This window comes from Arthrobacter sp. 49Tsu3.1M3 (assembly GCF_900168135.1).
GTDB lineage: Bacteria > Actinomycetota > Actinomycetes > Actinomycetales > Micrococcaceae > Arthrobacter.
In genome coordinates this window covers 1-56357 of the sequence record NZ_FUZD01000017.1, presented here as the reverse complement: position 1 = coordinate 56357, position 56357 = coordinate 1, and the positions used below count along the sequence as shown (strand labels likewise).

Genomic DNA, 56357 nt, shown 5'->3' with positions numbered 1-56357 from the left:
GCGTTTGATCTTGGCGAGCGAGCGGCCGCCGAGGGTCACGCCGTGGTAGATCATGACGTCCTCGCCGATCTCGGCCGTCTCGCCGATGACCACGCCCATGCCGTGGTCGATGAAGAAGCGCCGGCCGATCGTCGCGCCGGGGTGGATCTCGATGCCGGTCAGGAACCGGGCGAGCTGGGAGATCAGCCGGGCCGGGAACCGCAGCGCCGGGTTCTGCCACAGCCGGTGCGTCAGGCGGTGGAACCAGATCGCGTGCAGGCCGGAATAGGCGAAGAAGTTCTCAAAAGAACCTCGAGCCGCCGGGTCGTGGGACCGGGCGGCGTCGAGGTCTTCCTTCAGTCTTGCGAAGAAGCTCACAAAGACCTTTCTGGGCAATCGTGGGTCAGCGGACTTAGCCGCGGATGTCGTCGTACAGCACGGTGGAGATGTAGCGCTCACCAAAGTCGCAAACCACAGCAACGATGAGTTTACCGGCGTTCTCCGGGCGCTTGGCGAGCTCCAGGGCCGCCCAGACGATGGCGCCGGAGGAGATGCCGCCCAGGATGCCTTCCTTGATGCCGAGGTCGCGCGCGACCCGGACGGAATCTTCCAGAGTGGCGTCGATGACCTCGTCATAGACGTTGGTGTCCAGGATGTCGGGGACGAAGTTCGCGCCAAGGCCCTGGATTTTGTGCGGGCCCGGGGCGCCGCCGTTGAGGATGGCGGAGTCCTTCGGCTCGACGGCCACGATCTGGACCTCCGGCTTGCGTTCCTTCAGGACCTGTCCGACGCCGGTGACGGTGCCGCCGGTGCCGACGCCGGCGACGAAGATATCCACCTTGCCGTTGGTGTCGGTCCAGACTTCCTCGGCCGTGGTGCGGCGGTGGATCTCCGGGTTGGCCTCGTTGGCGAACTGCTGGGCCCAGATGGAGTTCTCCGTGTTGGCCACGATCTCCTGGGCCTTCTCCACGGCGCCGCGCATGCCCTCGGAACCGGGGGTCAGGACAATCTCGGCGCCGTACGCGCGCAGCATGACCCGGCGCTCGGTGGACATGGTTTCCGGCATGGTCAGGATGACCTTGTAGCCGCGGGCCGCGCCCACCATGGCCAGGGCGATTCCGGTGTTGCCGGACGTGCCTTCGACGATGGTGCCGCCGGGCTTGAGGGCACCGGACTTCTCGGCAGCGTCAACGATCGCGACGCCGATCCGGTCCTTGACGCTGTTGGCCGGGTTGTAGAACTCCAGCTTGACGGCCACGGTGGCGTCAAGGCCTTCGGTCAGCCGGTTCAGCCGGACCAGCGGGGTTCCGCCTACCAGCTGGGTTACATCGTCATAGATCGGTGCCATGTATGTATGCCTGTCTTTGAAGAGGGTTGACTGAGGTCAGCCTAACGAGCGCCTACAGGCCCTAGCTAAGCATTAAGCCATGCAGAGTAATATTTCCTCGCCTTGGCCAGCTTGGGGTTGATGATGACCTGGCAGTAGCCCTGCTCCGGGTATTTGGCGAAGTAGTCCTGGTGGATTTCCTCGGCCACATGGAACTGCGGCAGCCGGCTGACCTCGGTGACGATCGGGTGCCGCCACAGGGCCTGGTTCCGCTCGATCGCCTCCTCGAACAGGATCTTTTCCTCGGTGGTCTCGTAGAACATCGAGGAACGGTACTGGGTCCCGACGTCGTAGCCCTGCCGGTTCAGCGTGGTGGGATCGTGGAGGGCGAAGAACATGTCCAGGATGACCTCGGCGGGAATGACGTCCTCGTCGAATGTCACTGCCACCACCTCGGCGTGGCCCGTGGTCCCGGAACACACAGAGTAGTAGTCGGGGTTGCGGTCATGGCCTCCGGTGTAGCCCGACACGACCGAGCTGACGCCCTTGGTTTTCTGGTAGACGGCGTCGAGGCACCAGAAGCAGCCTCCGCCGAGGACAAAAGTTTTCATGATCTCTTCAATGGTTCGAGGGTCCCGATGATTCCCCACCCACCTTACGAGAGTGTTACGAGTGACCGGGCCGCCCGTGGATAGGGTAAAAATGGGGGTATGGAACCTGTGAACACCGATGTTTCAGCGGAATCCGACCGCCCTGCTGCCGCCGTCGACGGCGGTACCGGCACCGGGGAGGACACCAGCGCCGCGACGCTGGGCCTGATCCAGCTGGCGGTGGAGGAGCTCTGGCCCGAGTCCCTGGCCGAGGACTGGGACGAGGTGGGTCTGGTGGCCGGCCACCCGACCGCCGAGGTGCACCGGGTCATGTTCGCGGTCGATCCGACAATTGACGTGATCGAGGAAGCGATCGACTTCGGTGCCGAGCTGCTCATCACGCACCATCCGTTGCTGCTCAAGGGCGTGACGTCTGTGGCCGCGAATACGGCCAAGGGCAAGGCCGTGCACCGCCTCATCGAGTCCGGGACCGCGCTGCTGACCGTGCACACCAACGGTGACTCCGCCGTCGGGGGCGTTTCCGACGTCCTGGCCGACGCGCTCGGCCTGCAGAACGTGGCCCCGCTGACACCGGCCGCCAACGGGCTCCCCGAGGAAGGCATCGGCCGCGTCGGCGACCTCGAAGAGGTCCTGACGCTGGGTGATTTCGCGGCCCGCGTGTACGGCATCCTGCCCTCGGTGGCCGGCGGCGTGCGTGTCTCGGGGGACCGGGACGGGCTGATCCGGCGGGTGGCTGTCTGCGGCGGCGCCGGCGATTCCCTCTTCGGCGAAGTGCGGGCGAGCAACGCCGACGTCTACGTCACTGCGGACCTGCGGCACCACCCGGCATCGGAAGCCCGGGAGGCGGCGGTCAACGACCGGCCTTACCTGATCGACGTTTCCCACTTCGCCAGTGAATGGCTGTGGCTGCCTGCGGCCGCCGAAGCGCTGGGCAATGTGCTCACCGACCAGGGCCACGACGTCGAGATCCGGGTCAGCACCACCAACAGCGACCCGTGGGACTTCATTCTGACTCCGGGCTAAGCCTGGCGTGCGAGGGGCCCGGGTGAGCGTAGCGAGGCCGGGGAGTACGCTAGGCGCTAGAGTCTAAGGAGCGCCGGGACGGTGCCCGGCTTCGGCCGGATTGGATTTAGCGGAGGTAAATAGTGGCCAAGGCAGCACCGGCGGAACAGTTGAAGTTGCTCGAATTGCAGGGACTCGATGCCAAGCTCAAGTCCTTGTCCAACCGCCGGCGAAGCCTTGAAAGCGATTCCCGCATCACGGACCTGGAAGCCGCCCTCAGCGTGGCCAACGGTGAACTCGGTGCCGCGAAGGTGGCCGTCCACGATGCTGAACTGGAGCTCAAGCGCTCAGAGGCCGACGTCGAGCAGGTTGCCTCCCGGATCGAACGCGACGAGGCCAGGCTCAACAGCGGCACGGGGCTGTCCAAGGACCTCGTAGCCCTGCAGCGGGACCTCGTATCGCTGAACAAGCGCCGCTCGGACCTCGAGGACGTGGAACTCGAAGTCCTCGAACGGCTCGACTCGCTCCGCGCCCGCCAGGCGGCCCAGCAACAGATCGTGGACGACATCCAGGGCTCCTTCGGCTCCATCCGTGCCGAGCTGGACGAGCAGCTGGCCGAGATCGCCGCCGAAGCCACGGTGGTGCGCGGGCAGCGTGCCGAGTTCGCCGCCGGACTCGACGCCGGAATGCTCGCCGTTTACGAGAAGACCCTGGCCAAGCGTGGCGTCGGCGCTGCCCGGCTCTTCCACGGCACCTCGGAAGGCTCCGGCATGCACCTGAGCCCGGGCGACCTGGCCGAGATCAAGGCCGCGGCCGAGGACGACATCGTGTTCTGCCCGGACTCCGGCTGCATCCTGGTGCGCTCGTCCGACTGGGCCTAGGCACCCGCCTCCGCGTCAGTTCGGCAGGATGATGTTCAGGGTGTGCGGCTTCCGGGCCGTGCCCTCAACGAGTTCGGCAACCCACTTCTCCGCCGCCGCCTTCTGCAGCTGCGCGGGGGTTTGGGGCGCCTTGCCCCGGCGGCTGAGCAAATGGCGTGCCAGTTCGCCCCGGGTGTGCTTGGCAAAGTGGCTGACCACCTTGCGCACGCCGGCGGTCTCGGTGAACACGTTCACGGCCACCGTCTGTTCCGGCGGGGGAGTCCAGGCTGCGGCGTAGGTGCTGGACCGGCAGTCCACCAACAGCTCACCGGTCGTGGGCGCCGCCAGGGCGTCGGTCAGTTGCGGCTTCCAGAATGATGCGAGCCGTCCGACGTCGGGCAGCGAAGTCCCCATCGACAGCCGGTAGGCGGGCACGCGGTCGGCGAAGCGGATGGCGCCCCACAGGGCGGACACCACCAGCACCGATTCGTCGGCCTTCCTCCGCTGCGCCGGGGTCAGCGAGTTGTAGCCGAGGGCGTCAAAGAGCACCCCGGAATACACCTGGTGGGCCGGGGCGGCAGGTTCCGCGTGCAGCCGCGTATTACGTTCGACGTCGGCGCTCAGGGAAGCGCCAACGCCCAGCAGCGCCAGTGCGTCCTCGTGGGCGCTGACGGTGCCGAGCGCCTCCAGGACCTTGGCGCGGGAGCTGTTGAGGGCGGGAAAGCTCAAGGCGGCCCAGTCGGCGGCGTCCCCGCGCACAGCGGGAGTCTTGCCCTCGGAGGGCGGCAACAGAATTAGCACCGTACGATCCTACCGGCGGCGGGTTCCGCGGGCGCCGCAGGACCGCAGAGCAAGGCCCGGGCCGGCGGTGGCGGGTTCAGGCGAGGTTGTGGCCCAAGAATGAGAAGACCTCGGGCAGCACGGTCCGCCAGTAGCTGTAGTCGTGGCCGCCGGGCCGGAAACTACCCTCCACGTCGCCCTTCAGCCCTGCACGGTAGGCACGAACCGTGCCGGCAAGCGCGTCCCCGGTGCCGCAATCGATCCGTTTGGGCATCGCAGCGAGCCGGGGCCGGAGCGCGAACACGTCATGGGCCGCGAAGTCAGCCGGGCTGTCGAATGCTGTGTCCATGCGTGCGTCGTAGTTGTCCCAGACCGCCGGACTCATGGCGGCGACGGCGCGAATTCCGGGCAGCCGGCCCTGGGAGGCCAGCAGGAGCGAACCGAAGCCTCCCATGGAGAGGCCGAAGAGGCCGATCCTGCCAAGGTCGAAGCCCCGCTTGCCCAGAAACGGGACAAACTCCTTCACCAGCATCGACTGGGTGTCGCTGCCGTCGGCGCGGGGGTGCCACCAGGTGTTTCCGCCGTCCACCGCGGCGATCGCGAAGGGCGCGCCGCCGGCGTCGAGGTGCCGTTGGAGGGTCTTATGCGCCGACAAGCCCTCGAACAGTGCCTTGTGGCTGCCGTGGAGTCCGTGCAGAAAGACAGCCACGGGCAATTCGGGCTGCGCGCCGCCGGGCGGCAATTCCGGTGCAGCCAGCGACCAATGGCTGGTGACCCCGGGGCGGTAAGCCGAGACGAACGAACCCGTGCTGGTACGGACCGTCAACGCCCCGGCGCGGGCCGGCGCCCCTGACGCCGTCGGGCCGGCCGGCACGGGCGGAGACGTCTCGGGAGGCGCGACGCCCTCTGTGCAGGCAGAGAGCGCGGACGCGCCAAGGCCGATTCCTGCCAGCTCGAGCAGCCGGCGCCGGGTCAGGGCAGATTTGTCCATCCCTCGATAATAGGCCCGGCGCGGACGTGTCACCGGACGCGCCCGCTGACCGTAGAATGGACAGCGGATGGGTTGACCAGGCGGCCGCGCGTCACGCAAGTGGCTCGAGGAACGTCCGGGCTCCGCAGAGCAGGGTGGTGGGTAACGCCCACTCGGGGTAACCCGCAGGCCAGTGCCACAGAGAACAGACCGCCTGCGTGGGGCGTGTGCTTGCACAGGCCGCAGGGCAGGTAAGGGTGAAACGGTGGTGTAAGAGACCACCAGCTTCCCGGGTGACCGGGAAGGCTAGGTAAACCCCACCCGGAGCAAGGCCAGACAGGACACGTTTGAGGGCTGCTCGCCCGAGTGTTCGGGTAGGCCGCTGGAGGGCGTCGGCAACGGCGTCCGTAGATGGATGGCCGCTACTCCCGCGCCGGCAACAGCGCGGGAACACAGAACCCGGCGTATCGGTCAACCCATCCACCCAACGCCGACGATCTTCGATGAGGTTTGCCGGATCCAGCCGACGTCATTGACCTGCGGGGTCCGCCGGCTGCATCCTGCCCCGCACTCCGTCGGTGCGGTAGTGCTGGAGTACCAGGACCTGCCCGTCTGTGGCCACTGAAGGGTTGTTGTTCACGATCTGTACCGAGACGAGTTTGCCCTCGTGGTTGAATGCGCCCTCTGCCTCGTAGGTGTAGTTCGCGTTCGTGAGATATCCGGGCTTGAGTTTATTGACCAAATCCATGAAGTCGGCGCGTGTGTATTTGCTGGAGATCGACAATTTGCCGTTGGAGTCCCAGGCCTGGAAGGTCGGGCTCTCCGACTGGCTGCCCTGGATCAGGTAGAAATAGTTGCCGACCCATGCCAGGCCCTGGTTCTTACCCGCGGTCCGCGCACCGGCTTGGGCAGGGATGGTTGCTATCAGAGCGGGATCGCCTGCCTGAACGCTGGCCCAGTCGTAGACGTAAAAGCTGCTCACCGAAGTGGTGCCGGCGTCAGTTGTTGCCATGTATTTGCCGGACACGTCTGCGCGCCATATACCGTTTATTGGAATGTTGGCACCCTTGATGCCGGTGGTGTAGTTGTAGACAGCATAGGTGGACGAATTTGCCCGCGCCCCACCGGTTGCCCTGATGATGAAGCAAAGCTGCCCTCTTTCGTTGTAGAACCAGGGCAATGCTTCCGTCCAGCACAGATCTTCGGTTGTGACGATTCTCGACGACTTCCTGACCCCTGCGGGGAGGGTTCGCACGTCAATTCGCAATTCGGTGCCATTCTGGTTTGACACGTAGATTTCCTGTGCGCCCTCGTTGATAGACACGCCTTGCGGCCACGTTGTTTCACCGTTTTCCCGGACGGGGAACTCGCAGAGGAGTGCCACGCTGTCGAGAAGGGCGAGCGGGTCCTGGGTCATCTGGAGCGTGCCCCGGTCGGCCGCCCCGGGGACGGTGGGGTCGGCGGCCGCGCCGACTTGTGCCGCCGCGGCGGAATTGTTCAAAGCTGCGGCTACGGCTGCCAGCGCGGCTGCCAACCAGGCCCGCCGTGTCAAGATCAGCCACTGCGCTGCACTGAATGGAGTTCCTCGGGGCGATGGCCTCATTTCAGAGCCCGTCATAAGACGTAAGGTACTCTTGAGGTCCCCAGCCGTCTATGGTCTCCGGAAGTCTGAGGGGGCCACACGGCTGCATGAGGCGCGCACAAAGTTGATCAGGCGTCTATTCGGCCCCATTGCCCCAGGGGTGCGCCAGCCGCCCCGCCAGGTCGGCCGCGCGCCGCCTGTCTGCGGCTTTGCACGACAGCCCGGATGCTTGACATCATGGCCGCCGAACTAACACACTTCAATCAACGCTTCAAGGAGCGGTAGCTTCGGCGATGGTTGAGGAGTCATAGTGCCGGACGATGCTGAGTACGACTATGTGATCGCCGGGGGTGGTACCGGCGGCAGCGTTCTGGCTGGCAGATTGAGTGAAGACCCCTCAGTCCGTGTGCTTCTGCTCGAGGCGGGCAGGTCCGACCGCCATCCCTTCATCCATATGCCCGCGGGCTTCCCGAGATTGAAGGGAGGACCCTATCAGTGGGCGTATAGCAGTGTTCCGCAAAAGCACAGCAACGGCCGCAGCATCCCGCTCCCTCAAGGCCGCGGGCTTGGCGGCGGCGGGTCCATCAACTCCCAGGTCTTCACCCGGGGCGTGGCTGGGGACTACGACAGGTGGGCCGGGGACTACGGATGTGAGGGCTGGTCCGCCGCCGAGGTATCCAAGTATTTCATTCGCTCGGAGTCAAACACCAGGCTCGCAGGACCCCACCATGGAACGAATGGACCGCTCGGCGTCTCTGACCTCCGGCGTCCGCACACGCTCTCGGCCGCATTCGTGCAGGCGGGCCAAGAATTCGGGCTGCCCTACAACAGCGATTTTAACGGGGCGAAGCAGCTCGGCGTCGGCTTCTACCAGACCACCACCAGGAATGGCCGCCGGTGCAGCGCAGCCGTCGCCTATCTGAAACCCGCGCGCAGGCGGCCCAATCTCACTGTTCGCGTCAATGTGACCGTCTCCAAGGTGGTCATCAAGAATGGCCGCGCAGTCGGCATTCAGGCGATTGAAGGCGGAGTCGCGCGAACCTACGGTGCCCGGCGCGAGGTGCTGATCGCCAGCGGCGCGTTTGGCTCGCCCAAGTTGCTGCAGCTTTCAGGCATCGGCGACCCGGCAGACCTTGCTGCCGCCGGCATCAACGTGCTCCACGCCCTGCCCGGGGTCGGGAAGAACCTGCAGGACCACCTTGACCTGGACATCATCTACGAACTCACCGATGACCACAGCCTGGACCGGTTCAATCGGGTGCGCCCGGCGACAGTCCTGGCCGGCCTCGAGTATCTGGCTTTCCGCTCGGGACCGTTCGCGTCCAACCTCGTCGAGGCCGGTGGCTTCAGCTACGCCAACACGGATGAGAAGACCCCGGACCTGCAGTTCCACTTCCTGCCCGCGGCGAGGTCGGAGCCGGGCATTGCGTCGCTGCGGCCCGGATTCGGGGCGACGCTGAACTCGTACTTCCTGCGGCCCCGCAGCCGGGGGACAGTTCGCGTAGCGTCCTCAGATCCCACAAAGACACCGCTCATCGATCCGAATTTCCTGGCGGATGACTACGATCTGGAGATGACCATCGCCGGCGTGCAGCAGAGCCGGCAGATCATGGAGCAGCCATCGATGGCGGCGTTCATCCAGAAGGAGCACATCGGCGACGGCTCCCGCGTGGCAACCCGCGACGAATATGTGAATTTCGTGCGCTCCTACGGACGGACCTCGTACCACCCGGTCGGCACTTGCGCCATGGGTACCACCGACGATTCCGTTGTCTCCCCGCGGCTGAAGGTCCACGGGCTGGAGGGATTGCGGGTCGTAGACTCCTCGATCATGCCCCGGCTGGTCAGTGCCAACACGCAGGCACCCACCATAATGATCGCGGAAAAGGCCGTCGACATGATCCTCGAGGACGCAGCCGGGCTGACGCCCGGCGCGGATGGTTTTGCCGACTTCGACGTGGCCCCTGACAGTGTGTGAGTCAATTCACGCGCAACAGGCACCCCACCCTGCCCGGCCGCCCGTAGAATTGATGGTGAACGTAGAAGTTCTGCCGCCGGGTCTGCGTTCGCAGCCGGCGGTTTTTCTTTGCGCTCGATGAGGCGCCCGGGGTGGACCGAATCCCCGCCGGTGCCCGGTACCGGACACCCTCCGGCGGCCGACTTCCCCCTACGAGGACGTAGGGGGTGGATTCTAGGAAGGTAGTTCTGTGAGCCAGACGTCAGATTCTTGTCTTGATACGTGGATGGGCCGTGAGGCGCTCGCCGAGGCGATGATCCCCGTGATCGGCCGGCTGTACCGCGAGAACAACGTGGTGACCTCCATCCACGGACGCAGCCTGATCAACAAGTCCACCATGAATATCCTCAAGGCCCACCGCTTCGCCCGCCGGATGAGCAAGGAAGAACTGCGCCTCGAGGAGACGGCCCCGCTGCTGGAGGCCCTGACCAAGCTGGACCTCGGCGCCGCGGCGATCGACGTTGCCCGTCTCACCGAGAAATACCGCGCCGAGGGCGACGGCGCCAGCCTGGATGAGTTCCTCCGCGCCGAACTCGCCGAGGTTGTCGGCAAGCGCGGCGGCGACGACCGCACCAGCACCGACGTCGTCCTCTACGGCTTCGGCCGCATCGGCCGGCTCCTGGCCCGGCTCCTGATCGAAAAGGCAGGCGGCGGCCACGGCCTGCGCCTGCGTGCCATCGTGGTGCGCCGCGGTTCGGACAACGACCTCAGCAAGCGCGCGAGCCTGCTGCGCCGCGACTCCGTCCACGGCTCCTTCGAAGGCACCATCAAGGTTGACCTCGAAAACGACACCATCACGGCCAACGGCGTCCAGATCCAGGTCATCTACTCGGACAACCCCTCCACGGTGGACTACACCGCCTACGGCATCCAGGACGCGCTAGTCGTGGACAACACGGGCCGCTGGCGCGACGCCGAGGGCCTGTCGCAGCACCTGTTGAGCAAGGGTGTTGCCCGCGTTCTCCTCACCGCACCGGGCAAGGGCGAGCTGAAGAACATCGTGCACGGCATCAACCACGGCACCATCGACGACTCGGACACGATCGTCTCGGCGGCGTCCTGCACCACGAACGCCATCACCCCTGTGCTCAAGGCGATCAACGACCGCTACGGCGTGGTGCACGGCCACGTGGAGACGGTCCACTCCTTCACGAACGACCAGAACCTGATCGACAACTTCCACAAGGGCGACCGCCGTGGACGCTCTGCCGCGCTGAACATGGTGATCACCGAGACCGGTGCCGCCAAAGCCGTGGCCAAGGCCCTGCCGGAACTGCTCGGCAAGCTCACGGGCAGCTCCATCCGCGTCCCCACCCCGGACGTCTCGCTGGCCATCCTGAACCTGAACCTGGAGAACGGCACCACCAAGGACGAGGTCAACGACTACCTGCGGGAAATGTCGCTGCACTCGGAGCTGCGCAAGCAGATCGACTACATCGATTCGCCCGAGGTTGTCTCCACGGACTTCGTCGGCTCACGCCGGGCAGGCATCGTTGACGGCCTGGCCACGATCTCCAACGACAAGAATCTCGTCCTGTACGTCTGGTACGACAACGAGTTCGGCTACAGCTGCCAGGTGGTCCGCGTCATGGAGGAAATGGCCGGGGTCAACCCGCCGTCCTTCCCCGCCAAGGACGCTGCGTCCATCCTCGAGGCCGCAGGGCTTCCCGTCGAGGTCTAATCAGGGCGAACATCCCTGACCGGGACATGTTCCTCCTTTCCCGGCCGATGCACTGGAATCGGCCGGGAAAGGGAACCACAATGGAGCCATGGAACCGAACCCGGCTGTTGAACACGAGACCACCCTGGAACACGCGCTGGACGTCGCGCGGAGCAACGCGAAAGAAGCGAAGCGGCTGCTGGACGACGCCCTCGTCAAACGCCAGTCCGGTGAAGTCAACGACGACCGGGTGACCCAGCTCCAGGGCCTGCTGGATCTGGCCAACGAAGACCTGAAACGGGTCACCCGGGAGCAATAAGCCCCCGCGTTCCGCCACCGGTCCCCAACACTGTGGACAACCGCCCGGCTGGCATGGCGTCCGCATAGGCTCAGGGCGTGCAGCCAAAACGCCGCGAGCGGCCGCCCACATGACCGCCACCTGGATGGATTTCCGCCGCGCCCGCCGCCACTCCCGCCAGGCCTGGATTCTCCTGGCCGCGGCCGGCCTGGCCGTCCTGGGCGGACTGGTCTGGTTCTTCACGGCCGGCCAGTTTGCCGCCGCGGAGCCGCAAATCCCCGGCCCCAGCGAGGCCCCCGTCATCGCCCAAGGGTGGATGAACGCGGTGGACCCCGTCCGGGCCGTGCCGCAGGGAAGCGCTGCCGGCGTGCTCGACACCCTCGCGGTCAAGGGACGGTCGGCAACGAACAACTATGACCGGGGTGCCTTCGGCCAGGCGTGGCTCGACGTCGACCGCAACGGCTGCGATACGCGCAACGACATCCTCCGCCGCGACCTGGCGGTCGCCGAATTCGTCAGCGGATCACGCTGCCAGGTGGCCGTCGGCACGTTCCAGGAACCGTACACCGGCCGCATGATCGCGTTCCGGCGCGGCGCCGAAACCAGTGCCGCGGTGCAGATCGACCACGTCGTGGCGCTGGGAGACGCGTGGCAAAAGGGCGCCCAGCAGCTCACCGCGCAGCAGCGCGAACACCTGGCCAACGATCCCCTCAACCTGATCGCCGTCGACGGTCCCGCCAACCAGGACAAGAGTGCCTCCGACGCCGCCACCTGGCTCCCGCCAAACAAGGCTTTCCGCTGCCACTACGTCGCCCGCCAAATCTCGGTCAAGGCGGCCTACCGGCTGTGGGTCACGGCCGCAGAGAAGGAGGCGATGAAACGGATCCTCGCCTCGTGCCCGGGGCAACAGACGATCATGCCGCGCTGACGCGCCCTTCGCAGCTTCCGGGCTGGAGGACCCTTGCAGCCGATCTGCTGCCCGGCGAGAATGGGCGCGGCGGGAGAAACCGCGCGGTCCAATGCTGGAACGGAAACCATGGCACATCGCACGGACAATTCAGGCAAGGGGCACGCCGGCCACAAGGCCGGTCACAAGAAGGGCTCCGCACGGCGGCCGGCCCGGCTCGACGCCGGAATCTACGAGGCCGAACTTCTGCGGCTCCAGGCAGAACTGGTTGCCCTCCAGGAGTGGGTCCGCAGCACCGGGGCTCGGATCCTCATCATCTTCGAGGGTCGGGATGCAGCCGGCAAGGGGAGTGCGATCAAGCGGGTCACCGAGTACCTGAATCCGCGGTTTGCCCGGATAGTCGCATTGCCGGCGCCGACGGAGCGCGAACGCGGGGAATGGTACTTCCAGCGCTATGTGGCGCATTTGCCCGCCGCCGGGGAAATCGTCCTGATGGACCGCTCCTGGTACAACCGCGCCGGCGTCGAACACGTGATGGGCTTTTGCACCCCGGCGGAGCACAAACGCTTCATGGCCCAGTGCCCGGTTTTTGAACGGCTCCTCATCCAGGACGGCATCCTGCTCTTCAAGTACTGGTTCTCGATCAGTCATGGGGAACAGGAGCGGCGGTTCAAATCCCGTCTGGATGATCCCATGCGGCAATGGAAGCTCTCGCCGATGGACCGGGAGGCAATCCTGCGGTGGGAAGACTACTCGCGGGCCAAGGACGACATGTTCGTGCAGACAGACACCGCGGAATCACCCTGGTACGTGGTGGAAGCCGAAGACAAACGCCGGGCAAGGATCAACCTCATCGCCCACCTGCTCTCCAGCATCGACTACACCGAAGTACGGACAGAGCCGGTGACCCTGCCGGCGCGTCCGAAGGCCGTCAACTACACGCGCCCGCCGCGGGAACTGTTCCGCTATGTCCCGGACTTCGCCGCAAGCCTCGAAAAGCCGGCCGGGGACTGAGCCGGATCGGATCGATTGGCTCAGTAGACTGCAGCATGGACATTGTGAAATACGTGACCCCCTTCCTTGGCACCTGGCAGGGACAAAACCGCCTCCGGCTCATGCCCACGGACGACTACAAGGCTTCGGCGGCCACCGCCACGGTGAAGGTGACCGCCGCGCACTTCGCGAGTATCGCCTACACCTGGTCAGACGGTGAAAGCCCGCAGGAAGGCCTCTTGCTCCTGGCCGGCGGGGCGTCCGACGCGGATCCCGCCACCGCGGTGTGGCTGGACTCCTGGCACACGGGCAAGGCGCTGATGCAGTTCTCCGGGACCGTGGGCGGCGACGGTGTCCTCCGGCTCAACGGCTCCTATGCGGCGCCGGCCGGCCCGGACTGGGGCTGGCAGATCCACCTGCACCCGGCGGATGGCCCGGGCGGACGCATCACCATGCACAATCTGGTCCCGGGCGAGGACCCCTATCAGGTGGTGGAGCTGGTACTCGACCGGTAGGGTACCGGCATGGACATCATCCTCGTACCCGGATTCTGGTTGGACGCCTCGTCGTGGGCCGACGTCACCCCGCCGCTGGCCGCGGCCGGGCACAAGGTCTACCCGTTGACCCTGCCGGGCCTGGAGTCAGCCGATGCGCCGCGCGCCGGGATCGGCTTGCGCACCCACATCGACGCCGTCGTGGCGAAGATCGATTCCTTCGACGCGCCGGTGGTCCTGGTGGGCCACTCCGGCGGCGGGGCCATCATCCATGGCGCCGTCGATGCCCGCCCGGACCGGGTGGCCCGGGCTATCTACGTGGACAGCGGACCGCTGGGGGAGGGCGGGGTCATCAATGACGAACTCCCGGCCGACGGCGACGAGGTGCCGCTGCCGCCGTGGGAGCTCTTCGAGGACGCGGACCTCACCGATCTGACCGACGAGCTGCGCGCCATGTTCCGTTCCCGTGCCATCCCGGAGCCCCGCGGCGTGGCCCAGGACAGGCAGCAGCTCTCGGATGAACGCCGCTTTGAGGTTCCGGTCACCGTCATCGCCTGCGAATTCCCGTCCTCGATGCTGACGGAAATGATTGCCGGCGGCCACCCGTTCGTGGCGGAGCTCGCACGGATCCGCGAGGTCGACTATGTGGACCTGCCTACGGGACACTGGCCGCAGTTCACCAGGCCGGCCGAGCTCGGCGCCGCCATCCTGGCCGCCGTCGACCGGGCCTCCGGGAGCTGACCGGCCGGGCGCCGGCCCTCCGGTCTTCCACCGGCCCGCCGGTCTTCCACGGGCCCGCCGGCATCCAGCCAGCCGCGGCCGTCAGTGGCCGAACGGGTCCGGGTCCACTCCCGGCATCCAGGTCAGGCCGGGAACGCCCCAGCCGCTGCGTTTGGCCTGCTTCATGGCCCGGCGGGCATAGCGGTCAATGAGCCGGTTGACGTAGAGCTTGCCGTCGAGGTGGTCGTACTCGTGCTGGATGACCCGGGCGAACCAGCCGGTCGCCTCGAATTCCACCGGCTTCCCGTCACCGTCGAAGCCCTGGACCCTCGCCCATTCGGCCCGCTTGAGCGGATACTGGCCGCCGGGGAAGGACAGGCAGCCTTCCTCTTCCTCGTCGGGGTCCGGCAGGGCGCCGGAGATCTTGGAAAGTGTCAGGACAGGGTTGACCACGACGCCAGTGGGCGCGGCGCCGTCGTCGTTGTCGTACTTGTACACGAAGAGCCGCTTGCCGACCCCCACCTGGGGGGCCGCCAGCCCGACGCCGTTGGCGGCGTCGTTGGTCTCGAACATGTCGGCGATCAGGGTGCGGAGCTCGTCGTCGAAGACTTCGACTTCCGCGGCCCGGCGGTGCAGCACGGGCTCGCCCCAGATCGTGATGGGCAGGACAGTCATATCAGGAAAGTTCCTCGGGTGCTGGTGGAGTCGCGGCCGGTCAGCCGGCGATGGTGCGGCCGACGACGTCGCGCATGATTTCGTTGGTGCCGCCGAAGATCGTCAGCAGCCGGGCGGCCAGGTAGGCCTGGGCCACCGGGTATTCCATGATGTAGCCGTACCCGCCGTGCAGTTGCAGGCAGCGGTCCGTGACGGACTTTGCGCGCTCGGACGCCCACAGTTTGGCACGGGCAGCGCCTGCGGCGTCGAGCTCTCCGGCGTTGAACGCCAGGATGGCCTGGTCCACGTACGCTTCGGTGACCTCGACCTCCGTGAGGATGTCGGCGAGTTCGAAGCGGCTGTTCTGGAAATCGATGATCCGCTCGCCGAACGCGTTGCGGTCCTTCGTGTAGCGGACAGTCGCCTCGTAGGTGGCGCGCACGACGGCGGAGCTGGCCACGGCGATCGCCAGCCGGCCCTGGGGGAGCTGTTCGGCCGCGTACTGCAGACCCTTGCCTTCCTCGCCGACGAGGTCCGTGTGCGGGACGCGGACGTTGTCGAAGAACAGCTCGGCCGTGTCGGAGGCCTTCAGGCCCATCTTGTCCAGCTGCTTGCCGGTGTTGTAGCCCTCGCCCTTTTGGACCATGAAAAGCGAGAACGAGTCGCGGTTCCCGCGTCCGGTGCCGCCGTCGGTGCGGGCCAGGACCAGGGAGGCGTCGCCGGAGATGCCGTTGCCGATAAACGTTTTCTGGCCGGTTATCAGCCAGTCGTCGCCGTCGCGGACCGCCTTGGTGCGGATACCGCGCAGGTCGGAGCCGGCCCCCGGTTCGGTCCAGGCGACCGAGGTGACCTTTTCGCCCGAGACCATGCCCGGGAGCCAGCGGGCCTTGAGGTCATCGGAGCCGTAGGCCAGCAGGTGGGGGAGGACCATGTCATCGTGCAGGTGGAACGCCAGGCCGACCGCGAGGTGGTTGCTCTTGGCGAATTCTTCGTCCAGCACTGTCCGGAAGCGGTAGTCGGACATCCCCATGCCGCCGAACTCTTCCGGCACGGCCAGGCCCAGCAGCCCCTGCTCGCCGGCAGCGGACCACAGTTCCCGGGACATCATGTGGTCCTCGTCCCACTGGGTGTAGTGGGGAGCGACCGCGCGCGCGTTGAACTCGGCGGCCATCTCTCGGAACATCTCGTGGTCTTCTTCAAAGAGCTTGCGCTTCACTGCGATTCCTTCCCATACAGACAACAAAGGCCGCACCGGATAACCGGTGCGGCCTTTGGAAAAGGTCGGACAATCACTGCCGTCCTTCATGAGGGTGAGCGACGGGGGTTGAACCCGCGACCTCCTGGACCACAACCAGGCGCTCTGCCAACTGAGCTACGCCCACCATGTGCCGTATCAGGCCTTCCGGCGAACCGGCTGGCTGGAAAGGCAACGACAAATAGCTTACCTGCTGTTTGGGGGTGGTTTTGCCACTTTTGCGATTTTCGCCAAAATTTTCCGCGAAACGTGGCGCAGATTACTTATCCACGCCACGTCCCCCGCCGACGTTTCAGCGGCCCCGCTGCGCGGAGGCGAGGTGCGGCCGCTACTCCGCCGGGGCGGGCTCGGCTGCTTCGCCGCCCATGACGCGCTTGGCGATCCGCTGCGCCGTGGCACTGTCCGGGCCCGGCGCGGGAACAAACACGGCCTCGCGGTAATACCGGAGTTCGTCGATGGAGTCCTTGATGTCGCCGAGCGCCCGGTGGCCGCCCAGCTTGGCCGGGGACTGGAAGTAGGCCCGGGCAAACCAGCGGCGGGAGAGTTCCTTGATGGTGCTCACGTCGATGACCCGGTAGTGCAGGTGCTCCACCACGTCGGGCATATCGCGGACGAGGAACACGCGGTCAGTGCCCACCGAGTTGCCGCCGAGCGGGGCCTTCCGCGGGTCAGGCACCCATTTTTTAATGTAGGCGAGCACGGCTGCCTGCGCTTCGGCCATCGTCTTGCCGTGCGGAAGCTCCGCCAGCAGGCCGGACCGGGTGTGCATGTCGCGGACAAAGTCGTTCATCTGGGCCAGCGCGGCGTCGTCGGGCTTGATCACGACGTCGACGCCGTCCCCCAGGATGTTGAGCTCCGAATCGGTCACCAGGGCGGCCACCTCGATAAGGGCGTCATTCTTGGTGTCCAGGCCGGTCATTTCGCAGTCGATCCAGACGATGCGTTCGTTAGTAATAGGCACCCGCCCAGCCTACCGTTCCGACGCCACAGAGCCGTCCGGTGCTAGGATTTCGAATACGCGGCCGCCGAATTATTTCGGCACTGATTTCTTCGACGCGGCGCCCCGGGCCGGACACTGCGGCCGGCTGTGGGCGGAATTGTGGCCCACAACAGATTGGACGATCCTGACATGACGGCGCCTGTGCCTGCGGCGGGGGAAACGGCTGCCGGTACGTCCCGCCCGTCCACGTCCCGCCCTTCTGCGTCCGGCCGGACTGCGCTCACCCCGGCTGCGGCCTCACCTGAGGGGGAAGGGTCGGTCGGCGACGTCGACAACCCGCGGTCCCCGATCCTTGCCGGGTTCCTGGGCTCGCTGTTCATGACGATCGGTTCGATCGGCGTGGGCTGGCTTGCCCCCGCGTCCGAACTCCGCCGCGTCCCGCTGTTCATCTTTATGCGCACCGAGGCCCTGGGCGTCGCCCTCTGCATTGTCCTGCTGGCCTTCGGCGGCATGCTGCTGGTCCGCGCCTGGCTGCGGCTCGGCCAGCGCGTCCGGGTCTGGGGGGCCGGGGCCCGCAAGGCCACGCTCCAGGCAACGGCGGCGTGGGGGCTGCCGCTGATGTTCTCTGTGCCGCTGTTCAGCCGCGACGTCTACGCGTACATCGGCCAGGGCCGGCTCATGGTGGAGGGTTTCAACCCGTACGAAAACGGCATTTCGGCGCTGTCCAACTACTTCCAGCTGGGCGCCGACAGAATGTGGACCGAAGCCCCCGTCCCCTACGGGCAGCTGTTCCTGTGGATAGAACAGTTCGTGGTCTGGGCCACCAACGTGCACCCCGAAGGCAGCATCATGCTGTTCCGGATCGCGGCCCTGGTGGGCGTGGTCCTCTGCGTGATCTACGTGCCCAAACTGGCCGAGCTGCACGGTGTGAACCCGAACCGGGCCCTGTGGCTGACAGCGGCCAATCCGCTGTTCCTCACCAACTTCATTGCCAGCGTCCATAACGACTCCCTCATGATCGGCCTGGCCCTGGCCGGCCTTTATTACTGCGCCACGCGCCGGGTCATCCTCGGAATCGTGCTGGTCACGCTCTCCATTTCGGTCAAGCCCATCACGGTGGTCTTCCTGCCGTTCATCGGCCTGCTCTGGGCGGGCAAGGGCGCCAGCTGGCCGCGCAAGTTCGTCTTCTGGGCCCTCACGGCCGGCATCAGCCTGGCCCTGCTGTATCTCATGAGCCGGGTCAACGGCTTCGGCTTCGGCTGGATCAACGGGCTGTCCGCCCCGGGCAGCATCTGGATCTGGTACGCGCCCGTTGGCCTGGTGGGCCTGATCGTGGCCTCCATCTCCAACGCCTTCGGGCTCGACGGCTGGGGACTGGCCAAGTGGGCGTTCGACGCCGGCAAGCTGCTCGCCGTCGGCATCGTCGCCTGGCAGATCTTCCGCGGCGACTACGACCGCCTGATGCGCCGGCTCACCCTGGCGTTCGCCGCCGTCGTGCTGCTGTCCCCGATGATCCAGTCCTGGTACATCGTCTGGCTCATCCCGCTCTTCGCCGTCACGGGCATCCGCGACGACTGGCAGGTCAAGGCGCTCTACTTCATCGTGTCCTTCTTCATGGTGTACGCGATCTCGGACCAGCTTGATGTCTTCCCATATCTGCAGACCGCGGATCTGGGCCTGGCCCTGGCGCTGGCCCGCAACGCCGCGGCGATCATCGCGTTGCTGTTCGCGCTGTACCTGATCTTCCTGGACCCGAAGACCAAGCTGCTGTTCACCAAGTCGGACGAGCCGGTCACCACGCGGCCGATCATCTAGGCAGGCAGGTTCCTGAGCGCTTCCTTGCGCGAGAGCGGACTGAGCTGGTCCGCATGCCGCCGCACGAACGCTTTCACCCAGGCCGGATCGGTCCTGGCGTACTGGCGCAGCGCCCACCCGATCGCCTTGCGGATGAAGAACTCCCGGTCCCCGAGGTTGGCCTCGATCACCGCGGCCAGGAGCTCCGTGTCCGTGGCGTCCTTCACCCCCAGCTGTGCGGTGATCGCGGCCCGCCGGACCCAGAAGTCCTCGTCGCGGCTCCAGCGTTTGAGCACCGGCGTCAGTTCTGCCCGGTGGGCCTGCAACAGGGCGCCCAGCCGCTGCGCCACCCCGTCCACCAGGTCCCACCAGGCTCCGGTGCGGATGATTTCCTCATAGAGGGCCAGCATGCCCAGTTCCCCGGCTGCGGGCTTGAGCCCCGTGAGCTCGATCGCGGCGTAGCGTTCCTCACGGTGGCCGGCGTTGCGCCACAGCACGAGCACCGCGGACTGCAGTTCCGCCAGGCTGCCCGGCGGGTGGTCCGCGGCCGCGGCCTTGACAATGCGGCGCACCTCGGGAACCCGCACGCCCAGGAACGGCATCTGGGATTTCATATAGGCCTGTGCCCCCGCGGCGCGGCCAGGATCGGCCGCAGCCTGGAGGCTGCCGCGGATCGCGTCAATCAGTTTCGTGGTGGTCATGAGGCCACTGTAGACACGCCGCGGCGGGCTTTAGAGTTGAAGCCAGCAAGCCTCGGCTCCGCGTCGGAAGGAAAAGCCATGTCCATGATCAAGAGTCCCGAAGAGATCGCACTGATGCGCGAGGCCGGCCGGGTGGTCGCCACCACCCTCGCCCGGGTCCGCGAGGCGGCCGCCGTCGGCGTTTCGCTCAAGGAACTGGACGATGTCGCGGCAGCGTCAATCGCCGATGCGGGAGCCACTCCGGCGTTCCTGAACTACCGGCCGCGGTGGGCGTCAGTGCCGTTCCCGGGGGTCATCTGCACGTCCGTCAATGATGCCGTCGTGCACGGCATCCCCAACGAGTACCGGCTCCAGGACGGGGACCTCCTGAGCGTGGATTGCGGCGCGTTTCTCGCCGGGTGGTGCGGCGATGCGGCCGTCAGCTTCATCGTGGGGACCGCGGACCCGGTGGACCAGGCCCTCATCGACGCCACGGACGCCGCCCTGGCGAGGGGGATCGAAGCGGCACGGATCGGGAACAAGATGGGGGATCTCGCCTACGCGATCGGCGGGGCAGCGCGCCGGGCAGGCTACGGGCTGCTCGCCGACCACGGCGGCCACGGGATCGGCCGGACCATGCACGCCGAGCCGCCCGTGCCCAACGACGGACGTCCCGGCCGCGGCATCAAACTGACCGAAGGCCTCGTCATCGCCATCGAACCAATGCTGATTCTTGGCCGCAAGGACGACTACTACCATGACGACGACGAATGGACCCTCCGCTCAGCGAACGGGCGCCGCGCCGCGCACAGCGAGCACACCGTGGCCATCACCGCCGAGGGGCCGGTGATCCTGACGCTGCCTTAAGGCCCGTGCTGGACGCCAGCCGGGGGAACCGTCAGGCGGACGACGGCGCGTCCCGGCACTGCGCCGCTGACCACTCCGCCGGTGAGCGCTCCGTCGCTGACCGCTGCGCCGCTGACCACTCCGCCGGTGAGCGCTCCGTCGCTGACCGCTGCGCCGCTGACCACTCCGCCGGTGAGCGCTCCGTCGCTGACCGCTGCGCCGCTGACCACTCCGCCGGTGAGCGCTCCGTCGCTGACCGCTGCGCCGCTGACCACTCCGCCGGTGACCACTGTGAAGCCGGCCGCCAAAAAGAGTCCCAGCGTGCCGTGGTAGAGGTCCGCCGGGCCGGCCTTGGGCCGTTGCGCGGGGTGGACCGGATAACCCTCCACCACCGCTGCGCTGTGCGCGACGGCGTGTTCGACGGCGGCGGCCAGCAGTGCACCCGCCACCCCGGTCCGTCGCTGGCTGGGGGAGACGACAAAGCAACTGACGGACCACACGTGGTCCCCGCCGGGACTTCGGCCCGGTCAAGGCAAAGAACCGGCACCAGCATCGCGAGGGTTCGCCGCGGACGCCGAAGAGACGCTCGACGTCGGCCAGTCCGCCTGGGCGGTGGTGATGGCTGCCTGGGCCCGGGGTTCTCCTCCGCGCATGGAAAAGAGGGTAGCGCCTGGCGGCTTCAGCGTCAGCGCGTGCGCGTGCCCGGGGTGGCCTGGCGGCGGACGCGGTGCGCGGCGAGCCGGAGCTGGATGATGCGGGCGGCTCCGGCGATGGCGACCAGCACTCCGCCGCCGACTGCCGCGATGAACAAGGCGATGCCGAGCGGGACCGAGCCTTCGAGGCCAAAGAACTTCACCTGCACGTATTCCTGGTTCTGCAGGATGAAGGCGATCAGCAGGATCAGCACCACGAGCGCGCAGGCAACCGCCGCCCAGACCATTCCCGCACGGGTGACCTGGCTCGTTTCCGGAGCGGGCGGCGGCGCGGGAGCCTGAGCCGTGGGTTCCCCGGGGCGGGAGGTTTCGGCGCGCCCCGGCGTCGTGGCGGCTACATCGGTGCCGGTCGCGGCTGCATCGGTGCTGGGGCCTTGCTCGCCGGACGCGGGCCCGGTGGTGGCGTCAGCTGCCGCTGCGTACTGGGTGGTGGGGGCGTCCTCTGGATTGGTGGGGTCGAATCTGCGGGGTGTCTCGGTCATGGCGGCCGTACCTTTCGATTGCGGGCAGGGCGCACAGGCTATCCCAGTCGGCCTGCCAGTCAACTCAATACTAAGCGTGCTGAGGGCTGGCGGGGTTCCGTGCAGCGGGCGCCGCGGTTCGGGCGATCCGCCCCACGCCAGCAACCGTGCTTTGGTGCTCCCTGGCGGACGCGGTTGGGCGTCGTTGTTCGCGGCAATCTTTTCGGGGTTCTTCACGGGGTTCTTCACGGAAAACCAGCGGTGCCCGAGGGTCAGTGCAGGCTGTTGGCACCGGCCCGGGGACGGTATAACGTCACAGCAAAGCGAATGCCTTGAAGAGGAGGCGCGGCCGTGACGATTATTGACAATGCCGTCTACGTAGACGGTCACCGGACCGCCGACCCGGAAGGACTCGAGGAGACGTACTTTCTTCTGCGGCAGCGCCAGGGCATGGCCTGGATTGGGCTTTACCGGCCCGAAGCCGAGGAACTGCGCTCCGTGGCCGAGGAATTTGATCTGAGCCATCTGGCCGTGGAGGACGCGCTTGCCGGCCACCAGCGGGCCAAGCTGGAGCACTATGGCGAGACGTTGTTCCTCGTGCTGCGGCCCGCGCGGTACCTGGACGATGTGGAGAAGGTCGAGTTCGGCGAGATCCATGTGTTTTCCGGCCCGGACTTTGTGGTGACGGTCCGCCGGGCGGAGTCTCCCGACCTGGCCCGGGTGCGCCGGCGGATGGAGTCCGAGCCGGAGTTCCTGGCGCTCGGACCGGATGCGGTGTTGTACGCGATCCTGGACCAGGTGGTGGACGAGTACGAGCCGGTGGCGGCGGGGCTGGAAAACGATATCGATGAAATCGAAGACGACCTGTTCGCTGCCGACCCCGGCGTATCGCGCAGGATCTATGAACTCTCCCGCCAGGTCATCACGTTCCAGCGCGCCACGGCCCCGCTGGCCGGAATCCTGCAGAGCCTCATGGGCGGCGGACCGGATGGGGTGCCGGACCCCGAACTGCAGGATCATTTCCGCGACGTGCTGGACCACGCCATCAGGCTGGGGGAGCGGGTGTCTGCCTTCCGCGCGTTGCTGCAGAACGCGCTGGCCGTCAACGCGGCCCTCGTTGCCCAGCGGCAGAACGACGAAATGCGGCTCCTGACGGAGTCGAGCTTCGCCCAGAACGAGCAGGTCAAGCGGATCTCGTCGTGGGCTGCCATTTTGTTTGCGCCGACGTTGATTGCGTCGATTTACGGCATGAACTTCCGCGACATGCCCGAGCTCGACTGGATCTTCGGTTATCCGATGGCACTCGCGCTCATGCTCGGCATGGGCGGGATTCTGTTCCTGACGTTCAAGCACAACAAGTGGATCTGATGTTCTGGCTGACGTAGGAGTTGACATAGGAAGCGGCCCTGACCTTGCGTTGTCGCAGGTCAGAGCCGCTCTCTTGTGCCCCAGGAGGGAATCGAACCCCCGACCGGCGGATTAGAAGGCCGCTGCTCTATCCCCTGAGCTACTGGGGCGCGCTGGTGTCCACCGGCTGCTGCCGGTGACGCCTCAAAAAGTTTACAGTGCCGGACGGCCGGTGGAGGTCAACGCCGGCCGGTGGCCGGTCCAGCCGGCCACGACTTCTCCCCAACACGGCCCCCACACCGTGGCCCGCAGCCGGTTTTCCACATGGCACAGCCGGGCCCTCCCCGGCCACGGTCTGCGGCGGGATGCTGGAACTGCCCGGCAGGGCATGACAATTCGAGACAGGACATGAGAATGAGCGACAACATTACGGTCCGTGGCTTCGTCGCCTCGGAGATCAGAAGCTCGACCACACCCGGTGGCGTGGCCACGGCGTCCTTCCGGTTCGGCGCCACCGAGCGCCGCTACGACCGCGGGTCCAGCACCTGGGTGGATGGCAACACCAACTGGTTCACCGTCCAGGGATACCGGCAGCTGGCGGGCAACATTGGCTGCAGCATCAAGAAGGGCCAGCGGGTCATCGTGGTTGGCAGGCTCAAGATGCGGAGCTGGGAGAAGGACGGCAGGGTCTACCACGTCGCCGAAATTGATGCGGAGTCAGTCGGCCACGACCTCATGTGGGGCTCTGCCAACTTCACCCGCTCAGCCGCGGCCGGAAGCCAGGCGGCGGCAGGACCCGGTACCCCAGATGCGCCCGGTGGCGGTGACGGCCACGGCGGCGGACCGGAGAGCCAGCCAGGCGACGATGACGGGGTCGGCGATCCCGGTGCCGACCACCACGCGACCCTCATCCATGACGAGAGCGGTGAGGAAGAGGAGGTGGACCAGGAAACCGGAGAACTGAAAGGGGCCGCAGCCTGAATCCGCAGGACCGGCTGGCAACGCCGTGGACTGGGCACCGGAACGCCGGAACGCGGCACTGCCGCGTGGCAGAATTGCCCGATGCAACACGCCAGGATTGCTGCGGGACGGGCGGCGCCCATCACCGCCGCGGGAGGGGCCGCACGTCGCGGCGGCTGGGCCGTTCCGGCCGCCGCAACCTTGGTGCTCCTGCTGTCGGCCTCCGCCTGTGCGACGCCGGCCGGTAGCAGCGGGGCCCTGGCCTCTGAAGCCGCGGATTCCGAAGGCCCACCTTCCGCAGCGTCCCCGGCGCCGGCAGCCTCGACGTCGACCCCGGCGAAACCCGGCCTGAAACACGACGGGGTATCCGCCATGAGGACCACGGTCGAGGCGGTCCTGAACGCCGCCATCCGCGACGGCGGTCAGCCCGAAACGGCGGGCATCCGCGCGTCGTTGGTTGACGCGGGGATTCCGGCCGACGCTGTGGAAGTCACTGCCGGGCGGACGCCCACCGGCCTGGCTGTCGACGCCGTCGAGGCCGGAGTGCGCGACGGCAGCAGCTGCATCGTGGCCCAGGTCCGCGCTGGCAGCGTCGCCGTCACTGTGCTGCCGGGCCTGGCCTCCGGCGGCTGCCTCTTGGGCGTCCGGGACTGAGCCGAACTGCCGGAGGCAGTTAAGACGCCGTTAAGTGGCCGATCCGGGCGCCCGGAATGTGAGTTATCCCGCCCGAACCACTAGATTTGTAGGCATGGCGGAATTTATCTACACAATGACCAAGGCCCGTAAGGCTGTCGGCGAAAAACTCATCCTCGATGACGTAAGCATGTCCTTCTTCCCGGGGGCCAAGATCGGCGTTGTCGGCCCGAATGGTGCCGGTAAGTCCACCATTCTCAAGATCATGGCCGGCCTGGACACTCCCTCCAACGGTGAGGCCCGGCTCAGCCCCGGCTACACGGTAGGCATCCTGCTGCAGGAGCCGCCGCTGAACGAGGACAAGACCGTCCTGGGCAACGTCCAGGAAGGCGTCGGCGAAATCTACGGCAAGATCCAGCGCTTCAACGCGATCTCCGAGGAAATGGCCAGCCCCGACGCTGACTACGATGCCCTCCTCGAGGAAATGGGACAGCTGCAGGAAGCGATCGACGCGGCCGACGCCTGGGACATCGATTCCCAGCTGGAACAGGCCATGGACGCCCTGCGCTGCCCGCCCGCCGACGCCGACGTCACCCTGCTCTCCGGTGGTGAGCGCCGCCGCGTCGCGCTGTGCAAGCTCCTGCTGCAGAAGCCGGACCTGTTGCTCCTCGACGAGCCCACCAACCACCTTGACGCCGAGAGCGTGCTGTGGCTGGAACAGCACCTCTCCAGCTACTCCGGTGCCGTCCTTGCCGTCACCCACGACCGGTACTTCCTCGACCACGTGGCCGAGTGGATTGCCGAAGTGGACCGCGGACACCTGTACCCGTACGAGGGCAACTACTCCACGTACCTGGAGAAGAAGCGCGCCCGCCTGGAAGTCCAGGGCAAGAAGGACGCCAAGCAGGCCAAGCGCCTGACCGAGGAACTCGAATGGGTCCGCTCCAACGCCAAGGGACGCCAGACCAAATCCAAGGCCCGCCTGGCCCGCTACGAGGAAATGGCTGCCGAGGCGGACCGAACCCGCAAGCTCGACTTCGAAGAGATCCAGATCCCGCCGGGACCGCGCCTGGGCGGACTCGTGCTGGAGGCCAAGGGTCTCCAGAAGGGCTTCGATGACCGCACCCTGATCGACGGACTGTCCTTCAGCCTGCCCCGCAACGGCATCGTCGGCGTCATCGGCCCCAACGGCGTCGGCAAATCGACCCTCTTCAAGACCATCGTGGGCCTGGAACCGCTCGACGGCGGCGAACTGAAGATCGGCGATTCCGTCAAGATCTCCTACGCCGACCAGAGCCGCGGCGGCATCGACCCGAACAAGACCCTGTGGGAAGTTGTGTCCGACGGCCTCGACTACATCCAGGTCGGCCACGTCGAAATGCCGTCCCGCGCCTACGTGGCCGCTTTCGGCTTCAAGGGCCCGGACCAGCAGAAGAAGGCCGGGGTGCTCTCCGGTGGTGAGCGCAACCGCCTCAACCTGGCGCTGACCCTCAAGCAGGGTGGCAACCTGCTGCTCCTCGACGAACCGACTAACGACCTCGACGTCGAAACCCTCAGCAGCCTCGAAAACGCCCTGCTCGAATTCCCGGGCTGCGCCGTCGTCGTCTCGCACGACCGCTGGTTCCTGGACCGGGTGGCCACCCACATCCTCGCCTACGAAGGCGACGAGGAGAACCCGTCCAAGTGGTACTGGTTCGAGGGCAACTTCGAGTCCTACGAGGAGAACAAGGTCGAGCGCCTGGGCCCGGATGCGGCCAAGCCGCACCGGGTAACCCACCGCCGCCTCACCCGCGACTAAGCCCGCAAGGCTTACAGCGCCACGAAAAAGCCGGCTCCAGCCTGAACTATTTCAGGGGGAGCCGGCTTTTTGTGTGCCTGGGACGCCGTGTGCGGTGTGCATGTGCGCCGAGGACGTAGTTTCCCAGCTGCTGTGGGCCAGCCGCCGCGGAGGAGTACTGGCAGCCCTCGGCCTTGCGGATCTGGTGCTGCAGCGCCCTCGATCAGACGGCGGCCCGCACGGCGCCCTGCTCAGTGTTCTTCTGGTCGGTGTCTTTGAAGTCGTTCGGGACGCGGATCATGCCCTCCTGGGCCACGGTCGCCACGTGCCGGCCGTCCCGGCTGAAGATTTTTCCCGTCGCGAGGCCCCGTGCGCCTTGGGCGCTGGGCGATTCCTGGACGTACAGGAGCCACTCGTCGACCCTGACCGGCCGGTGCCACCACATGGCGTGGTCCAGGCTCGCCACCGACATCCCCGGCGTAATCCAGCTCATGCCGTGCTTGCGGAGGATGGATTCGAGCAAGGTGTAGTCGCTCGCGTAGGCCAGGGCCGCCCGGTGCAGGCCGGCGTCGTCGGGCATCGGACCGAAGGTCTTCATCCACACGGCGTTGCGTGCTTCCCGGGGTCCCTTGGCCGAGACATACAGCGCCGGATCGACGTGGCGGATGTCGAACGGCCGCTCGTAGGCCCAGTGCCGGGCCACGGGGTGGTCGAACTTGCCCAGCAGGTCGGCCGTGCTCGGCAGCGATTCGGGGTCCGGGATCCCGGCGGGCATCTCGGACTGGTGCTCGATCCCCTCGTCCTCGGCCTGGAAGGACGCGATCATCGACAGGATGGGCATGCCCTCCTGATAGGCGTGGACCCGGCGGGCCGAGAAGGACCGCCCGTCGCGCAGACGCTGCACGCCGAAGGTGATCGGCTTGTTGGCGTCTCCAGGCCGGAGGAAGTAACCGTGCATGGAGTGCACACTGCGGTCCGGATCGACGGTGCGGCTGCCGGCTATCAGGGACTGCGCCAGCACCTGGCCGCCAAAGACGCGCTGCTTGGGCTGCTGCTGGGAGGGACCCATGAAGATGTCCTCGTCGGTCCGGGCGCCCTCGAGTTCGCCGAGGTTGAGAAGTTGGATGAGCGAGGAGGTGGGGTCCTGGGTCGGGAGCCCCAAGAGTCCGGCTTCGGCTTCAGTCATGGTCTGACTCTAGACGGCGTCCAGCGCCGCTCCAAAGAAGCGCAGCCGGTAGAGTCAGTAGTGTGTCTGATGTCCTAACCCAGCCCCTGCAGTTCACCGATCCCCGCGACCTCGACGACCTGCGCACCTTCGCGACGCGCGCCAGGTCCATTGACGACGGCGCCATCCGGCTCCAGGCCGCGGGCCCGGTCCTGGCCGCCTACGTCTGCGTCCTGCGGCCCCGGCTCCTGGGCGAATCCACCCCCACCATCCTGGGCCTGCGGACCATGGCGCTGGCACAGCCGGCGGACACTGACGTCACAGTGCCGCTGTCCGCCGTGCTGGACCGCCTGGCACGGGCGGGGGAGCACGACGTCGAACTTCCCGTCCCGCCGGTGACCGTCAGCGAGTCGTGGGCCGGGATCGGCGCGCCGCGGGCCGGCTGGGAACTGCTCGGCACCATCGAGGACACTGCCCTGCGGACCGCGGCGGAGGCCGGGATCAGGGAAATCGCCGCGATCATCCCGGACAAGCCCGGTGCGTTGATCGTCAACAACGCCAGGGCAACGGTCTGGGGCCGGGAACTGCCCGACGCCGGCGGCCTTCCGGCCGGGGCCGCGTTCGCCGCGCTCACCCTGGGCTTCCTGGCGGAGGGCGAGCAACGGCTCTACCGGGCCGGGCGCTGGTTCCGGCTCAGTGGCACCCGCGGGCACGTGCTGGTCCGGACCGGCACCGGGCTCTAGGAAGCTCCGGCGCCTCCAGAGCTCAGCCCTCCACGCCCTTCGAGCTCAGGCCTCCGACGGGCTGTTCACCATGGACAGGGCTGCACGCTCCATGTAGTCCCAGAGCGTTCCCTCATACAACGGCGGCAGTTCCAGGGCATCCACCGCGGCCCGCATGTGGAACAGCCAGCGTTCCTTGGCCTCGGGCGTCACCCGGAACGGCATGTGGCGCATCCTCAGCCGCGGGTGTCCGCGCTCCTCTCCGTACGTCGTCGGCCCGCCCCAATACTGTTCCAGGAACATCAGGAAGCGGCGCTTGGCCGGGCCGAGGTCCTCCTCCGGGTACATGGCGCGGAGCAGGGGATCAGTCGCGACGCCGTCGTAGAAGACGTCGATGAGCTTCACAAAAGTCTCGTGGCCGCCCACGGCGTCGTAGAAGTTGTCCGTGTAGCCGGGCTGGCTGAACGGATCGTTCTGCAGCAGCTGCCTGGGCTGGCTGGGTTCGCTGGCGCTGGGAATCGTCATTTCACTATTCTCCGGCCTTCTGCTGGGGTGCGCTGTCGGCGTCGTCCGCCGGGGACGTCACAGGCGGAATGTAGGTGCCCTGGGAGCGGTTGCCCACGCGCAGGATTTCGCCGTTGCGCAGGTACCAGATGGTGCCGTCGTCAGCCCGGACCCGGGTGATCCGCAGGTTCATGGCCTCGACCGTGCCCACCACCTCGGAAGTCTCGATGATGTCGCCAATGCCGTACTGGTCCTCGAAGGTAATGAAGATGCCGGCGAGGAAGTCGCGGATCAACTGCTGGGCACCAAAGCCGATGGCCACACCGAGGATCCCGACGCTCGTCAGGATGGGAGCCACGTCCACGTTCAGGTACTTGAGCACGTACACGATGGTGAGGACGGCGATCAGGACGCCGACCACGCTGCGGAGCAGTGCGCCGATTGTCTCTGCCCGCTGGACGCGGCGTTCGTGGTCCAGGGCGCGGAACGCCGGAGCCACCCAGCGGAAGTGCGACTTCTTGAAGAGTGTGCTGCCCGCCGCAACCCGTTTAGTGATCCCGGTGATCACGAAGGATGCCACCAGCCACACGGCGACGCCGATGCCGAGGCTGACGAGGCCACCTGGCAGATTGACAGCCGAGATGTCCGGTGCGGTGATTGGTTCGATGGTGGTCAGGCTGATCATCGGTGAGGGAAAACTCCTTGTTTACTGCAGCCCTGCTGCCGGCCGGCCGCAGGGCTGGGCGTCCGGAAAGGCGGCTGGCGTTCGCCGGGCGCATAACGCTCTGGTCTACTTCAACATTAGCGCCGTAGCGTGGCCCCATGCGCATCCTGGTCCTTGGCGGCACCGTCTTCCTCTCAGCTGAAGTAGCCCGGCAGGCCCTCGCCGCAGGGCACGACGTCACGTGCCTGGCCCGCGGTACCGCCGCGGCGCCGCCCGACGGCGCCACCTGGCTGCGCGCGGACCGCGCGCAGGGGAAGGCCGCGTACGAAGGGGCCGCGGACAGCGGCGGGTGGGACGCCGTCGTCGACGTCTCGCGGGACCCTGACCAGGCACGGGAGGCCCTCGAGACGCTGGCCGGCCCGGCCCGGCACTGGACCTTCGTCTCCAGTTGCTCGGTCTACGCGGACCACTCCGTGGCCGGCGAGGCCGAAGACGCACGGGTACTCCCGCCGCTGGCTCCGGGCACCGAACTGACCATGGATAACTACGGCGAGGCCAAGTCCGCGATCGAGCACCTGACCCGGGAACTGGCAGGGGGCAAGGCGCACCTCTGCCGCGCCGGCCTGATCGGCGGACCCGGGGACGGCTCCGACCGCTACGGGTACTGGCCGGCCCGCTTCGCCCGGGACAACGATCCGGTCCTGGTCCCGGGCATCCCCGCCGACGCCACCCAGATCATCGATGTCCGCGACCTCGCGGCGTGGATCCTCACCGCCGCCGAAAACGGAACCACTGGGGCGCTGAACGCCGTCGGTGAGCCGGTGCCCTTCGCCGCCTACCTGGAGGAATCCCGCCAGCTCGCCGACGCCGACTCCGAGGCCGTTGTGGCCCCCGAGGACTGGCTGGTGTCGCACGGTGCGAACTACTGGGCAGGCCCGGACTCGCTGCCGCTGTGGCTGCCGCCGGGCCACGAGGGCTTCGCGACCCGCAGCAACGACGCTGCCCGGACAGCAGGGCTGCGGCTCCGGCCCTGGATGGACACGTTGCGGGACACCCTGGCGGATGAACGCCGCCGCGGTCTCGGCCGTGAACGCAAGGCCGGAATGAGCCCGGAGACTGAGCGCCGGCTCGTGTCCGAGTACCGGACAGAGTGCCCGGCCGGCCCGGCCGACGGCACCGCCTGAAAAGTAATCAGTCAGCCTGAAAACCATTCAGTCAGCCTGGCCCTCCACCACAGCCGTCGGCTCGTGCAACACCGGGAAGTTGACGCTGCGGGCGATGAAACAGACCTTGTTGGCCTCCACGTGGAGCTCCTCGAGGACATCCGGTGCCGCCGGTTCCGCCACCGTCACCCGGGGCCTCAGCGTGACGGATTCGAACTGCCCGCTGCCGTCCCGGTTGGTCCGCATCAGGCCCTCGGCCCGGTCCTCGTAGGCCGTCACTACAACGCCGTGCTTCACGGCCACGTGCAGGAAGGAGAGCATGTGGCACTGCGAGAGCGCGGCCAGCAGCAGCTGTTCGGGGTTGTAGCGCTCCCGGTCCCCGTGGAAGGTCGGATCGGCCGAGCCGCGCAGCACCGGCAGCCCGGGGATCTCGATGTCGTGGTCCCGTGAGTAACCGCGGTACGAGGACGTCCCGGCCCCGAGGTTCCCGGTCCAGCGGACGGTCAGCGCATAGTGATGTTCGTCAAGGCTCATGGCTCCAGCCTAGAACGACAGAACCCCGGCGCCGCACAAGGGCGGCGCCGGGGTTCTGGCGTTCCAGGCTGGCCGGGGGCCGGCGCCTTGGTCGTTAGCCGACGTCGGCCTGGCGGGCGCGCAGGGCGCGGGCAACGCCGTCGCGGTTCTCCAGCATCATCCGGCGCAGCGCCGCACTGCCCTCCGGCAGCGAGGCCAGGAACTCATCCGTGCGGTCCACCGTGGCCTGCGTGGTCAGCTGGGCCGGGTAGAGTCCGACGACGATCTGCGAGGCCAGCGCGTGGGTGCGGCTCGCCATGATGCCGGGGACGGCCTCGAAGTACTTCTCGGCGTACGGCTCGAGCAGGGACGTGTCCAGGACCCGGGTAAAGCCGGTCACCGCGGAGCCCTGCAGGGCGTTGGACAGATCGCCCTTGACCACAATCGATTCCCAGGCCTCGGCCTTGGCCTCCGGGGTGGGGATGGCGGCCTTGGCCAGGGCCGCCGCGTTCTGGCCGTTGGAGGTGTTGTCGTGCTCCAGTTCCTCGTCAATCCGCGCCTGCCCGGCGCGGCCGCCGGCCACGAGGGAGGTCAGCAGCTCCCACCGCAGGTCCTGGTCCACGCTCAGCCCATCGAGGGTGAGTGAGCCGTCCAGCAGCCCCGAAACCGTGTCCAGCTGCCCGGCGCTGCGGGCCAGCAGGGCGTAGGACTTCACGAACTGCAGCTGGGCGTCCGAGCCGGCAGGCACCGCCGAGGCGAGCTCCCAGAGCTTGTCGGCCGCGGCCACGGTGGTGGCCTCCTGGTGCTCCTCGGCCACGTAGAAGGTCAGCGTGGTGGCGAGCTGCCGGAGCTGGACCATGATCACGGAGGAATCGGATTCCTCGGCAATGTTGGCGAGGATGAGCTCCACGTACCCGCGGGCCGGGGATTCGCCGTCGCGCGCCGCATCCCAGGCCGAGCCCCACACGAGCGTGCGGGGGAGGCTCTGGCTGAAGTCCTTCAGGTGCGCGGTTGCGGTGGCGAGGGAGTTCGGATCCAGGCGGACCTTGGCATAGGCGAGGTCGTCATCGTTGAGCAGGATCAGGTCAGGCTGGGCAAGGCCGGCGAGGGCCGGAACCTCGGTGCGCTCGCTGTCGACGTCGAGCTCCTCGCGGTGCACCCGCTCCAGCTTGCCGGCGCCGTTGAGGTTGTAGAAACCGACGGCGAGGCGGTGCGGGCGCAGGGTCGGTTCGCTCTCGATCGCCGACTGCACGATGGCGAAGGACTCGATGGTGCCGTCCGCGGACGCCGAGATTTCCGGTGTCAGGGTGTTCACACCGGCGGTCTCCAGCCACAGCTGCCCCCACCGTTCCAGGTCGCGGCCGCTGGCCTTCTCGAGTTCGGCCATGAGGTCGCTGAGCTCGGTGTTCTGCCAGGCGTGCTTGCTGAAGTACTCCCGCACCCCGGACATGAATTGCTCCGGGCCCACCCAGGCGACGAGCTGGCGCAGCACCGAGGCGCCCTTGGCGTAGGTGATCCCGTCGAAGTTCACCTCGACGTCCTGGAGGTCGTTGATCTCGGCGAAGATCGGGTGCGTGGTGGGCAGCTGGTCCTGCCGGTAGGCCCAGGACTTCTCCACGGACGCGAACGTGGTCCAGGCGTGGCCGAACTCAGTGTTTTCGACGGCGGCCAGGTGGGACATGTATTCGGCGAAGGACTCGTTGAGCCAGAGGTCGTTCCACCAGCGCATGGTGACGAGGTCGCCGAACCACATGTGCGCGAGCTCGTGGAGCACGGTGATGGCGCGGCGTTCCACCTGGGCGTCAGTGACCTTGCCGCGGAAGACGTAGCCTTCCAGGATGGTGACGGCCCCGGCGTTCTCCATGGCGCCGGCGTTGAACTCCGGCACGAAGAGCTGGTCATACTTCTCGAACGGGTACGGGCAGCCGAACTGGGCCTCGAAGAACTCGAAGCCCTGCCGGGTGAGCTCGAAGATGTTGTCCGCATCGAGGTACTGCATGAGCGACTTCCGGGCGAAGATGCCCAGCGGGGTGACCTTGCCCGCCGCCGACGTGACCTCGCTGCGCACCGACTGGTACGGCCCGGCGATCAGCGCGGTGACATAGGAGGACAGGCGCGGTGTCGGCGTGAACTCCCAGACGGAGCGGGCGCCGCCATCCGCGCCGGGGATGGTTTCCACCGGCGCCGGGGTGGGGGAGTTGGACACGACATCCCAGTGCGAGGGGGCGGTGACGGTGAAGGTGAAGCTGGCCTTCAGGTCGGGCTGTTCGAAGACGGCGAACATGCGCCGCGAATCCGGGACCTCGAACTGGGTGTACAGGTAGACCTCGTTGTCCACCGGATCCACGAAGCGGTGCAGGCCTTCACCGGTGTTCATGTACGGGGCGTCGGCGACCACCAGCAGGTCGTTCTCGGCCGCGAGGTCCGGGAGCTGGATCCGGACGCCGTCGGAGACCTCGGCCGGATCCAGCTCGCGGCCGTTGAGGCTCACGCTGTGCACGGCGTGGGTGACGGCGTCGATGAAGGTCGACGAGCCCGGCTTGGCCCGGAACTTCACGGCCGTGGTGGAGCCGAAGACCTTCTCGCCGCGGGTCAGGTCCAGGCTGACCTCGTAGGAGTCGACGTCGATCAGGGCGGCGCGCTCGCGGGCTTCGGCGCGGGTCAGGTTCATACCGGGCAAAGGGGCCTCCAGAAGAAGATGGATACTGCCGGCCGGCCGCGGCAGCGGCCGCCGGCGATACTGTGAAATTATTCTTTCACGTTAGCGGCCCTTGGCAAGTTAGCCCGGTCACAACCGGCCCCCAGGCCGTTGCGCTCAGTCCTCGATTTGCCGCGACTCGCCACGACTTGCGACGATTTGCCACGAATTGCCGCGACCTGCCACGAATGGCCGCGACTTGCCACGAATGGCCGCTAAGCCGATGCCTTTGGCGGCCATTCGTGCCAGATGGGTGCGGGTGGGGCGGCCACGTTGACGTTGCCCCGCCGATCTCTCCTTGCCCGTGGCGAGGTCCGGGCGCCGGACTGCGTGCCTGATCCCTCATTTGCTTCCTGTCCACCTCCTGACCTGCGCGCACGTCCCCAGATCCCTCAAGGTCCGTCCGCGGTAGCGTTGGAGCATGGGAAAGATCCGTGACTCCGTCGATGCCAGGGCGCTGCGCTTTGCCATCGGTTTCCCCCTGATGCTGGCAGCAGGGTTCGTGGTGTGTGCGCTTCTGGTGCGCCCGGATCTGCCCGAGCCGCTGGCCATCCGCTGGACCTCCGCCGGTGCCGCCGACTTCGCGCCGTTCGTGACAGTTGCGGGAGCCGGGGCCTCGCTGATCGTGGTGATCGGCTGGGCCGTGCTGCTGCAGGCCGTCCCGCTGTCCCGCCCCGCGATGATGCGCCGCATCATGATGGGCGCCGGCCTGTCCATGAGCCTGTTCGTCACCACAGTCCTTGCCGCCGTGCTCGTGGGCCAGCTGGGCCTGCCCGATGCGCGGGGATCCCATGTAGATGCCTCGGTCCTGGCCCTCGGCAGCGGCGCGGCCCTCGGCCTGGGCATCGTGATGGGTTTCGTCTTCAAGGCCGACGAGCGCTGGTCCGTCGATGACGACCTCGCCGTCCGGCAGGAACTTGAGCGCGAACAGGATCCGGACTTGGCCAGGGACCGGGTCAGCCTCTGGGTCCACGCCCGCAGCTCAATCTTCGTCATGCTCGGCATCGCAACGCTTCTGCCGGCCGCTCTCCTGACCATTGCCGTGCCGTGGCTTTCTGTCCTCCTGGTGGCGGCGGCCCTGGTGGCCGCGGCGTTCCTGGTGGCCCGGATCCGGGTTGACCGAGGCGGCCTGCACGTCTTCGCGGCAGGCTTCGTGCGGGTCATGGACGTTCCGGCCGCGGCCATCGACGCCGCGACGCCCAGGGACGTCACGGCAGCGGATTATGGCGGGTGGGGCTACCGGATCCATGGCAACACCACGGCGATGCTGGTCAGCAGCGGCCCCGCGGTGGTCATCGACCGCTCGGACGGGCGCCGGCTGGCGGTGAGCGGCGGCAGCGCCACCGCGGCGGACAATATTGCCCAAACGCTGTCCCGGGTGGCGGACAGGGCCCGGCGGAACGGCGGAACCCCCGCCGTGTAGCACGGCGGCGTCGCTCCGCGGTGGCGGTCCCTGGACGTGGGTCCGGTGTCGGCCATCGGTGCAGCGAGACGCTAAAGTACGACGGCGTGCCGGGCCTGTGTAACACGACCGTCCAGTGAGGCCTCCGGCTGGCTGCAGCACGGTCCCGGGAGGCCCGGCCTAGTACGCTTGGACCAGACCCCAACCGCCCCGGCCGCCGCCCGGCGCCGCAACCGAACGGAACAGCCGTGACCATTTCTGACCTGCCCCGCGTGCACATTGCCACCGACCACGCCGGAATGGAGCTCAGCGCCCACCTGGTCAGCCACCTCAGCGCCAAGGGCTACGAGGTGGTGGACCATGGACCGAAGGTCTACGACGCCCTGGATGACTACCCGTCGTTCTGCATCAACGCCGCCCTCGCCGTCGTCGCGGACCAGGAGGCCGGAACCCACGCGCTCGGCATCGTCCTCGGCGGCTCGGGCAATGGCGAGCAGATCGCCGCGAACAAGGTCAGGGGCGTCCGTGCCGCGCTGGCCTGGAACCTTTCCACCGCCCAGCTGGCGCGCGAGCACAACGACGCCAATGTCGTCGCCGTCGGCGGCCGCCAGCACAGCGTCGACGAGGCCACGGAAATCATCGAGGCGTTCCTGGCCGAACCCTTCAGCAACGATGAGCGCCACGTCCGCCGGATCGGCAAGATCGCCACGTACGAGCGCACCGGCGAGGTCATCGACTAGTGCCGGAGGGGCATTCCGTCCACCGGCTGGCCCGCCAGTTCGAGGACGTCTTCGCGGGGGAGCGGATCGCGGTCTCCAGTCCGCAGGGCCGGTTTGCCCAAGGCGCTGCCCTGCTGGACGGCCACACCCTGGTCAGTTCCGTGGCGCACGGGAAGCACCTCTTCCTGGAGTTCGGGCACGGGCTTCTCCTGCACGTCCACCTGGGCCTCTACGGCGCTTGGGATTTCGGCGGCGACGCCACCTTCCGCGGCGCGTCCAGCATCGGCGCGCCCCGGAAGGTGGGGGAACGGGAAGTCTACGACGACGCTGAGGCGGCCGGTCCGGCCGCGTATGAGGGGCCGCCCGCGCCGGTCGGTGCCGTCCGCGTCCGGCTCGCCGGCGCACACGGCTGGGCCGATCTCCGCGGCGCGACCACGTGCGAGGCGATCACGGACGCGGAAGCGGCGGCCGTACTGGCGCGGCTCGGCCCGGACCCGTTGCGGAACCTTCCGGGCGACCGGGACGCCTTCACCGCCACCGTGGCGGCCAAACGTACACCGCTGGCGGGCCTGCTGATGGACCAGAAGGTGATTGCCGGCGTCGGGAACGTCTACCGGGCCGAACTGCTGTTCCGGCAGCGGCTCCACCCCTGGCTGCCCGGCGCCGAACTGTCACCGGACGCGGCGGGCCGGCTCTGGGACGACACCGCGGCCATGATGACCGACGGCGTCCGCGACGGCCGGATCATCACGACGCCGCCGCAGTACTGGAACGGGGCCGGAGCCGGCGTATCCCGCGGCGTCCTACCGGCCCCGGACGAGGCCCACTTCGTCTACCGGCGGCACGGACTCGGCTGCAGGGACTGCGGAACGCCCGTGGCGCTGACCGAGCTCGGCGCCCGGAAGCTCTACTGGTGCCCGGCCTGCCAGGCGCCCTGAGCCTGCACGAGGGCCCAGCCGCATCCATTGCTCCGCAACAGCCCTTTTGAGCCTCAAGAAGGGCTGTTATGGAGCAATCGACGGCCAAGGCATGAAAAAAGCCCCTCCGGAGAGGGGCTTATTTCGTCATATTCCTGAGGGGACGACGGGAATCGAACCCGCGTAATCAGTTTGGAAGACTGAGGCTTTACCATTAAGCTACGTCCCCGGGATATCACTGGAACTCCAGCAAAACTTCCGGGCGGCTGTTCAAGCCGGATACAACTAAACCCAATTCAAGGCCCCGGTGTCAAATGTGCAAATCAGCACAGTATGACCGTAGACTGTTCTGTGCACTTACGGGGTGTAGCTCAGCTTGGCTAGAGCGCCTGCTTTGGGAGCAGGAAGTCGCAGGTTCAAATCCTGTCACCCCGACTCTGCAAGCACTGCCAGCACGTGGCAATGCAGAACCCCATACCCCCCACATCAGGAGTACTTAGACTGTGAAGAGCGCTGTCGAGAACCTCACCCCCACGCGGGTCAAGCTCAATGTTGAGGTCCCCTTTGAGGAACTGAAGCCCAGCATCGCAGAGGCATACAAGACTGTTGCTTCGCAGATCCAGGTCCCCGGTTTCCGCAAGGGCAAGGTCCCCTCCAAGCTCATTGACCAGCGCGTTGGCCGCGGCTACGTCCTGGAGACGGCCATCAACGAAGGCCTCAACGGCTGGTACCAGGCCGCCGTGCAGGAAACCGGCATCCGCCCCCTGAGCCGTCCCGAGGTCGAGATCACCGAGGTTCCGGACCCGTCCGCCACCGACGGCGAACTCAAGTTCCACGCCGAGGTTGACATCCGCCCCGAGATCGAACTGCCCGACTACGCCGGCATCAAGGTTGAGGTCGCCGCCGCCGAGTCCTCCGACGCCGACGTCGACAAGGCACTGGACGAGCTCCGCGGCCGCTTCGGCACGCTGAAGTCCGTGGACCGCCCGGCCGCCGACAGCGACTTCCTGACGATCGACATCGCAGCCTCGATCGACGGCGCCGATGTTGACTCCGCTTCCGGCCTGTCCTACCAGGTTGGCGCCGGCACCATGCTCGAAGGCCTCGACGAGGCCGTCACCGGCCTCAGCGCCGACGAGGACGCCATCTTCGACACCACGCTGGTTGGCGGCGAGCACGCCGGCGAGTCCGCTCAGGTCAAGGTCACCGTCAAGGCTGTCAAGGAGCGCGAGCTCCCCGTCGCCGACGACGACTTCGCCCAGCTCGCCAGCGAATTCGACACCCTGGCCGAACTCCGTGAGGACCTGGCCAAGCAGGCCGCCGAGTCCAAGGTTGTTGAGCAGGGCGTCGAGGCCCGCGACAAGGTCCTGGACAAGCTCGTTGAGCTCGTCGAGGTTCCCGTCCCGGCCTCGATCGTCGAAGAGCAGCTCGAGCAGCACTTCAACGCCGAAAACGCCCACGGTGAAGGCGAGCACGACACCGAGGAGCACCGCGCCGAGGTCAAGGCCAACACCGAGCGTGCCTTCCAGAACGAGATCATCCTCGACGCCATCGCGGAGAAGGAAGAAGTCAACGTCAGCCAGAACGAGCTGATCGACTACATCGTCACCACCGCCAGCCAGTACGGCATGGACCCGAACCAGTTCGCCCAGATCATTGATCAGAGCGGGCAGGTGCCCATGATGGTTTCCGAGGTCCGCCGCCGCAAGGCACTGGCCGTCGTGCTGGGCCAGGCTGAGGTCACCGACTCCGAGGGCAACAAGGTTGACCTGAGCGACTTCGTCCGCCCCGGCGACGAGGCTGCCCCGGCCGCCGAGACCGTTGAGGACGAAGCAGCTTCGGCAGAAGCCACCACCGAGGCCACGCCGAGCGATGACCCAGCAGCAGTGAAGTTCTAGCAGTCCCTGAGACGTAGAACAGTCGGCCCCCGGATCACCGATCCGGGGGCCGACTGTTTTAAGCCCCCGCCTGCGGTCATGCCCGGCTGGCACGGACTGTTCGGGAGCCGGGAAGGCCCCGCATCCAGGACCCGGCGCGCGGGGTGCCGGCAATCGTGCGCCGTCAGCGAACAGCCCGGCGCCAGCGAACAAAGCGGGCGTGAAAACGGTTAGTGTCGCTGTAGGAAAGTTCAGTGATGTCGTCCAGTGGCGTCACCGTCGCCAGCGAGAGGTAAGTACATATGTCACAGCAAGCAGGGGCACCCCGGATGGCCACGGTCGATCCGGCAGCCCAGGATAACTACATTTACAACCGCCTGCTGAAAGAGCGCATCATCTGGCTCGGCTCCGAGGTCCGCGACGATAACGCCAACGCGATCTGCTCCCAGCTGCTGCTGCTCTCGGCGGAGAATCCTGAAAGGGACATCTACCTGTACATCAACTCACCCGGCGGCTCCGTCACCGCCGGCATGGCCATCTACGACACCATGCAGTTCATCCCGAACGATGTTGTCACGGTTGCCACCGGCCTCGCCGCGTCCATGGGCCAGTTCCTGCTCTCCTCCGGCACCAAGGGCAAGCGCTACGCCACCCCCAACGCCCGCATCCTCATGCACCAGCCCTCCGGCGGCATCGGCGGCACGGCGTCGGACATCAAGATCCAGGCCGAGCTGATCCTGCACATGAAGAAGGTCATGGCCGAGCTGACCGCCGACCAGACCGGCCAGACCGTGGACACCATCCTCAAGGACAACGACCGCGACAAGTGGTTCACGGCCCCGGAAGCCCTCGAATACGGCTTCTTCGACAAGATCGCCGCACATGCCGGATCCGTGGCGGGCGGCGGCGGAACCAACGCCAACGGCTCCGGGAACAGCGGCGGCGCTGCGACAGCCACCGAGAACTGACCGGCAGGTAGACAGCAATGAATTCAGGAGCAATGAACATGAACTACAACTTCGGTTCGACTGCCGGTAACCTGCCGAGCAGCCGTTACGTGCTGCCCCAGTTCGAAGAGCGCACCCCCTACGGCTTCAAGCGCCAGGACCCGTACACCAAGCTGTTCGAGGACCGCATCATCTTCCTCGGCGTCCAGGTCGACGACGCCTCGGCCGACGACGTCATGGCCCAGTTGCTGGTGCTCGAGTCCACCGACCCGGACCGCGACATCACGCTCTACATCAACTCGCCTGGCGGTTCCTTCACCGCCATGACCGCGATCTACGACACTATGACGTACATCCGGCCCGAGATTCAGACCGTCTGCCTCGGCCAGGCGGCCAGCGCCGCAGCTGTACTGCTCGCGGCCGGCACGCCGGGCAAGCGCCTCGCGCTGCCGAACGCCCGCGTACTGATCCACCAGCCCTCGCTGTCCGGCGGACAGGGCGGGCAGGCCTCGGACCTCGAGATCCAGGCCGCCGAGGTCATGCGCATGCGCTCCTGGCTCGAGGACACGCTGGCCAAGCACTCCGGTCGGACGCCGGAGCAGGTCAACAACGACATCGAGCGGGACAAGATCCTCACGGCCGCCGAGGCCATGCAGTACGGCCTCATTGACCAGGTCCTCGATTCCCGCAAGATCAAGCCCCAGGCTATCGCGCGCTAATCAGCAATCCGCGGCGCCGGTGCGGCATTCTTACTTGGCCGCACCGGCGTCCGCTTTCCACCCAACGGGCCCAAAGTGACCTAGAGTGGAACATGTCACAGCCAGCAGCAAGCTACTAAAGGGGTTCACACATGGCTCGGATTGGCGAGAGCACAGATCTGCTGAAGTGTTCTTTCTGCGGAAAGAGCCAGAAGCAGGTCCGCAAGCTCATTGCCGGGCCCGGCGTCTACATCTGCGACGAGTGCATCGAACTCTGCAACGAGATCATCGAAGAGGAACTCGCGGAAGTAGCTGACCTGGGCAGTTTCGAGTTGCCCAAGCCCCGCGAAATTTTTGATTTCCTGCAGGAATACGTGATTGGCCAGGAACCCGCCAAGCGTTCGCTCGCCGTCGCGGTGTACAACCACTACAAGCGGATCCAGGCCGGCCACGCGCCGAAGAGCGGCAACCTCGCCGATGGCGTGCACCACGACGACGTCGAGATCGCCAAGTCCAACATCCTGCTGATCGGACCCACCGGCTGCGGCAAAACCTATCTGGCCCAAACCCTGGCCCGCCGCCTCAACGTCCCGTTCGCCGTCGCCGACGCCACGGCCCTGACCGAAGCCGGCTACGTCGGTGAGGACGTTGAGAACATCCTCCTCAAACTTATCCAGGCCGCCGACTACGACGTCAAAAAGGCCGAGCAGGGCATCATCTACATCGATGAGATCGACAAGATCTCACGCAAGAGCGAAAATCCGTCCATCACCCGGGACGTCTCGGGGGAGGGCGTGCAGCAGGCCCTCCTGAAAATCCTCGAAGGCACCGTGGCCTCGGTCCCGCCGCAGGGCGGACGCAAGCACCCGCACCAGGAATTCATCCAGATCGACACCACCAACGTGCTGTTCATCGTGGCCGGCGCCTTCGCGGGGCTCGAGGACATCATCGGTTCGCGGTCCGGGCGCAAGGGCATCGGATTCGGCGCCCCGCTCAACGAGGTCAAGAACACCACGGATTCATACGGCGAGGTCATGCCGGAAGACCTGCTCAAGTTCGGGCTGATCCCGGAGTTCATCGGCCGGTTGCCCGTCATCACCACCGTCTCCAACCTGGACCGTGCCGCGCTCATCCAGATCCTCTCGACGCCGAAGAACGCCCTCGTCAAGCAGTACCAGAAGATGTTCCAGCTCGACGGCGTCGAGCTCATCTTCGAGGACGAGGCCCTCAACACCATTGCCGACCAGGCGCTGGAGCGCGGCACCGGAGCCCGAGGGCTGCGCGCCATCATGGAGGAAGTCCTGCTCCCGGTCATGTTCGACCTCCCCAGCCGCGACGACGTCGCCAGCGTCGTGATCACCGAAGAGGTCGTGACCAAGAAGGCAGCGCCCACGATGATCGCCCACGACGAGGTCAAACGGCGCAAGTCCGCCTGATCCGGAATAATATCGCGGCCCAGGCCGCTGTAATCTTTAGCGCGCCATGTGCGTGATCCGCCCCGGCGCTTTCCCCGCAGACTTCCCTAAGGAGAACACCTGTGCCTGAAACCATGACCAACAAAGCCGACTTCTGGTTCGATCCGATGTGCCCCTTCGCCTGGGTCACCTCCCGCTGGATCGGCGAAGTCGAAGAAGTCCGCGACATCAAGACCGAGTGGCACGTCATGAGCCTGGCCGTGCTCAATGAGGGCCGCGAGGAACTGCCCGAGCAGTACCGCGAGTTCATGAAGAAGGCGTGGGCTCCGGTGCGCGTCATCACCGCCGCCGCTGAACAGCACGGTGCCGAATATATCAAGGCGCTCTATGACTCCATGGGCACCAAGATCCACAACGAAGGCATCAAGGATGTCGACGAGGTCATCGCCAAGTCGCTGGCCGAGGCCGGACTGCCGGCCGAGCTTGCGGCCGCGGGCCAGAGCGACGAATTCGATGCGCAGCTGCGCGCCAGCCACGAGGCAGGCATCTCGCTGGTCGGACAGGACGTGGGCACACCCGTCGTCGCGTTCAACGGCACGGCCTTCTTCGGCCCGGTCCTGACGCGCATCCCGCGCGGCGAGGAAGCCGGACAGATCTGGGACGCCACGGTGACCCTGGCATCCTTCCCGTACTTCTTCGAAATCAAGCGGAGCCGTACCGAAAGCCCGGTCTTTAACTAGGCCCGAACACGCCGGGCCGGGCCCCTGTCCGGCCTCCCGGGAGCCCCGGCAGAACTACTCCGTTGTAGTTCTGCCGGGGCTCTTGTGCACGGCAAGCCGGAGGACAACAATAGAACTTACCCACTTCGAAAGAAGAGGGACGCAGGAACCAAAGATTCAGTGACACTCATCCGACGCAGCCTTCGGCAAAGTCAGATGATGGCTACCAGTGACGAGGTAGGAAGACCTGAAAGTCTAAGGATCCCGCCAGATTGTCTAAGACGTCACGTGACAATCGAAAAGTCGAAGCCCCACCAACCGCTAACGCTGATGGGGCTTCCCCTTTTGCCCAAAAACAGTGGCACAAAAACACTTAGTCAGAAACAGTGTGCCCAAATTCGTCAGGTCGCCGTCCCAGGACGTTCCCCTGGATGGGGGAGCGGGCGGGGGAGCGGACATTGTGCAGGTGCGCACGACCCAATGCGGGTCATGCGCACCTGAGAGTGCCAGGGACTGGCTCCGTGGTGTCAGCCACGGGTGTTAGTCGCCGGTGTTAGTCGCGACGGTCTTCCCGGCGGTCGCCGCGGTCGTCACGGCGGTCTTCCCGGCGGTCGCCGCGACGGTTGATCCCGTGGGCGACCACAACGGCCCCGCCGACGGCGGCGGCGGTCCTGCGTCTGCGTCGTGCTGCCAGTGGCATGTCAGGCTCCTTCTATCGCGTCTTCAGAGGACTGGGCTTCGGCCTCGGCGTCGGCCTGGAAGGCGGCGATGACGGCCTGGGTCGGGATCCGGCCGCTGGCCACGAGCTGGCCGCCGGCCTTGCGGACTGCCGTGCCGAACGGGGCCGCCCACAGGTTCTCCCAGACGAGCACCGCGGCGGAGTGGCCGGGCGCGATCGTTTCGGCCAGGTCCATGACGTCCTGCTCAGAGAGCACCATGGCCAGGTCGGCCTCGGCCGTGCGCACCTCGCCGAGCTCGCTCGGGTCGAGGTCGGAGATCTCCGCCGTCTCGAGTGTGCCGTCCTCCGTCTTCCTCAGGAACACCATGTCGAGCACCCTGACGAGGTCACGCTGGACCAGGTCCTCCAGGAACGGGGCGATCTGGCCCTTGCCGAAGTCGGGTCCGGGGAATTCAACGACGATCCAGTCGACCGGCCCCAGTTCATCGAGTGTCTCAGTCATGCGTATGACCTCCGCTTCTTCTTGGGGTTCAAGGCGATCCGACGGACCGCTGCATCTCATTCTGTGCCCCCGGTGAGGTGCGGCGCCTCACCCGTGCCGGGTGAACTCACCTCTGACCCTGCGGACGAAAGAGGGCGCCGAGCCAGGTTTCCCTGGCGCGGCGCCCTCTTCAGTCGCTACGCCTGGACGGGCGGCTCGGCCGGTGCCAGCACGACGTCGCTGACGGCCAGTTCACCTTCGCCGGCGACAAGCGCCAGTTCACGGGCGTTGGCGGCAGCCTTGAGGTCGGCGAGGCCGGCCTTGAGCTGGGTCGTGAGGGATTCCGAGGCCGTGATCGTCGCGGACAGCACCTCGGTGCGCTGCTTGACCTTGGCCTCCGACTTGGCCTTGCGGATACCGCTGAGCGCGGTGCCCACCGTGGCCAGGAGGGTCGTGTCGCCGTCGACCGCGATGGCGGCGGGCCACTGGGCGCGGTGCACGGAACCGGTGCGCCACCAGCTCCAGACTTCCTCCGTGGCGAACGGCAGGAACGGCGCGAAGAGCCGCAGGAGGGTGTCCAGGCTCGTCGCGAGGGCTGCCAGCACCGAGGCCTGCTGCTCCTCGCCGGCGGCACCGTAGGCGCGGTCCTTGATGAGCTCCACGTAGTCGTCGGTGAAGTTCCAGAAGAAGCTCTCGGTGATCTGCAGCGCCCGGGCGTAGTCGTAGCCCTCGAACGCCTTGGTCGCCTGCTGCACGACGTCGGCGAGCTGGGCCAGGACCGCGCGGTCCAAGGGGTTGCTCAGCACGGAGAGGTCGCCGGAGACGACCGAGTCCTCGGTGGCGCCCAGGTTCAGGACGAACTTGGAGGCGTTGAGCAGCTTGATCGCCAGGCGGCGGCCGATCTTCATCTGCGCGATCTCGTAGGCGGTGTCCGCGCCGAGCTTGGCCGAGGCCGCCCAGTAGCGCACGGCGTCCGAGCCGTACTCCTCCAGCACATCTGTGGGCACAATGACGTTGCCCTTGGACTTGGACATCTTTTTGCGGTCCGGGTCCAGGATCCAGCCGGAGATGGCCGCGTGCTTCCACGGTGCGGTCTTCTGCAGCGCGTCGGCGCGGACGGCGGAGGAGAACAGCCAGGTCCGGATGATGTCATGGCCCTGCGGGCGCACGTCGAAGGGGTAGACCTTGGCGAAGAGCGCCTCGTCGGTGCTCCAGCCGCCCACGATCTGGGGGGTCAGGGAGGACGTGGCCCAGGTGTCGAGGACGTCCGCGTCGCCGGTGAAGCCGCCCGGCACGTCGCGCCGGGCTTCCTCGTAGCCGGGGGCCGCATCCGCGGCGGGGTCGACGGGCAGCTGCGCGTCGGACGGGACGATCGGCGCGTCGTACTCGGGGTTGCCGTCGGCATCCAGGGGGTACCAGACCGGTACCGGCACGCCGAAGAAGCGCTGGCGGGACACGAGCCAGTCGCCGTTGAGCCCGGAAATCCAGTTCTCGTAGCGGGAGCGCATGAACGCCGGGTGGAACTCGATCTCGTTGCCGCGGCCAATCAGCCGTTCGCGCCGGTCCTCGTCGCGGCCGCCATTGCGGATGTACCACTGGCGCGAGGTGACCACCTCGAGCGGCTTGTCCCCCTTTTCGAAGAAGTTCACCGGGTGCATGATTTTCTTGGGCTCGCCGTCCAGCAGGTCAGCGCCGGCCAGGAGTTCCACCACGGACTCCTTGGCACTGAACACGGTCTTGCCGGCGATGGCCGCGAAGTTGGCGCGGCCTTCTTCGGTGGTGATCCACTCCGGGGTCTCGCCGATGATGCGGCCGTCGCGGCCCACGATCGCGCGGGTCGGCAGCTGCAGCTCGCGCCACCATGTGACGTCGGTGAGGTCGCCGAAGGTGCAGACCATGGCGACGCCGGAGCCCTTGTCCGCCTTGGCCAGCGGGTGGGCCTTGACCTCTACCTCGACACCGAACAGGGGAGAGGTGACCTTCTTGCCGAACAGCGGCTTGTAGCGCTCGTCGTCGGGGTTCGCCACGAGAGCGGCGCAGGCGGCCAGCAGCTCGGGGCGGGTGGTCTCGATGAAGATCTTTTCGCCGTCTTCGGTGAAGAAGGGGTAGCGGTAGTAGGCGCCAGCGACCTCGCGGTCCTCGAGCTCGGCCTGGGCCACGGCGGTGCGGAACGTGACATCCCACAGTGTGGGGGCCTCGGCCATGTAGGCGTCCCCCGCGGCCAGGTTGGCCAGGAAGGCCCGCTGCGAGATGGCACGGGACTTGTCATCGATCGTCCGGTAGGTCAGGTCCCAGTCCACGGACAGGCCCAGGGTCTGGAAGAGGTGCTCGAAGACCTTCTCGTCCTCGACCGCGAGCTCCTCGCAGAGCTCGATGAAGTTCTTGCGGGAGATGACGTCGAAGTCGCGCTGGTTCTTGGCGGGCTCGGCCGGGGGCCGGTAGCCGGCGTCGTAGGCGATCGCGGGATCGCAGCGCACGCCGTAGTAGTTCTGCACGCGGCGCTCCGTGGGCAGGCCGTTATCGTCCCAGCCCATGGGGTAGAAGACGTTCTTGCCGGTCATGCGCTGGTATCGCGCCAGGACGTCGGTCTGGGTGTAGGAGAACATGTGTCCTACGTGGAGGGATCCCGACGCCGTCGGCGGGGGAGTGTCGATCGAGTAGACCTGTTCCCGGGTGGTGTCCCGGGTGAACTTGTAGGTCCCTTCCTCAAGCCAGCGCCGCGTGAGCGCCTCTTCCAGCCCCTCCAGGGCGGGCTTGTCCGGAACGTTGATGGGGGCGGTGGTGGGCGTGTCTGTACCCTGATTGTCTTCAGCCATGGGCCAATTCTTCCACTAACTCCCAACCCCTGATGTACGGGAAGGGGCCGGCGGCGGGGTTCTCCGGGTGTGGGAGCCGCCGAAGTAACGTGAAGTAGCATGCGCAGATGGGCAAATCTCAGGGCAATAATGCCGGAACCTTCGCGGTCAAACGCATCTATGAGGACCCTTCCGACGACGACGGCTGCCGGGTCCTGGTGGACCGGCTCTGGCCGCGGGGAGTAAGCATGGAACGGGCCCACCTGGAGCTCTGGCTCAAGGACGTGGCACCTTCCCCGCCGCTGCGCAAGGAATTCGCGCACATGCAGGAGCGGTTCGCGCAGTTCCGGGCGGCCTACGAAGCGGAGCTGGAAACCAACCCCGCGGTGCAGACGCTGTACGCACTCGCGGCGGAGCACGGGAAAGTGACGCTGCTCTTCGGCGCCCGGGACCCAGAGACCAACCATGCCCGGGTGCTGCAGGAGTTCCTGGAGCGAGGTAGCAACAGCAGGAAATGAGCCCGGCATTGCCGTTACTGTGGTGCCATGACTGAGGGAATCGACAACAACACACAAGAAGTCACTGCAGCAGGAGCCAAAGCGGCAGTAGTCACCGGCGCCAGCACCGGAATCGGCGAGGCCACCGTGCGTGCGCTCCGCAAGGAAGGCTGGACCGTGTTCGCCGTCGCCCGCCGTGCCGACCGGCTCGAAGCGCTCGCCGCAGAAACCGGCGCCGTCGCCCTTCCCGCCGATGTGACCGACGACGCCGATGTAGCCCGGCTGCTCGATGAGGTGACCCGCGCCGGCGGCATCGACACGCTGATCAACATCGCCGGTGGTGCCCGCGGCGCCGACAAGGTTGCCGGGGCCAAGACCGAGGACTGGGAATGGATGTTCCAGGTCAACGTGCTGGGCAGCATGAAGCTGATCCGCACGTTCCTGCCCATGCTGCGGGCCTGCGGCGAGGGCACCGTACTGAACCTGACCTCAACCGCCGGGCTCGCGGCCTATGAGGGCGGCGGCGGTTACAACGCGGCCAAGTTCGCCCAGCACGCCCTGACCGGCGCCCTGCGGCTCGAAGAGGCCGAGCACAACCTCCGCGTGATCGAGGTGGCCCCCGGGCTGGTGCAGACCGAGGAGTTCGCCCTGAACCGCCTCGGCGACCAGGACGCGGCAGCCAAGGTGTACCAGGGAGTCGAGAAGCCACTGACCGCCGGGGACGTGGCCGACGTGGTCCGGTACGCCGTCGTCGCGCCGCACCACATCAACCTGGACCAGATCGTGATCCGACCGGTAGCGCAGGCGGCCAACTACAAGCTGATCCGCAAGAACCAGTAGGGCGGGGTCTGGGAGCGAGGCCAGAGGCCGTGCGGGGCCACGCCAGGGTGAACGTAGGGCGGCGACACCTGACGTTCACCCTGGCGTGGGGCGCAGGTCAGGCTCCGCTGGCCCGGAGTTCGCCGGGGTTGGGCAAGGTGGCGCAAGCAACTGCACACCACCAGAGTGGAGAACTTTCCCATGCGAACCCCGACGAAGCTCGGCGCTGCCGTACTCAGCGCAGCCCTGCTCCTCTCCGCCGCCGCCCAGGCAAACGCGGCCGACACGAACCCCAACGGCCAGGGCAACCACTTTGACCTCGAGGCCCATCGAGGCGGCATCGGCTTGACTGTCGAGTCAACCCTGGCGTCCTTCGCCAAGGGTATCGAGACCGGCGTCTCCACGCTCGAACTTGACCTCCAAATCACCAGGGACGGCCACGAGGTCATCACCCACGACCGCAAGATCAGTGGCCAGAAGTGCCTGGATACGGCTCCTGTCACGCCGAACGACCCCCAGTTCCCCTACGTGGGCAAGTACATCAAGGACCTGACGTTCGCGCAGGTCCGCAGCCTGGACTGCGGCACCCTCACGCTGCCCCAGTTCCCGGGCCAGATGGCCTCGCCGGGCGCCAAGATGCCCACGCTGGCCGAGGTCTTCGCCTTGGCGGACTCCCACCGCGCCAGCCGGGTGAAGTTCAATATCGAAACCAAGGTCGAGGCAGGTGCGCCACAGGAAACGGCCCCGCGGGAGCAGTTCGTCGACGTCGCACTCCGTGAAATCACGGCCGCCCACATGCAGAGCCGCGTCTCAATCGAGAGCTTCGACTGGGGCTCGCTGCGCCTGGTCCAGCAGCGCGATCCCCGGATCCGCACCGTGGCCCTGACCAACAAGGACTTCCTCCAGGCAGGCGAGCCCGGCAAGTCGCCGTGGCTGGGCGGCATCGACGCCGATGACTTCGGCGGTGACCTCGTCGCCGCAGCCTCCTCCCTGGGCTTCGACGCCATCTCTCCCGTGCACGGCACGCCGCAGGACGGCGCCGTGACGGATCCGGGCTATGTTCCCTACGTCACCGCCGACATGGTCCGCCGTGCCCACGGGGCCGGCATGCAGGTCATTCCGTGGACCGTTGATGACAAGCCCACCATGCGGGCGCTCATCGGGGCCGGAGTGGACGGGCTGATCACGGATTACCCGGACCGGCTCCGGGACGTGATGGCCGAGTCCGGCATGAAACTGCCGCGCAGCTAGTCCTCCGCGCGCAGCTAATCTTCCGCCGGGACGGACAACGTGGCCAGAACCGCCGCGTGGTCCGTCCCGGCCACCGGCAGCACGGCGTAGCCGCTGCTGCGCACCTGCGGGCCGGTCACGATGTGGTCTATCACCACGCCAGGCAGCGGGGGGCCGGCCATCGGCCAGGTCGGAACCAGCCGCGCCAGGGCCGCTGCGCCGGCGTCGACGCGGGGGCTGCCGGGCCCGGCGCCGTCCTTGCCCTGAAGGATCTGGCGGAACTCGGCGTGATCAACGGTGGCGTTGAAGTCCCCCAGCAGGAGCATGTTGCCGGGACGGGCGGCAAGGCGGCCCAGGGCAGCCAATTCGCTCCGCCACTGCCCGGCCCGGCCCCACACCGGGGCCTTGGTGTGCACGTTGGTCACGATGAGGGAGGCCGGCTGGCCGCCGGCCTCGAGCTCCAGCTGCACCGTGGGCATGTGGAAGGCGGAACCGTCCACGGAATCCACCGGAACGATCGGGCGGGAGGAGTACACCGCGCCGCCGCCCGCGCCGTCCCTCGAGCGGCTGATCCGGTGCGGAAGCAGCGCGCCCAGCCCTTCCGCATCCAGCCGTTTTTCCAGGGCCGGGGAGAGCTCCTGGACGGCAAGGAGCCCAACGCCTTTCTCGCGCACCAGCCGGACCACCTCGGCCGCATCAGCCTGGCCTTTCCAGGCGTTGAGGCTCATGACCGTCAGTTCCGCCGCCGGCGCCTGTCCGGTGCCCTGCCCGTTGGCCTGTGCGTGGCCTGTGCTTTGTTGCTCTCCATGCGGCGGATCCGCCGCCCGGGCCAGGAATCGGTCCGCCACCCGGTCCGGCGGGAACAGCCACAGCAGCTGGAGGGCCAGGAGGGCGCCGGCCGGCAGGACCGCCCAGGGACGCCGCGTCGGCAGCGCGAGCAGGACGGCCGCACCTGCGGGGAGCACGAACCAGGGAGTGAAGGCCACGAGCTGGACCACAGGGGCAGGCCAGGGCGCCGGGACCGCCCGGAAGATGGATACCACCGCAACTGGCGCGGCGCAGAGGGCAGAGGACACGTGCCACCGGCGGCTGGCGCTGCGGCGCTTCACGGGTAGGCCCGGGGCGGCCGGGGGACGGTCATGGCAAGAGTCTATGCAGTCGGACCGCCGGCGTCGCCCCCTCACAACGGAGTTTGCCGGGCTGTAAATCGCAGTGCCACTGCCTGTCACTGCCCTGGGTCAGTGAAACGCAGTGTTTTCTCCGGTAACATCGACGTAGCAGCTTTGACCCGGCCATCACCGGTGAGCTTCCGGAAGAACACCCTCGCGTGCGGTGGAGAGTAAGTCGCAAACGCACGCCAGGGCCAGTAGAACCGGACGGGTAAGCCCGTCACAGCAGTAATGAGCGGCCGACTCCGGTGCAGCCCCCTTCTCGAAGGGTGCGGACCGGTGGCGGTAAGTGAGGTGGTACCGCGGTCCGGTTGTCGACACGACAATGCAGGGACCGTCCTCGCATCCTGAATGTATGTGTTCACTAGCTCAACCCAGGATGTCGAGATGACTTATTACCCCAAGGCCTCCGCCGCAGGCGCCGGCTCCACCACCTCTGCGTCAAACGCGGCTTCCACCACCTCCGCTTCCAACACCTCTGGTGTGCCGGCCTCCGTGAAGTTCCCGGAGATCGAAGAGCGCATCCTCAAATACTGGGACCAGGACGGCACCTTCCAGGCCAGCATCGACCAGCGGGATGCAGGTCAGGACGGATCCAACGAATTCGTCTTCTACGACGGCCCGCCCTTCGCCAACGGCCTGCCGCACTACGGCCACCTCCTGACCGGCTACGCCAAAGACCTCGTGGGCCGCTACCAGACACAGCGCGGCCGCCGCGTGGAGCGCCGCTTCGGCTGGGACACGCACGGACTCCCCGCCGAGCTGGAAGCCATGAAGCAGCTGGGCATGACGGACAAGACCCAGATCGAGGCCATGGGCATCGACAAGTTCAACGACGCCTGCCGTGCCTCCGTCATGAAGTACGCCGACGAATGGAAGAGCTACGTCACCCGCCAGGCGCGCTGGGTGGACTTCGAGAACGACTACAAGACGCTCAACGTCGAGTACATGGAGTCCGTGCTCTGGGCCTTCAAGCAGCTGCACGAAAAGGGCCTGACCTACAACGGGTACCGCGTCCTGCCGTACTGCTGGAAGGACGAGACGCCGCTGTCCAACCATGAGCTGCGTATGGACGACGACGTCTACAAGAACCGCCAGGACCAGACCGTTACGGTCACCTTCCCCATCACGGCGGGGGAGTCGGAGCTGTCCAGGCAGCTCGCCGGGGTGCAGGCGCTCGCCTGGACCACGACGCCCTGGACGCTGCCCACCAACCTGGCGCTCGCCGTCGGGCCCGCCATCACCTACGTGGTCCTGCCGGCCGGCCCGCACGGGATCAAGGCCGCGGCAGCCGACGCCCCCGTCACGGGCAGTTTCCTGCTCGCCGCGGACCTCCTGGCCGCCTACGCCAAGGATCTCGGCTACGGCGACGGGGCCGAGGGCGCAGCCGCCGCCGAAGCCGCCGTCACCTCCCGCCACACCGGCGCCGAGCTGGACGGCCTAAGCTACGAGCCGCTCTGGGACTACTTCCACGACGCCGAAAAGTACGGCACCGAGAACGCCTGGCGCTTCCTCGAGGCTGACTACGTCACCACCACGGACGGCACCGGCATCGTCCACCAGGCCCCCGCCTACGGCGAAGACGACCAGAAGATCTGTGAAGAAGCCGGCATCCCGGTGGTCCTCTCGGTCGACGAAGGCGCAAAGTTCCTGCCGCTCTTCGGCCACGGCGACCTCGCCGAAATCGCCGGACTCCAGGTGTTCGAGGCCAACAAGCCGATCACGCAGGTGCTCCGCGCCCAGGGCCGCCTGGTCCGCCAGGCCAGCTACGAGCACAGCTACCCGCACTGCTGGCGCTGCCGCAACCCGCTGATCTACCGCGCCGTGTCCTCCTGGTACGTCGAGGTCACCAAGTTCAAGGACCGCATGTCCGAGCTCAACCAGGACATCAACTGGATCCCGGGCAACGTCAAGGACGGCCAGTTCGGCAAGTGGCTCGCCAACGCCCGCGACTGGTCCATCAGCCGCAACCGCTACTGGGGCAGCCCCATCCCCGTCTGGCAGTCCACCGACCCGGACTACCCGCGCACCGACGTCTACGGCTCCCTGGCCGAGATCGAGGCCGACTTCGGCCGACTGCCGCTGAACAAGGCCGGCGAGGTGGACCTGCACCGGCCGTTCATCGACGAGCTCACCCGCCCGAACCCGGATGACCCCCGCACCCCGGAAGAGGGCCAGTCCGTCATGCGCCGGGTCGAGGACGTCCTGGACGTCTGGTTCGACTCCGGTTCCATGCCCTACGGCCAAGTGCACTATCCGTTCCAGAACGAGGAATGGTTCGACACCCACAACCCGGCGGACTTCATCGTCGAGTACATCGGCCAGACCCGCGGCTGGTTCTACATGCTGCACATCCTCTCCACCGCGCTGTTCGACCGCCCGGCCTTCCGCAACGTCATCAGCCACGGCATCGTGCTGGGCTCGGACGGGCAGAAGATGTCCAAGAGCCTGCGCAACTACCCGGACGTCTCCGAGGTCCTGGACCGCGACGGCTCCGACGCCATGCGCTGGTTCCTGATGTCCAGCCCGATCCTGCGCGGCGGCAACCTCGTGGTCACCGAGCAGGGAATCCGCGACGGCGTCCGCCAGGTCATCCTGCCCCTGTGGAACGTGTACAGCTTCTTCACGCTGTACACGAACGCGGCCGGCGCAGCCGGTGGACAAGCGAAGGGCTACGACGCGAAGCTCCGCTACGACGGTTACGCCGACACCCTGGACCAGTACCTCATGGCCAACACCGGGGACCTGGTCCGGAACATGACCGCCCAGCTGGACAGCTACGACATCTCCGGCGCCTGCGACGAGCTGCGCAGCTACCTGGACATGCTCACCAACTGGTACGTCCGCCGCAGCCGCCAGCGCTTCTTCGACGAGAGCGTGGACGCCTTCGACGCGCTCTACACCGCGCTGGAGACCGTGACGCGCGTGGCCGCGTCCCTGCTGCCGCTGGTCTCCGAGGAGATCTGGCGCGGCCTCACCGGCGGCCGCTCCGTGCACTTGGCCGACTGGCCGGACGCCGGACTGTTCCCGGCCAACCCGGGCCTGGTCGAGGCGATGGACCGCGTGCAGCAGATCTGCTCCACTGGCTCCTCGCTGCGCAAGGCGGCGAACCTGCGCGTGCGCCTGCCGCTGCAGGAACTCACCGTCGTGGCACCCGGCGCGGACGCGCTGGAAGGCTTTGCCGCCGTCGTCGCCGATGAACTGAACCTGCGCTCGGTCCGCCTGCTGGACGCCGAGAGCGCCTCCCCGGAGGAGTTCGGCATCGAGCAGAAGCTCGTGGTCAACGCCCGGGCCGCCGGCCCGCGCCTGGGCAAGAATGTCCAGCAGGCCATCAAGGGCTCCAAGTCCGGCGACTGGTCGGTCAGCGACGCCGGGGTGGTCACCGCCGGCGGCCTCGAGCTCGAGCCGCAGGAGTACACCCTGGAAACCGTCGTGGCCGAGGCCGCGGAAGGAGCCGGCTCACGCGCCGCAGCAGTACTTCCCGGCGGCGGGTTCGTGGTCCTCAACACCGAGGTCACCCCGGAACTGGAGGCCGAAGGCCTGGCCCGCGACATGGTCCGCGCCATCCAGCAGGCCCGCAAGGACGCCGGACTCAATGTCAGCGACCGGATCAGCACGTCCGTCACGGCGAAGCAGGACGTCGTCGAGGCGCTGCTGGCCAACGCGGAGCTGGTCAAGACCGAAACCCTGACCGTCGAGCTGGAAACCTTGGCGGCCGACATCAAGGACCCGCAGGTCAGCGTTGCCAAGAAAGTTGGAGCCTAAACCATGACCGACGAATTCTCCGTTGAAAGCGTCTACGCCGAACTCCTGGGCCGGGCGCCGGAAAACAAGATGGAGCCGCGGCTCGCCCCGCTGCACCGGGCCATGGAAATCCTGGGGGAGCCGAACAAGGCGTTCCCGATCATCCACGTCACCGGCACCAACGGCAAGACCTCCACGGCCCGGATGATCGAGGCCGGGCTGCGCGCCCACGGCCTGAGCACCGGCCGCTACACGAGCCCGCACCTGTCCAAGGTCACCGAGCGGATCAGCATCGACGGCGCCCCGGTGCCGGATGAGACGTTCGTCCGGATCTGGGACGAGATCCGCCCCTACCTGCAGATCGTGGACGGCGAACTCGAAGCGGCGGGCGAGCCCCGGCTGACCTACTTCGAGTGCCTGACCATCCTGGGCTTCGCGGTCTTCGCTGACCAGCCGGTCAACGTCGCCGTGATCGAGGTGGGCCTGGGGGGCATCACCGACGCCACGAACGTCGGCGACGGCCAGGTGGCCGTGATCACCCCGATCTCCCTGGACCACACCGATCTGCTGGGCGACACCACCGGGGACATCGCCTACGAGAAAGCCGGCATCATCAAGCCCGGCAGCTTCCTCATCAGCGCGGCGCAGCCCGTCGACGCGGCCCAGGTCCTGCTGGAAAAGGCCAAAGAGGTCAACGTGCCGTTCCGCTTCGAGGGGGTGGAGTTCGGCGTCGAATCCCGCACCGTCGCGGTCGGCGGCCAGATGGTCACCATCCAGGGCATCGCCGGACGCTACGAGGACCTGCTGGTGCCGCTGCACGGCGCGCACCAGGCCGAGAACGCCGCCGTCGCCATTGCCGCGCTGGAAGCGTTCTTCGGCGGGGAAAAGGCGATCGACGCCGAAATCCTGCAGGAGGCCTTCGCCTCCGTCACCTCCCCGGGACGGCTCGAGGTGGTCCGCACCGCGCCGACCATCATTGTGGACGCCGCCCACAACCCGGAAGGCATCCGGGTCTCCGCCGAGGCCATCCACGAGGCCTTCAACTTCACCAAGCTCGTGGTGGTGGTGGGAGTCCTGCGGGAAAAGGACGCCGAGGAGATCCTGCGCCAGCTCAAGGAATCCCTGGGCGGCCTCGCGACCGAATACTGCTTCACCCAGTCCAACTCGCCCCGGGCCGTCCCGGCCGAGGACCTGGCCGAAATCGCGGTTGACCTGGGCTTCGGCGAGGAGAACATCCACGTCGCCGCGAAGCTCGATGACGCCCTCGAATGGGCCGTGGAACGGGCCGAAGCCGACGACGAGCCCGCCGGCGGGGTCCTCGTGACCGGTTCCATCACGCTCGTCGCTGACGCCCGGATCCTGCTCGGAAAGGCGGACGCTTAAGCGATGGCGAAACTCACCAAAGCCCAGCGCGAATGGCGCCCGGGCATGCCCAAGAAACGACGTTCCACGAAGGTCATGTTTGCCTCCACGGTCCTGCTGCTGGAAGCGTTCGTGGTGCTCTTCGGGACTCTGGCCGTCTTTGGACTGCACCGGAACGAATACCCTGCGGCCCTGGTCTTCTCGGTCGGGATCGGCCTGTGCCTGGTCTTCGTCTTCACCTGCGCTGTCCTCTCGAAGCCGTGGGGAGTGGCACTGGGCTGGGTCCTGCAGCTCGTGCTGATCCTGGGCGGCATCGTGGAACCGGCCATGTACCTCGTCGGCGCGCTCTTCGCCGTGGCGTGGTGGTACGGGATCCGGACCGGCATCCGGATTGACCGGGAAGCTGTCCAGCGGGACCGCGAGCAGGCTGACTGGGATGCCGCCCACCCCCAGGGCCCCGCGCCCGGAAACAGCGCCTGAACGTCCATCCCGGGCACCTGGCCCGAACCCCGTAGACTTGACCCGAATCCCACCCCAACACATTGGAGCAGCTGTGAGCATTGAGCGCACCCTCGTCCTGATCAAGCCCGACGGCGTCGCCCGCAACCTGTCCGGCGCCATCCTCAGCCGGATCGAAGCCAAGGGCTACACGCTGGCCGAGCTCAAGAAAGTCGACGCCAGCCGCGAACTGCTGGAGCAGCACTATGAGGAGCACGTCGGCAAGCCGTTCTACGAGCCGCTGGTTGAGTTCATGCTCAGCGGCCCCGTGGTCGCCGCGATCTTCGAGGGCCACCGCGTGATCGAGGGCTTCCGCACCCTCGCCGGCACCACTGACCCGACGACGGCGGCGCCCGGCACCATCCGCGGCGACTTCGGCCGCGACTGGGGCCTGAAGGTCCAGCAGAACCTGGTCCACGGCTCAGATTCGGCGGAATCCGCCGAGCGCGAGATCAAGATCTGGTTCTAGCTGTACTGAGCCATCAGGTTGGTGACACCCGGGTGGTGGGTGTGGTTCCGATGCCGGTGTGGATTCGTTCAGTGTTGTAGTGCTGGAGCCAGGGCGCAAGTGCGGCTTGGCGGTGGGTGCTGCTTGTGAAGGCCTGCCGGTAGGCCCATTCGGTTTGCAGGGTCCGGTTGAAGCGTTCGGCTTTGCCGTTGGTCCAGGGGCAGTGGGGCTTGATGAAGCGCTGAACGGCTC

Annotated in this window: 54 protein-coding genes, 4 tRNA genes and 1 other RNA gene (1 of these 59 running past the window's edge); 34 read left to right on the top strand and 25 right to left on the bottom strand. The window is 67.0% G+C overall.

Features of this window, described 5'->3' with window-relative positions; translation table 11 throughout:
* The 3 genes from epsC to msrA form a co-directional block, all read right to left on the bottom strand.
* Window positions 1–357, bottom strand: partial view of a serine O-acetyltransferase EpsC gene (epsC, locus tag B5X90_RS16015; RefSeq protein WP_079554748.1) — the 5' portion only. It extends 228 nt beyond the left edge of the window; 357 of the gene's 585 nt are visible here — the first part of the coding sequence; its start codon is at window positions 355–357; its stop codon lies beyond the left edge, outside the window.
* A 34-nt stretch (window positions 358–391) separates the two neighbouring features.
* Window positions 392–1327 carry a cysteine synthase A gene (gene cysK, locus B5X90_RS16010; RefSeq protein ID WP_079554746.1) on the bottom strand — a complete coding sequence of 312 codons (936 nt, stop codon included), beginning with the start codon at window positions 1325–1327 and terminating at the stop codon, window positions 392–394.
* 65 nt (window positions 1328–1392) lie between these two features.
* Window positions 1393–1917: a peptide-methionine (S)-S-oxide reductase MsrA gene (gene msrA, locus B5X90_RS16005; protein WP_079554743.1), complete on the bottom strand. Its 525-nt coding sequence runs from the start codon at window positions 1915–1917 to the stop codon at window positions 1393–1395.
* A 99-nt stretch (window positions 1918–2016) separates the two neighbouring features.
* Between msrA and B5X90_RS16000 the strand changes: the two genes are divergently transcribed.
* Window positions 2017–2940 (top strand): Nif3-like dinuclear metal center hexameric protein, encoded by a 924-nt coding sequence (locus B5X90_RS16000; protein ID WP_143264782.1) that lies wholly within the window; start codon window positions 2017–2019, stop codon window positions 2938–2940.
* A gap of 122 nt (window positions 2941–3062) precedes the next feature.
* Window positions 3063–3800: a zinc ribbon domain-containing protein gene (locus B5X90_RS15995; protein ID WP_079554739.1), complete on the top strand. Its 738-nt coding sequence runs from the start codon at window positions 3063–3065 to the stop codon at window positions 3798–3800.
* Between the two features lie 15 nt (window positions 3801–3815).
* Here the strand turns inward: B5X90_RS15995 and B5X90_RS15990 are convergent, their stop codons facing one another.
* Window positions 3816–4580 carry a YaaA family protein gene (locus B5X90_RS15990; RefSeq protein ID WP_079554737.1) on the bottom strand — a complete coding sequence of 255 codons (765 nt, stop codon included), beginning with the start codon at window positions 4578–4580 and terminating at the stop codon, window positions 3816–3818.
* Between the two features lie 76 nt (window positions 4581–4656).
* On the bottom strand, window positions 4657–5550 hold the full coding sequence (locus B5X90_RS15985) for an alpha/beta hydrolase (RefSeq protein WP_079554735.1): 894 nt from the start codon (window positions 5548–5550) through the stop codon (window positions 4657–4659).
* Window positions 5551–5618: 68 nt separating this feature from the next.
* Here B5X90_RS15985 and rnpB point away from each other — a divergent pair.
* An RNA gene (rnpB, locus tag B5X90_RS15980) (RNase P RNA component class A) lies at window positions 5619–6012 on the top strand.
* A gap of 46 nt (window positions 6013–6058) precedes the next feature.
* Here rnpB and B5X90_RS15975 read toward each other — a convergent pair.
* Window positions 6059–7147: a hypothetical protein gene (locus B5X90_RS15975; RefSeq protein ID WP_143264781.1), complete on the bottom strand. Its 1089-nt coding sequence runs from the start codon at window positions 7145–7147 to the stop codon at window positions 6059–6061.
* 274 nt (window positions 7148–7421) lie between these two features.
* On the opposite strand from B5X90_RS15975, the gene B5X90_RS15970 reads away from it, so the two are divergent.
* The 7 genes from B5X90_RS15970 (at window position 7422) to B5X90_RS15940 (ending at window position 14221) form a co-directional block, all read left to right on the top strand.
* On the top strand, window positions 7422–9089 hold the full coding sequence (locus B5X90_RS15970; protein ID WP_079554731.1) for a GMC family oxidoreductase: 1668 nt from the start codon (window positions 7422–7424) through the stop codon (window positions 9087–9089).
* Window positions 9090–9318: 229 nt separating this feature from the next.
* Window positions 9319–10809, top strand: coding sequence for a glyceraldehyde-3-phosphate dehydrogenase (locus B5X90_RS15965; RefSeq protein WP_079554729.1), 1491 nt, complete (start codon window positions 9319–9321; stop codon window positions 10807–10809).
* Between the two features lie 88 nt (window positions 10810–10897).
* Window positions 10898–11107 (top strand): hypothetical protein, encoded by a 210-nt coding sequence (locus B5X90_RS15960; RefSeq protein WP_018773403.1) that lies wholly within the window; start codon window positions 10898–10900, stop codon window positions 11105–11107.
* A gap of 109 nt (window positions 11108–11216) precedes the next feature.
* A complete protein-coding gene (locus B5X90_RS15955) occupies window positions 11217–12014 on the top strand; it encodes an HNH endonuclease family protein (protein WP_079554727.1) in 798 nt (265 codons plus the stop codon).
* 108 nt (window positions 12015–12122) lie between these two features.
* Window positions 12123–13007 (top strand): polyphosphate kinase 2, encoded by an 885-nt coding sequence (gene ppk2 / locus B5X90_RS15950; RefSeq protein WP_079554725.1) that lies wholly within the window; start codon window positions 12123–12125, stop codon window positions 13005–13007.
* Window positions 13008–13042: 35 nt separating this feature from the next.
* On the top strand, window positions 13043–13501 hold the full coding sequence (locus tag B5X90_RS15945) for a DUF1579 family protein (protein ID WP_079554723.1): 459 nt from the start codon (window positions 13043–13045) through the stop codon (window positions 13499–13501).
* Between the two features lie 9 nt (window positions 13502–13510).
* The gene (locus tag B5X90_RS15940; protein ID WP_079554721.1) at window positions 13511–14221 is read left to right on the top strand and encodes an alpha/beta fold hydrolase; all 711 of its coding nucleotides are present in this window, start codon (window positions 13511–13513) and stop codon (window positions 14219–14221) included.
* An 81-nt stretch (window positions 14222–14302) separates the two neighbouring features.
* Here the strand turns inward: B5X90_RS15940 and def are convergent, their stop codons facing one another.
* The 4 genes from def to orn all read right to left on the bottom strand — a co-directional run bounded on the left by def (window position 14303) and on the right by orn (window position 17070).
* Window positions 14303–14875, bottom strand: a complete 573-nt coding sequence (gene def / locus B5X90_RS15935) for a peptide deformylase (RefSeq protein WP_079554719.1) — start codon at window positions 14873–14875, stop codon at window positions 14303–14305.
* Window positions 14876–14915: 40 nt separating this feature from the next.
* Complete coding sequence (locus B5X90_RS15930; protein WP_179129163.1) at window positions 14916–16070, bottom strand: acyl-CoA dehydrogenase family protein; 1155 nt, start codon at window positions 16068–16070, stop codon at window positions 14916–14918.
* Window positions 16071–16163: 93 nt separating this feature from the next.
* Window positions 16164–16236, bottom strand: a tRNA-His gene (locus B5X90_RS15925).
* 201 nt (window positions 16237–16437) lie between these two features.
* The gene (gene orn, locus B5X90_RS15920) at window positions 16438–17070 is read right to left on the bottom strand and encodes an oligoribonuclease (protein ID WP_079554717.1); all 633 of its coding nucleotides are present in this window, start codon (window positions 17068–17070) and stop codon (window positions 16438–16440) included.
* Window positions 17071–17238: 168 nt separating this feature from the next.
* On the opposite strand from orn, the gene mptB reads away from it, so the two are divergent.
* The gene (mptB, locus tag B5X90_RS15915) at window positions 17239–18864 is read left to right on the top strand and encodes a polyprenol phosphomannose-dependent alpha 1,6 mannosyltransferase MptB (protein WP_179129162.1); all 1626 of its coding nucleotides are present in this window, start codon (window positions 17239–17241) and stop codon (window positions 18862–18864) included.
* On the opposite strand, the gene B5X90_RS15910 is transcribed toward mptB, so the two are convergent.
* Window positions 18861–19544: a DNA alkylation repair protein gene (locus B5X90_RS15910; protein WP_079554713.1), complete on the bottom strand. Its 684-nt coding sequence runs from the start codon at window positions 19542–19544 to the stop codon at window positions 18861–18863. The two genes, mptB and B5X90_RS15910, sit on opposite strands and share 4 nt — an antisense overlap.
* A gap of 78 nt (window positions 19545–19622) precedes the next feature.
* Between B5X90_RS15910 and map the strand changes: the two genes are divergently transcribed.
* Entirely contained in the window at window positions 19623–20390 is a 768-nt protein-coding gene (gene map, locus B5X90_RS15905; RefSeq protein WP_079554711.1) for a type I methionyl aminopeptidase, read from the top strand.
* On the opposite strand, the gene B5X90_RS21710 is transcribed toward map, so the two are convergent.
* Both B5X90_RS21710 and B5X90_RS15895 read right to left on the bottom strand, forming a co-directional pair.
* Entirely contained in the window at window positions 20387–20818 is a 432-nt protein-coding gene (locus B5X90_RS21710) for a hypothetical protein (RefSeq protein WP_256860282.1), read from the bottom strand. The genes map and B5X90_RS21710 overlap by 4 nt on opposite strands.
* Window positions 20819–21054: 236 nt before the next feature.
* The gene (locus B5X90_RS15895) at window positions 21055–21564 is read right to left on the bottom strand and encodes a LapA family protein (RefSeq protein WP_079554709.1); all 510 of its coding nucleotides are present in this window, start codon (window positions 21562–21564) and stop codon (window positions 21055–21057) included.
* A gap of 330 nt (window positions 21565–21894) precedes the next feature.
* On the opposite strand from B5X90_RS15895, the gene B5X90_RS15890 reads away from it, so the two are divergent.
* Window positions 21895–22911: a magnesium and cobalt transport protein CorA gene (locus tag B5X90_RS15890; RefSeq protein ID WP_079554707.1), complete on the top strand. Its 1017-nt coding sequence runs from the start codon at window positions 21895–21897 to the stop codon at window positions 22909–22911.
* Between the two features lie 76 nt (window positions 22912–22987).
* Here B5X90_RS15890 and B5X90_RS15885 read toward each other — a convergent pair.
* A tRNA-Arg gene (locus B5X90_RS15885) sits at window positions 22988–23060 on the bottom strand.
* Window positions 23061–23304: 244 nt separating this feature from the next.
* Here B5X90_RS15885 and B5X90_RS15880 point away from each other — a divergent pair.
* The 3 genes from B5X90_RS15880 to ettA all read left to right on the top strand — a co-directional run bounded on the left by B5X90_RS15880 (window position 23305) and on the right by ettA (window position 26281).
* Window positions 23305–23871 carry a single-stranded DNA-binding protein gene (locus B5X90_RS15880; RefSeq protein WP_079554705.1) on the top strand — a complete coding sequence of 189 codons (567 nt, stop codon included), beginning with the start codon at window positions 23305–23307 and terminating at the stop codon, window positions 23869–23871.
* Between the two features lie 81 nt (window positions 23872–23952).
* Entirely contained in the window at window positions 23953–24504 is a 552-nt protein-coding gene (locus tag B5X90_RS21705; RefSeq protein ID WP_256860281.1) for a DUF6993 domain-containing protein, read from the top strand.
* A gap of 94 nt (window positions 24505–24598) precedes the next feature.
* Window positions 24599–26281 (top strand): energy-dependent translational throttle protein EttA, encoded by a 1683-nt coding sequence (gene ettA, locus B5X90_RS15870; protein ID WP_026266424.1) that lies wholly within the window; start codon window positions 24599–24601, stop codon window positions 26279–26281.
* Window positions 26282–26483: 202 nt separating this feature from the next.
* Here the strand turns inward: ettA and B5X90_RS15865 are convergent, their stop codons facing one another.
* Window positions 26484–27446 (bottom strand): acyl-CoA thioesterase, encoded by a 963-nt coding sequence (locus B5X90_RS15865; protein ID WP_079554700.1) that lies wholly within the window; start codon window positions 27444–27446, stop codon window positions 26484–26486.
* Between the two features lie 62 nt (window positions 27447–27508).
* Here B5X90_RS15865 and B5X90_RS15860 point away from each other — a divergent pair, with 62 nt between their 5' ends.
* Window positions 27509–28168 (top strand): hypothetical protein, encoded by a 660-nt coding sequence (locus B5X90_RS15860; RefSeq protein ID WP_079554698.1) that lies wholly within the window; start codon window positions 27509–27511, stop codon window positions 28166–28168.
* Window positions 28169–28213: 45 nt separating this feature from the next.
* On the opposite strand, the gene B5X90_RS15855 is transcribed toward B5X90_RS15860, so the two are convergent.
* Both B5X90_RS15855 and B5X90_RS15850 read right to left on the bottom strand, forming a co-directional pair.
* Window positions 28214–28672 (bottom strand): globin, encoded by a 459-nt coding sequence (locus tag B5X90_RS15855; protein ID WP_079554696.1) that lies wholly within the window; start codon window positions 28670–28672, stop codon window positions 28214–28216.
* Window positions 28673–28676: 4 nt separating this feature from the next.
* Window positions 28677–29336 carry a mechanosensitive ion channel family protein gene (locus tag B5X90_RS15850; RefSeq protein ID WP_079554693.1) on the bottom strand — a complete coding sequence of 220 codons (660 nt, stop codon included), beginning with the start codon at window positions 29334–29336 and terminating at the stop codon, window positions 28677–28679.
* A gap of 137 nt (window positions 29337–29473) precedes the next feature.
* On the opposite strand from B5X90_RS15850, the gene B5X90_RS15845 reads away from it, so the two are divergent.
* A complete protein-coding gene (locus B5X90_RS15845) occupies window positions 29474–30499 on the top strand; it encodes an NAD-dependent epimerase/dehydratase family protein (RefSeq protein WP_079554691.1) in 1026 nt (341 codons plus the stop codon).
* Between the two features lie 27 nt (window positions 30500–30526).
* Here B5X90_RS15845 and B5X90_RS15840 read toward each other — a convergent pair whose 3' ends face one another.
* Together B5X90_RS15840 and pepN are read right to left on the bottom strand one after the other, a co-directional pair.
* Entirely contained in the window at window positions 30527–31012 is a 486-nt protein-coding gene (locus tag B5X90_RS15840; RefSeq protein ID WP_079554689.1) for an OsmC family protein, read from the bottom strand.
* 94 nt (window positions 31013–31106) lie between these two features.
* Entirely contained in the window at window positions 31107–33662 is a 2556-nt protein-coding gene (gene pepN, locus B5X90_RS15835; RefSeq protein WP_079554687.1) for an aminopeptidase N, read from the bottom strand.
* Window positions 33663–34110: 448 nt separating this feature from the next.
* Between pepN and B5X90_RS15830 the strand changes: the two genes are divergently transcribed.
* The 3 genes from B5X90_RS15830 to B5X90_RS15820 all read left to right on the top strand — a co-directional run bounded on the left by B5X90_RS15830 (window position 34111) and on the right by B5X90_RS15820 (window position 36748).
* A complete protein-coding gene (locus B5X90_RS15830) occupies window positions 34111–35112 on the top strand; it encodes a hypothetical protein (protein WP_079554685.1) in 1002 nt (333 codons plus the stop codon).
* 227 nt (window positions 35113–35339) lie between these two features.
* A complete protein-coding gene (locus B5X90_RS15825; RefSeq protein ID WP_079554683.1) occupies window positions 35340–35831 on the top strand; it encodes a ribose-5-phosphate isomerase in 492 nt (163 codons plus the stop codon).
* On the top strand, window positions 35831–36748 hold the full coding sequence (locus tag B5X90_RS15820; RefSeq protein ID WP_079554681.1) for an Fpg/Nei family DNA glycosylase: 918 nt from the start codon (window positions 35831–35833) through the stop codon (window positions 36746–36748). The genes B5X90_RS15825 and B5X90_RS15820 overlap by 1 nt, the downstream gene beginning before the upstream one ends.
* 137 nt (window positions 36749–36885) lie before the next feature.
* On the opposite strand, the gene B5X90_RS15815 is transcribed toward B5X90_RS15820, so the two are convergent.
* Window positions 36886–36956, bottom strand: a tRNA-Gly gene (locus B5X90_RS15815).
* A 131-nt stretch (window positions 36957–37087) separates the two neighbouring features.
* Between B5X90_RS15815 and B5X90_RS15810 the strand changes: the two genes are divergently transcribed.
* From B5X90_RS15810 to B5X90_RS15785, 6 genes are all read left to right on the top strand, one after another.
* Window positions 37088–37162, top strand: a tRNA-Pro gene (locus B5X90_RS15810).
* A gap of 68 nt (window positions 37163–37230) precedes the next feature.
* Window positions 37231–38625 (top strand): trigger factor, encoded by a 1395-nt coding sequence (gene tig / locus B5X90_RS15805; RefSeq protein ID WP_079554679.1) that lies wholly within the window; start codon window positions 37231–37233, stop codon window positions 38623–38625.
* 308 nt (window positions 38626–38933) lie between these two features.
* On the top strand, window positions 38934–39572 hold the full coding sequence (locus B5X90_RS15800) for an ATP-dependent Clp protease proteolytic subunit (protein WP_079554677.1): 639 nt from the start codon (window positions 38934–38936) through the stop codon (window positions 39570–39572).
* A gap of 38 nt (window positions 39573–39610) precedes the next feature.
* The gene (locus B5X90_RS15795; RefSeq protein WP_026266422.1) at window positions 39611–40270 is read left to right on the top strand and encodes an ATP-dependent Clp protease proteolytic subunit; all 660 of its coding nucleotides are present in this window, start codon (window positions 39611–39613) and stop codon (window positions 40268–40270) included.
* A gap of 131 nt (window positions 40271–40401) precedes the next feature.
* The gene (gene clpX / locus B5X90_RS15790; RefSeq protein WP_018773373.1) at window positions 40402–41685 is read left to right on the top strand and encodes an ATP-dependent Clp protease ATP-binding subunit ClpX; all 1284 of its coding nucleotides are present in this window, start codon (window positions 40402–40404) and stop codon (window positions 41683–41685) included.
* A 101-nt stretch (window positions 41686–41786) separates the two neighbouring features.
* Window positions 41787–42404, top strand: coding sequence for a mycothiol-dependent nitroreductase Rv2466c family protein (locus B5X90_RS15785; protein WP_306292832.1), 618 nt, complete (start codon window positions 41787–41789; stop codon window positions 42402–42404).
* A 532-nt stretch (window positions 42405–42936) separates the two neighbouring features.
* Here B5X90_RS15785 and B5X90_RS21295 read toward each other — a convergent pair.
* The 3 genes from B5X90_RS21295 to valS form a co-directional block, all read right to left on the bottom strand.
* Window positions 42937–43083 (bottom strand): hypothetical protein, encoded by a 147-nt coding sequence (locus tag B5X90_RS21295; RefSeq protein WP_155855732.1) that lies wholly within the window; start codon window positions 43081–43083, stop codon window positions 42937–42939.
* A gap of 1 nt (window position 43084) precedes the next feature.
* Window positions 43085–43564 carry a DUF6325 family protein gene (locus tag B5X90_RS15780; protein ID WP_079554675.1) on the bottom strand — a complete coding sequence of 160 codons (480 nt, stop codon included), beginning with the start codon at window positions 43562–43564 and terminating at the stop codon, window positions 43085–43087.
* 176 nt (window positions 43565–43740) lie between these two features.
* Window positions 43741–46359 carry a valine--tRNA ligase gene (gene valS / locus B5X90_RS15775; protein WP_079554673.1) on the bottom strand — a complete coding sequence of 873 codons (2619 nt, stop codon included), beginning with the start codon at window positions 46357–46359 and terminating at the stop codon, window positions 43741–43743.
* 107 nt (window positions 46360–46466) lie between these two features.
* Here valS and B5X90_RS15770 point away from each other — a divergent pair, with 107 nt between their 5' ends.
* The 3 genes from B5X90_RS15770 (at window position 46467) to B5X90_RS15760 (ending at window position 48905) form a co-directional block, all read left to right on the top strand.
* Window positions 46467–46856: a DUF488 domain-containing protein gene (locus B5X90_RS15770; RefSeq protein WP_079554671.1), complete on the top strand. Its 390-nt coding sequence runs from the start codon at window positions 46467–46469 to the stop codon at window positions 46854–46856.
* A 27-nt stretch (window positions 46857–46883) separates the two neighbouring features.
* Window positions 46884–47675 (top strand): SDR family oxidoreductase, encoded by a 792-nt coding sequence (locus B5X90_RS15765; protein WP_079554669.1) that lies wholly within the window; start codon window positions 46884–46886, stop codon window positions 47673–47675.
* Window positions 47676–47855: 180 nt separating this feature from the next.
* Complete coding sequence (locus B5X90_RS15760) at window positions 47856–48905, top strand: glycerophosphodiester phosphodiesterase family protein (protein ID WP_079554667.1); 1050 nt, start codon at window positions 47856–47858, stop codon at window positions 48903–48905.
* Between the two features lie 14 nt (window positions 48906–48919).
* Here B5X90_RS15760 and B5X90_RS15755 read toward each other — a convergent pair whose 3' ends face one another.
* Window positions 48920–49882: an endonuclease/exonuclease/phosphatase family protein gene (locus B5X90_RS15755; protein WP_256860280.1), complete on the bottom strand. Its 963-nt coding sequence runs from the start codon at window positions 49880–49882 to the stop codon at window positions 48920–48922.
* A gap of 558 nt (window positions 49883–50440) precedes the next feature.
* Between B5X90_RS15755 and ileS the strand changes: the two genes are divergently transcribed.
* From ileS to ndk, 4 genes are all read left to right on the top strand, one after another.
* A complete protein-coding gene (gene ileS, locus B5X90_RS15750) occupies window positions 50441–53818 on the top strand; it encodes an isoleucine--tRNA ligase (RefSeq protein ID WP_256860279.1) in 3378 nt (1125 codons plus the stop codon).
* Window positions 53819–53821: 3 nt separating this feature from the next.
* Window positions 53822–55180: a bifunctional folylpolyglutamate synthase/dihydrofolate synthase gene (locus tag B5X90_RS15745; RefSeq protein WP_079554665.1), complete on the top strand. Its 1359-nt coding sequence runs from the start codon at window positions 53822–53824 to the stop codon at window positions 55178–55180.
* Window positions 55181–55183: 3 nt separating this feature from the next.
* Complete coding sequence (locus B5X90_RS15740) at window positions 55184–55639, top strand: DUF4233 domain-containing protein (RefSeq protein WP_079554663.1); 456 nt, start codon at window positions 55184–55186, stop codon at window positions 55637–55639.
* A gap of 73 nt (window positions 55640–55712) precedes the next feature.
* Complete coding sequence (gene ndk / locus B5X90_RS15735) at window positions 55713–56126, top strand: nucleoside-diphosphate kinase (protein WP_018773361.1); 414 nt, start codon at window positions 55713–55715, stop codon at window positions 56124–56126.
* Between the two features lie 13 nt (window positions 56127–56139).
* Here the strand turns inward: ndk and B5X90_RS15730 are convergent.
* Window positions 56140–56357: integrase core domain-containing protein (locus B5X90_RS15730; RefSeq protein WP_143264780.1), on the bottom strand; the 218-nt coding region annotated here is incomplete at its 5' end.

Bases quoted from the DNA above. Each gene is read 5' to 3' on its own strand.
- B5X90_RS15740 (WP_079554663.1), top strand. From the start codon at position 55,184: ATGGCGAAACTCACCAAAGCCCAGCGCGAATGGCGCCCGGGCATGCCC.
- B5X90_RS16000 (WP_143264782.1), top strand. From the start codon at position 2,017: ATGGAACCTGTGAACACCGATGTTTCAGCGGAATCCGACCGCCCTGCT.
- B5X90_RS15910 (WP_079554713.1), bottom strand. From the start codon at position 19,544: ATGACCACCACGAAACTGATTGACGCGATCCGCGGCAGCCTCCAGGCT.
- B5X90_RS15985 (WP_079554735.1), bottom strand. From the start codon at position 5,550: ATGGACAAATCTGCCCTGACCCGGCGCCGGCTGCTCGAGCTGGCAGGA.
- B5X90_RS15895 (WP_079554709.1), bottom strand. From the start codon at position 21,564: ATGACCGAGACACCCCGCAGATTCGACCCCACCAATCCAGAGGACGCC.
- def (WP_079554719.1), bottom strand. From the start codon at position 14,875: ATGACTGTCCTGCCCATCACGATCTGGGGCGAGCCCGTGCTGCACCGC.
- B5X90_RS15945 (WP_079554723.1), top strand. From the start codon at position 13,043: ATGGACATTGTGAAATACGTGACCCCCTTCCTTGGCACCTGGCAGGGA.
- ettA (WP_026266424.1), top strand. From the start codon at position 24,599: ATGGCGGAATTTATCTACACAATGACCAAGGCCCGTAAGGCTGTCGGC.
- B5X90_RS15940 (WP_079554721.1), top strand. From the start codon at position 13,511: ATGGACATCATCCTCGTACCCGGATTCTGGTTGGACGCCTCGTCGTGG.
- pepN (WP_079554687.1), bottom strand. From the start codon at position 33,662: ATGAACCTGACCCGCGCCGAAGCCCGCGAGCGCGCCGCCCTGATCGAC.
- B5X90_RS15795 (WP_026266422.1), top strand. From the start codon at position 39,611: ATGAACTACAACTTCGGTTCGACTGCCGGTAACCTGCCGAGCAGCCGT.
- B5X90_RS15975 (WP_143264781.1), bottom strand. From the start codon at position 7,147: ATGACGGGCTCTGAAATGAGGCCATCGCCCCGAGGAACTCCATTCAGT.
- B5X90_RS15845 (WP_079554691.1), top strand. From the start codon at position 29,474: ATGCGCATCCTGGTCCTTGGCGGCACCGTCTTCCTCTCAGCTGAAGTA.
- B5X90_RS15880 (WP_079554705.1), top strand. From the start codon at position 23,305: ATGAGCGACAACATTACGGTCCGTGGCTTCGTCGCCTCGGAGATCAGA.
- B5X90_RS21295 (WP_155855732.1), bottom strand. From the start codon at position 43,083: ATGCCACTGGCAGCACGACGCAGACGCAGGACCGCCGCCGCCGTCGGC.
- cysK (WP_079554746.1), bottom strand. From the start codon at position 1,327: ATGGCACCGATCTATGACGATGTAACCCAGCTGGTAGGCGGAACCCCG.
- map (WP_079554711.1), top strand. From the start codon at position 19,623: ATGTCCATGATCAAGAGTCCCGAAGAGATCGCACTGATGCGCGAGGCC.
- B5X90_RS15760 (WP_079554667.1), top strand. From the start codon at position 47,856: ATGCGAACCCCGACGAAGCTCGGCGCTGCCGTACTCAGCGCAGCCCTG.
- B5X90_RS21705 (WP_256860281.1), top strand. From the start codon at position 23,953: ATGCAACACGCCAGGATTGCTGCGGGACGGGCGGCGCCCATCACCGCC.
- B5X90_RS15865 (WP_079554700.1), bottom strand. From the start codon at position 27,446: ATGACTGAAGCCGAAGCCGGACTCTTGGGGCTCCCGACCCAGGACCCC.
- B5X90_RS15850 (WP_079554693.1), bottom strand. From the start codon at position 29,336: ATGATCAGCCTGACCACCATCGAACCAATCACCGCACCGGACATCTCG.
- B5X90_RS15765 (WP_079554669.1), top strand. From the start codon at position 46,884: ATGACTGAGGGAATCGACAACAACACACAAGAAGTCACTGCAGCAGGA.
- ppk2 (WP_079554725.1), top strand. From the start codon at position 12,123: ATGGCACATCGCACGGACAATTCAGGCAAGGGGCACGCCGGCCACAAG.
- B5X90_RS15840 (WP_079554689.1), bottom strand. From the start codon at position 31,012: ATGAGCCTTGACGAACATCACTATGCGCTGACCGTCCGCTGGACCGGG.
- B5X90_RS15745 (WP_079554665.1), top strand. From the start codon at position 53,822: ATGACCGACGAATTCTCCGTTGAAAGCGTCTACGCCGAACTCCTGGGC.
- clpX (WP_018773373.1), top strand. From the start codon at position 40,402: ATGGCTCGGATTGGCGAGAGCACAGATCTGCTGAAGTGTTCTTTCTGC.
- B5X90_RS15770 (WP_079554671.1), top strand. From the start codon at position 46,467: ATGGGCAAATCTCAGGGCAATAATGCCGGAACCTTCGCGGTCAAACGC.
- B5X90_RS15855 (WP_079554696.1), bottom strand. From the start codon at position 28,672: ATGACGATTCCCAGCGCCAGCGAACCCAGCCAGCCCAGGCAGCTGCTG.
- B5X90_RS15800 (WP_079554677.1), top strand. From the start codon at position 38,934: ATGGCCACGGTCGATCCGGCAGCCCAGGATAACTACATTTACAACCGC.
- B5X90_RS15830 (WP_079554685.1), top strand. From the start codon at position 34,111: ATGGGAAAGATCCGTGACTCCGTCGATGCCAGGGCGCTGCGCTTTGCC.
- valS (WP_079554673.1), bottom strand. From the start codon at position 46,359: ATGGCTGAAGACAATCAGGGTACAGACACGCCCACCACCGCCCCCATC.
- ileS (WP_256860279.1), top strand. From the start codon at position 50,441: ATGACTTATTACCCCAAGGCCTCCGCCGCAGGCGCCGGCTCCACCACC.
- mptB (WP_179129162.1), top strand. From the start codon at position 17,239: ATGACGGCGCCTGTGCCTGCGGCGGGGGAAACGGCTGCCGGTACGTCC.
- msrA (WP_079554743.1), bottom strand. From the start codon at position 1,917: ATGAAAACTTTTGTCCTCGGCGGAGGCTGCTTCTGGTGCCTCGACGCC.
- B5X90_RS15960 (WP_018773403.1), top strand. From the start codon at position 10,898: ATGGAACCGAACCCGGCTGTTGAACACGAGACCACCCTGGAACACGCG.
- B5X90_RS15780 (WP_079554675.1), bottom strand. From the start codon at position 43,564: ATGACTGAGACACTCGATGAACTGGGGCCGGTCGACTGGATCGTCGTT.
- B5X90_RS15955 (WP_079554727.1), top strand. From the start codon at position 11,217: ATGACCGCCACCTGGATGGATTTCCGCCGCGCCCGCCGCCACTCCCGC.